This is a genomic window from Ruegeria sp. YTSC106 (genome assembly GCF_059609765.1).
Genome location: NZ_JBXWMI010000012.1, coordinates 1 through 54,878, shown reverse-complemented (window position 1 = coordinate 54,878; position 54,878 = coordinate 1). Strand labels below are relative to the sequence as shown.

General features: G+C 58.8%; 59 protein-coding genes (1 of these 59 running past the window's edge). 29 read left to right on the top strand and 30 right to left on the bottom strand.

Translation table 11 applies throughout. The annotated features are described in order from the left end of the window. Nucleotides 1–133, bottom strand: the 5' end (the start) of a protein-coding gene (locus AC2FEB_RS16325) for an adenosine kinase (RefSeq protein WP_299899522.1). It extends 857 nt beyond the left edge of the window; the window shows 133 of its 990 coding nt (coding positions 1–133); it begins with the start codon at nt 131–133; its stop codon lies beyond the left edge, outside the window. After that, a complete protein-coding gene (gene nth / locus AC2FEB_RS16320) occupies nt 130–774 on the bottom strand; it encodes an endonuclease III (protein WP_117871781.1) in 645 nt (214 codons plus the stop codon). Before nth ends, AC2FEB_RS16325 begins: the two co-directional genes overlap by 4 nt. A 116-nt stretch (nt 775–890) precedes the next feature. Here nth and AC2FEB_RS16315 point away from each other — a divergent pair, with 116 nt between their 5' ends. Both AC2FEB_RS16315 and AC2FEB_RS16310 read left to right on the top strand, forming a co-directional pair. Continuing rightward, complete coding sequence (locus tag AC2FEB_RS16315; RefSeq protein WP_496674629.1) at nt 891–1,742, top strand: bifunctional helix-turn-helix domain-containing protein/methylated-DNA--[protein]-cysteine S-methyltransferase; 852 nt, start codon at nt 891–893, stop codon at nt 1,740–1,742. A 175-nt stretch (nt 1,743–1,917) separates the two neighbouring features. After that, a complete protein-coding gene (locus AC2FEB_RS16310) occupies nt 1,918–2,355 on the top strand; it encodes a glyoxalase superfamily protein (RefSeq protein WP_496674631.1) in 438 nt (145 codons plus the stop codon). Between the two features lie 59 nt (nt 2,356–2,414). On the opposite strand, the gene AC2FEB_RS16305 is transcribed toward AC2FEB_RS16310, so the two are convergent. Next, nucleotides 2,415–3,854: an aldehyde dehydrogenase family protein gene (locus AC2FEB_RS16305; protein ID WP_496674633.1), complete on the bottom strand. Its 1,440-nt coding sequence runs from the start codon at nt 3,852–3,854 to the stop codon at nt 2,415–2,417. Nucleotides 3,855–4,067: 213 nt separating this feature from the next. On the opposite strand from AC2FEB_RS16305, the gene AC2FEB_RS16300 reads away from it, so the two are divergent. After that, the gene (locus AC2FEB_RS16300; RefSeq protein ID WP_117871788.1) at nt 4,068–4,718 is read left to right on the top strand and encodes a peroxiredoxin; all 651 of its coding nucleotides are present in this window, start codon (nt 4,068–4,070) and stop codon (nt 4,716–4,718) included. Between the two features lie 224 nt (nt 4,719–4,942). On the opposite strand, the gene AC2FEB_RS16295 is transcribed toward AC2FEB_RS16300, so the two are convergent. The 3 genes from AC2FEB_RS16295 to AC2FEB_RS16285 form a co-directional block, all read right to left on the bottom strand. Then, nucleotides 4,943–5,632, bottom strand: a complete 690-nt coding sequence (locus AC2FEB_RS16295; RefSeq protein ID WP_496674635.1) for an outer membrane protein — start codon at nt 5,630–5,632, stop codon at nt 4,943–4,945. A 139-nt stretch (nt 5,633–5,771) separates the two neighbouring features. Next, nucleotides 5,772–6,272: a helix-turn-helix transcriptional regulator gene (locus AC2FEB_RS16290; protein WP_496674637.1), complete on the bottom strand. Its 501-nt coding sequence runs from the start codon at nt 6,270–6,272 to the stop codon at nt 5,772–5,774. 23 nt (nt 6,273–6,295) lie between these two features. Further along, nucleotides 6,296–6,568 carry a PepSY domain-containing protein gene (locus AC2FEB_RS16285; protein ID WP_171363429.1) on the bottom strand — a complete coding sequence of 91 codons (273 nt, stop codon included), beginning with the start codon at nt 6,566–6,568 and terminating at the stop codon, nt 6,296–6,298. Between the two features lie 235 nt (nt 6,569–6,803). Here AC2FEB_RS16285 and AC2FEB_RS16280 point away from each other — a divergent pair, with 235 nt between their 5' ends. Then, a complete protein-coding gene (locus tag AC2FEB_RS16280) occupies nt 6,804–7,439 on the top strand; it encodes a DUF1326 domain-containing protein (RefSeq protein WP_496674639.1) in 636 nt (211 codons plus the stop codon). Nucleotides 7,440–7,446: 7 nt separating this feature from the next. On the opposite strand, the gene AC2FEB_RS16275 is transcribed toward AC2FEB_RS16280, so the two are convergent. From AC2FEB_RS16275 to AC2FEB_RS16265, 3 genes are all read right to left on the bottom strand, one after another. After that, complete coding sequence (locus AC2FEB_RS16275) at nt 7,447–8,454, bottom strand: Hint domain-containing protein (protein ID WP_496674641.1); 1,008 nt, start codon at nt 8,452–8,454, stop codon at nt 7,447–7,449. A gap of 177 nt (nt 8,455–8,631) precedes the next feature. Next, nucleotides 8,632–10,782: a polyribonucleotide nucleotidyltransferase gene (pnp, locus tag AC2FEB_RS16270; RefSeq protein WP_117871800.1), complete on the bottom strand. Its 2,151-nt coding sequence runs from the start codon at nt 10,780–10,782 to the stop codon at nt 8,632–8,634. Nucleotides 10,783–10,900: 118 nt separating this feature from the next. Continuing rightward, on the bottom strand, nt 10,901–11,206 hold the full coding sequence (locus tag AC2FEB_RS16265) for a hypothetical protein (RefSeq protein WP_496718916.1): 306 nt from the start codon (nt 11,204–11,206) through the stop codon (nt 10,901–10,903). A gap of 58 nt (nt 11,207–11,264) precedes the next feature. On the opposite strand from AC2FEB_RS16265, the gene AC2FEB_RS16260 reads away from it, so the two are divergent. Both AC2FEB_RS16260 and AC2FEB_RS16255 read left to right on the top strand, forming a co-directional pair. Next, on the top strand, nt 11,265–12,866 hold the full coding sequence (locus tag AC2FEB_RS16260; RefSeq protein ID WP_496674644.1) for a BCCT family transporter: 1,602 nt from the start codon (nt 11,265–11,267) through the stop codon (nt 12,864–12,866). Between the two features lie 344 nt (nt 12,867–13,210). Continuing rightward, complete coding sequence (locus tag AC2FEB_RS16255) at nt 13,211–13,963, top strand: class I SAM-dependent methyltransferase (protein WP_496674646.1); 753 nt, start codon at nt 13,211–13,213, stop codon at nt 13,961–13,963. A gap of 159 nt (nt 13,964–14,122) precedes the next feature. On the opposite strand, the gene rpsO is transcribed toward AC2FEB_RS16255, so the two are convergent. From rpsO to rbfA, 6 genes are all read right to left on the bottom strand, one after another. Then, nucleotides 14,123–14,392, bottom strand: a complete 270-nt coding sequence (rpsO, locus tag AC2FEB_RS16250; RefSeq protein WP_117871806.1) for a 30S ribosomal protein S15 — start codon at nt 14,390–14,392, stop codon at nt 14,123–14,125. Between the two features lie 144 nt (nt 14,393–14,536). Continuing rightward, the gene (locus AC2FEB_RS16245) at nt 14,537–15,550 is read right to left on the bottom strand and encodes a calcium-binding protein (protein WP_496884217.1); all 1,014 of its coding nucleotides are present in this window, start codon (nt 15,548–15,550) and stop codon (nt 14,537–14,539) included. A 91-nt stretch (nt 15,551–15,641) separates the two neighbouring features. Next, nucleotides 15,642–16,148: a DUF1643 domain-containing protein gene (locus AC2FEB_RS16240; RefSeq protein ID WP_117871811.1), complete on the bottom strand. Its 507-nt coding sequence runs from the start codon at nt 16,146–16,148 to the stop codon at nt 15,642–15,644. 21 nt (nt 16,149–16,169) lie between these two features. After that, nucleotides 16,170–17,075: a tRNA pseudouridine(55) synthase TruB gene (truB, locus tag AC2FEB_RS16235; protein ID WP_117871813.1), complete on the bottom strand. Its 906-nt coding sequence runs from the start codon at nt 17,073–17,075 to the stop codon at nt 16,170–16,172. 60 nt (nt 17,076–17,135) lie between these two features. After that, complete coding sequence (locus tag AC2FEB_RS16230) at nt 17,136–17,873, bottom strand: phosphodiester glycosidase family protein (protein WP_299899501.1); 738 nt, start codon at nt 17,871–17,873, stop codon at nt 17,136–17,138. After that, complete coding sequence (gene rbfA / locus AC2FEB_RS16225; protein WP_117871818.1) at nt 17,870–18,265, bottom strand: 30S ribosome-binding factor RbfA; 396 nt, start codon at nt 18,263–18,265, stop codon at nt 17,870–17,872. The genes AC2FEB_RS16230 and rbfA overlap by 4 nt, the downstream gene beginning before the upstream one ends. A gap of 91 nt (nt 18,266–18,356) precedes the next feature. On the opposite strand from rbfA, the gene dapB reads away from it, so the two are divergent. The 3 genes from dapB to AC2FEB_RS16210 all read left to right on the top strand — a co-directional run bounded on the left by dapB (nt 18,357) and on the right by AC2FEB_RS16210 (nt 20,430). Beyond that, nucleotides 18,357–19,166 (top strand): 4-hydroxy-tetrahydrodipicolinate reductase, encoded by an 810-nt coding sequence (dapB, locus tag AC2FEB_RS16220; RefSeq protein WP_496674651.1) that lies wholly within the window; start codon nt 18,357–18,359, stop codon nt 19,164–19,166. Between the two features lie 342 nt (nt 19,167–19,508). Further along, nucleotides 19,509–20,192: a hypothetical protein gene (locus AC2FEB_RS16215; protein ID WP_299899496.1), complete on the top strand. Its 684-nt coding sequence runs from the start codon at nt 19,509–19,511 to the stop codon at nt 20,190–20,192. 106 nt (nt 20,193–20,298) lie between these two features. Continuing rightward, nucleotides 20,299–20,430: a hypothetical protein gene (locus AC2FEB_RS16210; protein WP_496674653.1), complete on the top strand. Its 132-nt coding sequence runs from the start codon at nt 20,299–20,301 to the stop codon at nt 20,428–20,430. Nucleotides 20,431–20,520: 90 nt separating this feature from the next. On the opposite strand, the gene AC2FEB_RS16205 is transcribed toward AC2FEB_RS16210, so the two are convergent. From AC2FEB_RS16205 to tmpA, 3 genes are read right to left on the bottom strand one after another with little or no spacing between them, the layout of a single operon-like run. Continuing rightward, complete coding sequence (locus AC2FEB_RS16205; protein ID WP_496674655.1) at nt 20,521–21,189, bottom strand: ureidoglycolate lyase; 669 nt, start codon at nt 21,187–21,189, stop codon at nt 20,521–20,523. Beyond that, the gene (gene tmpB, locus AC2FEB_RS16200) at nt 21,186–21,776 is read right to left on the bottom strand and encodes a (R)-1-hydroxy-2-trimethylaminoethylphosphonate oxygenase (protein ID WP_496674657.1); all 591 of its coding nucleotides are present in this window, start codon (nt 21,774–21,776) and stop codon (nt 21,186–21,188) included. The genes AC2FEB_RS16205 and tmpB overlap by 4 nt, the downstream gene beginning before the upstream one ends. After that, on the bottom strand, nt 21,773–22,909 hold the full coding sequence (gene tmpA / locus AC2FEB_RS16195) for a 2-trimethylaminoethylphosphonate dioxygenase (RefSeq protein WP_496674659.1): 1,137 nt from the start codon (nt 22,907–22,909) through the stop codon (nt 21,773–21,775). Before tmpA ends, tmpB begins: the two co-directional genes overlap by 4 nt. Before the next feature lie 98 nt (nt 22,910–23,007). On the opposite strand from tmpA, the gene AC2FEB_RS16190 reads away from it, so the two are divergent. Next, nucleotides 23,008–23,862, top strand: a complete 855-nt coding sequence (locus tag AC2FEB_RS16190; RefSeq protein ID WP_496674661.1) for a LysR family transcriptional regulator — start codon at nt 23,008–23,010, stop codon at nt 23,860–23,862. A gap of 4 nt (nt 23,863–23,866) precedes the next feature. Here the strand turns inward: AC2FEB_RS16190 and AC2FEB_RS16185 are convergent, their stop codons facing one another. Continuing rightward, entirely contained in the window at nt 23,867–24,049 is a 183-nt protein-coding gene (locus tag AC2FEB_RS16185; RefSeq protein ID WP_117871831.1) for a DUF1674 domain-containing protein, read from the bottom strand. A gap of 88 nt (nt 24,050–24,137) precedes the next feature. Here AC2FEB_RS16185 and AC2FEB_RS16180 point away from each other — a divergent pair, with 88 nt between their 5' ends. The 7 genes from AC2FEB_RS16180 (at nt 24,138) to AC2FEB_RS16150 (ending at nt 32,610) form a co-directional block, all read left to right on the top strand. After that, nucleotides 24,138–25,397: an RsmB/NOP family class I SAM-dependent RNA methyltransferase gene (locus tag AC2FEB_RS16180; protein ID WP_496884216.1), complete on the top strand. Its 1,260-nt coding sequence runs from the start codon at nt 24,138–24,140 to the stop codon at nt 25,395–25,397. 90 nt (nt 25,398–25,487) lie between these two features. After that, nucleotides 25,488–27,227, top strand: a complete 1,740-nt coding sequence (locus tag AC2FEB_RS16175; protein WP_496674665.1) for a heparinase II/III family protein — start codon at nt 25,488–25,490, stop codon at nt 27,225–27,227. A gap of 22 nt (nt 27,228–27,249) precedes the next feature. After that, complete coding sequence (gene purH / locus AC2FEB_RS16170; protein WP_496674667.1) at nt 27,250–28,839, top strand: bifunctional phosphoribosylaminoimidazolecarboxamide formyltransferase/IMP cyclohydrolase; 1,590 nt, start codon at nt 27,250–27,252, stop codon at nt 28,837–28,839. Then, on the top strand, nt 28,839–29,315 hold the full coding sequence (gene lspA, locus AC2FEB_RS16165; protein WP_117871840.1) for a signal peptidase II: 477 nt from the start codon (nt 28,839–28,841) through the stop codon (nt 29,313–29,315). Before purH ends, lspA begins: the two co-directional genes overlap by 1 nt. Before the next feature lie 50 nt (nt 29,316–29,365). Then, complete coding sequence (locus AC2FEB_RS16160; RefSeq protein ID WP_496674669.1) at nt 29,366–29,881, top strand: DUF3035 domain-containing protein; 516 nt, start codon at nt 29,366–29,368, stop codon at nt 29,879–29,881. Between the two features lie 81 nt (nt 29,882–29,962). After that, nucleotides 29,963–31,303 (top strand): M16 family metallopeptidase, encoded by a 1,341-nt coding sequence (locus tag AC2FEB_RS16155; protein WP_496674671.1) that lies wholly within the window; start codon nt 29,963–29,965, stop codon nt 31,301–31,303. Next, the gene (locus tag AC2FEB_RS16150; RefSeq protein WP_496674673.1) at nt 31,300–32,610 is read left to right on the top strand and encodes a M16 family metallopeptidase; all 1,311 of its coding nucleotides are present in this window, start codon (nt 31,300–31,302) and stop codon (nt 32,608–32,610) included. Before AC2FEB_RS16155 ends, AC2FEB_RS16150 begins: the two co-directional genes overlap by 4 nt. A gap of 22 nt (nt 32,611–32,632) precedes the next feature. On the opposite strand, the gene AC2FEB_RS16145 is transcribed toward AC2FEB_RS16150, so the two are convergent. The 3 genes from AC2FEB_RS16145 to deoC form a co-directional block, all read right to left on the bottom strand. Beyond that, entirely contained in the window at nt 32,633–33,442 is an 810-nt protein-coding gene (locus AC2FEB_RS16145) for an SDR family oxidoreductase (protein ID WP_117871847.1), read from the bottom strand. Nucleotides 33,443–33,466: 24 nt separating this feature from the next. Continuing rightward, nucleotides 33,467–35,800, bottom strand: coding sequence for an aldehyde dehydrogenase family protein (locus tag AC2FEB_RS16140; RefSeq protein WP_496674675.1), 2,334 nt, complete (start codon nt 35,798–35,800; stop codon nt 33,467–33,469). Nucleotides 35,801–35,874: 74 nt separating this feature from the next. After that, the gene (deoC, locus tag AC2FEB_RS16135) at nt 35,875–36,873 is read right to left on the bottom strand and encodes a deoxyribose-phosphate aldolase (RefSeq protein WP_496884215.1); all 999 of its coding nucleotides are present in this window, start codon (nt 36,871–36,873) and stop codon (nt 35,875–35,877) included. Nucleotides 36,874–37,072: 199 nt separating this feature from the next. Between deoC and AC2FEB_RS16130 the strand changes: the two genes are divergently transcribed. From AC2FEB_RS16130 to AC2FEB_RS16105, 6 genes are all read left to right on the top strand, one after another. Further along, the gene (locus AC2FEB_RS16130) at nt 37,073–38,026 is read left to right on the top strand and encodes a metal ABC transporter solute-binding protein, Zn/Mn family (RefSeq protein WP_496884214.1); all 954 of its coding nucleotides are present in this window, start codon (nt 37,073–37,075) and stop codon (nt 38,024–38,026) included. Between the two features lie 3 nt (nt 38,027–38,029). Further along, nucleotides 38,030–38,833: a metal ABC transporter ATP-binding protein gene (locus tag AC2FEB_RS16125; protein WP_496674680.1), complete on the top strand. Its 804-nt coding sequence runs from the start codon at nt 38,030–38,032 to the stop codon at nt 38,831–38,833. Nucleotides 38,834–38,836: 3 nt separating this feature from the next. Next, the gene (locus AC2FEB_RS16120; protein WP_496674682.1) at nt 38,837–40,042 is read left to right on the top strand and encodes a metal ABC transporter permease; all 1,206 of its coding nucleotides are present in this window, start codon (nt 38,837–38,839) and stop codon (nt 40,040–40,042) included. Continuing rightward, nucleotides 40,039–40,968: a metal ABC transporter permease gene (locus AC2FEB_RS16115; RefSeq protein WP_496884213.1), complete on the top strand. Its 930-nt coding sequence runs from the start codon at nt 40,039–40,041 to the stop codon at nt 40,966–40,968. Before AC2FEB_RS16120 ends, AC2FEB_RS16115 begins: the two co-directional genes overlap by 4 nt. Before the next feature lie 261 nt (nt 40,969–41,229). Beyond that, a complete protein-coding gene (mutL, locus tag AC2FEB_RS16110) occupies nt 41,230–43,095 on the top strand; it encodes a DNA mismatch repair endonuclease MutL (protein WP_496674685.1) in 1,866 nt (621 codons plus the stop codon). A 57-nt stretch (nt 43,096–43,152) separates the two neighbouring features. Continuing rightward, nucleotides 43,153–44,382: a DNA recombination protein RmuC gene (locus AC2FEB_RS16105; protein WP_299639981.1), complete on the top strand. Its 1,230-nt coding sequence runs from the start codon at nt 43,153–43,155 to the stop codon at nt 44,380–44,382. Between the two features lie 3 nt (nt 44,383–44,385). Here the strand turns inward: AC2FEB_RS16105 and AC2FEB_RS16100 are convergent, their stop codons facing one another. From AC2FEB_RS16100 to AC2FEB_RS16090, 3 genes are read right to left on the bottom strand one after another with little or no spacing between them, the layout of a single operon-like run. After that, entirely contained in the window at nt 44,386–44,790 is a 405-nt protein-coding gene (locus AC2FEB_RS16100; RefSeq protein ID WP_496674687.1) for a hypothetical protein, read from the bottom strand. 46 nt (nt 44,791–44,836) lie between these two features. After that, nucleotides 44,837–45,487 (bottom strand): ChrR family anti-sigma-E factor, encoded by a 651-nt coding sequence (locus AC2FEB_RS16095; protein ID WP_496674689.1) that lies wholly within the window; start codon nt 45,485–45,487, stop codon nt 44,837–44,839. 10 nt (nt 45,488–45,497) lie between these two features. After that, nucleotides 45,498–46,154 (bottom strand): sigma-70 family RNA polymerase sigma factor, encoded by a 657-nt coding sequence (locus AC2FEB_RS16090; RefSeq protein ID WP_117871868.1) that lies wholly within the window; start codon nt 46,152–46,154, stop codon nt 45,498–45,500. Nucleotides 46,155–46,300: 146 nt separating this feature from the next. On the opposite strand from AC2FEB_RS16090, the gene AC2FEB_RS16085 reads away from it, so the two are divergent. The 5 genes from AC2FEB_RS16085 to AC2FEB_RS16065 all read left to right on the top strand — a co-directional run bounded on the left by AC2FEB_RS16085 (nt 46,301) and on the right by AC2FEB_RS16065 (nt 49,316). Beyond that, nucleotides 46,301–47,074, top strand: coding sequence for a DUF1365 domain-containing protein (locus tag AC2FEB_RS16085; RefSeq protein WP_496674691.1), 774 nt, complete (start codon nt 46,301–46,303; stop codon nt 47,072–47,074). Nucleotides 47,075–47,160: 86 nt separating this feature from the next. Then, a complete protein-coding gene (locus AC2FEB_RS16080; RefSeq protein WP_496884212.1) occupies nt 47,161–47,478 on the top strand; it encodes a DUF3775 domain-containing protein in 318 nt (105 codons plus the stop codon). A gap of 153 nt (nt 47,479–47,631) precedes the next feature. Then, on the top strand, nt 47,632–48,699 hold the full coding sequence (locus tag AC2FEB_RS16075) for a hypothetical protein (protein WP_496674693.1): 1,068 nt from the start codon (nt 47,632–47,634) through the stop codon (nt 48,697–48,699). A 126-nt stretch (nt 48,700–48,825) separates the two neighbouring features. Further along, nucleotides 48,826–49,053, top strand: coding sequence for a YjiS-like domain-containing protein (locus AC2FEB_RS16070; protein WP_299899449.1), 228 nt, complete (start codon nt 48,826–48,828; stop codon nt 49,051–49,053). A 59-nt stretch (nt 49,054–49,112) separates the two neighbouring features. Continuing rightward, complete coding sequence (locus tag AC2FEB_RS16065) at nt 49,113–49,316, top strand: DUF1127 domain-containing protein (RefSeq protein WP_117871880.1); 204 nt, start codon at nt 49,113–49,115, stop codon at nt 49,314–49,316. 92 nt (nt 49,317–49,408) lie between these two features. Here the strand turns inward: AC2FEB_RS16065 and AC2FEB_RS16060 are convergent, their stop codons facing one another. The 5 genes from AC2FEB_RS16060 to AC2FEB_RS16040 are packed head-to-tail and all read right to left on the bottom strand — an operon-like array spanning nt 49,409 to nt 53,179. After that, nucleotides 49,409–50,551, bottom strand: a complete 1,143-nt coding sequence (locus tag AC2FEB_RS16060; RefSeq protein ID WP_496674696.1) for a saccharopine dehydrogenase family protein — start codon at nt 50,549–50,551, stop codon at nt 49,409–49,411. Nucleotides 50,552–50,573: 22 nt separating this feature from the next. Next, the gene (locus AC2FEB_RS16055; protein WP_117871884.1) at nt 50,574–50,822 is read right to left on the bottom strand and encodes a SemiSWEET family sugar transporter; all 249 of its coding nucleotides are present in this window, start codon (nt 50,820–50,822) and stop codon (nt 50,574–50,576) included. Between the two features lie 12 nt (nt 50,823–50,834). Further along, complete coding sequence (locus tag AC2FEB_RS16050; protein WP_496674698.1) at nt 50,835–51,881, bottom strand: saccharopine dehydrogenase; 1,047 nt, start codon at nt 51,879–51,881, stop codon at nt 50,835–50,837. A gap of 14 nt (nt 51,882–51,895) precedes the next feature. Continuing rightward, entirely contained in the window at nt 51,896–52,510 is a 615-nt protein-coding gene (locus AC2FEB_RS16045; protein ID WP_496674700.1) for a glutathione S-transferase family protein, read from the bottom strand. Between the two features lie 18 nt (nt 52,511–52,528). Then, the gene (locus tag AC2FEB_RS16040; protein ID WP_299640004.1) at nt 52,529–53,179 is read right to left on the bottom strand and encodes a histidine phosphatase family protein; all 651 of its coding nucleotides are present in this window, start codon (nt 53,177–53,179) and stop codon (nt 52,529–52,531) included. 136 nt (nt 53,180–53,315) lie between these two features. Between AC2FEB_RS16040 and AC2FEB_RS16035 the strand changes: the two genes are divergently transcribed. Then, entirely contained in the window at nt 53,316–54,503 is a 1,188-nt protein-coding gene (locus AC2FEB_RS16035; RefSeq protein WP_496674702.1) for a Zn-dependent hydrolase, read from the top strand. Nucleotides 54,504–54,878: the final 375 nt, after the last annotated feature.

The following is a 54,878-nucleotide window of genomic DNA, read 5'->3' as shown; positions in this document are numbered from 1 at the left end:
CCTCGCCGCGTTCCTGTTCGATCAACTGCATGATGCCTTTTTCGATGCCCATCAGCTCCAGGAAGCTGTCATCGGCCTGGGAAATCACATCCACAACGGCATTTCCGATGCCGGTCAGTTGATAAGTCTTCATAGGGTTTTGTCCTCAAATTGGCAGAGATCACGGATGATGCAGGTCGGGCATTGCGGCTTGCGCGCCTTGCAATGGTACCGGCCATGCAGGATCAACCAGTGATGCGCATGAAGTTGAAAGTCAGCAGGAATATTGTCTTCGATGGCGCGTTCGACAGTGTCTACATCTTTGCCGGGGCAAATACCGGTGCGGTTGCCGACGCGAAAGATATGGGTGTCCACCGCCTGCGCCGGTTGTCGCCACCACATGTTCAGAACCACGTTGGCCGTCTTGCGGCCCACACCCGGAAGGGATTGCAGGGCAGCCCGGGAATTGGGAACCTCGCCGCCATATTCGTCTACGAGGATACGGCTGAGCTTGATGACGTTCTTGGCCTTCTGGCGGAACAAACCAATGGTCTTGATGTGCTCGATCAGGCCTTCCTCGCCCAGATCCAGCATCTTTTGCGGCGTGTCGGCGATCTTGAACAGCGCGCGCGTCGCTTTGTTGACGCCCGCATCCGTGGCTTGCGCCGAAAGTGCCACGGCGACGACCAGAGTATAGACGTTCACATGCTCCAGTTCGCCCTTGGGTTCCGGGTCGGCCTCTTGAAAGCGCGTGAAAATCTCGCGGATCGTATGATAGTCGAGTTGCTTTGCCATCCGGGCCTTAATGCCGTCCACCGGGCTCTGACACAAGCCCAAAGCCAATGCGCAAGTTCCGGGTCGCGGCAGCGTGGCCTGCGCGCTATGGTTTTGTCAGAAGATGAGGTGGAACCATGAACGTCCAGACCCCGGAAAGCGGATACCATTACAACGTCATGCGCCGCGCAATCGACCTGATTGATCAGGGCGGCGAGGGCCTGAGCCTTGATGAACTGGCACGCCAGATGGATATGAGCCCGGCCCATTTCCAGCGCCTGTTCTCGCGTTGGACCGGAGTGTCGCCAAAACGGTACCAACAATACCTGACACTGGGCCATGCGAAGGCATTGCTGCGCGAACGGTTCACAACACTGGAAACGGCACACAATGTGGGCCTGTCCGGTAGCGGACGTCTGCATGATCTGTTCCTGAAGTGGGAATCCATGAGCCCCGGCGAATATGCCCGCAAGGGCGAAGGTCTGACGATCTATTGGGGGTGGTTCGAATGCCCCTTTGGCCCCGCGCTGGTCATGGGTACCGACAAGGGCATCTGCGGCATGGCCTTCGGGGCCGAGACCGGCGAAGAGGCCGCGATGGAAGACATGATCTCGCGCTGGCCCAAGGCGACGTTTGTCGAAGATCCGATGCGCCTGCGTCCTTGGGCGCTGAGTGCTTTTGGCGCTGCCAACGATCGGTTGGAGCCAACACCGGTTTTCCTGATCGGATCCCCTCTGCAAATCAAGGTGTGGGAAGCGCTGATGCATATCCCGTCCGGGCAGGTCACGACCTATTCCGAGATCGCCCAACGGGTCGGCTCTCCGCAAGCCGTTCGCGCAGTGGGAACGGCAGTTGGCCGCAACCCGGTCAGTTGGCTGATCCCCTGCCATCGGGCATTGCGCAAGTCAGGTGGCCTGGGAGGCTATCACTGGGGATTGCCGGTCAAGCGTGCCATGCTGGCCTACGAGGCGGCGCAGGCAGACGCCTGATTGACAGACGGCCTGACCGCTGCCAAAAGGCACCTCAGGTTCGGGTCCCCTGCCGTTCGCGGCCATTGGCTTTGGTGTAACCCGGTTTTGAAATGCATCTGTTGCCCTTTCTTGGCGCGCGGATGGTAATGCGAGCCCCGTCCTGATTTCGCGCCCGTTCAAGGAAACGAGGCACATGATGACACGATCCCAAACCGTTGCTCCGGTTGAAGAGCTGAAAGCGCAGGCAAAACGCTTGCGGGAAAAACTGAAAACGACGGGTGTTCCTCTGTCGCATAGCGCGGCATTGGAACTTCTGGCCCATCAGCATGGCGTTCGAGACTGGAACACCTTGCATGCGATGTCCGGAAACCGGATGCATCTGCGCGTAGGTGATCGGGTTGAAGGACGCTATTTGGGTCAGGCGTTCACAGCCGAAATTCGCGGCATGACCGTATTGGGCGATGGCGCGCGTCGCCGAGTGACCCTGCATTTCGATACGCCGGTAGATGTGGTCCGCTTTGACAGCTTCTCTGCATTTCGACAGCGCGTCACCGGAGAGATTGGGTGGGACGGTCGGTCCAGACGCCACACGTCCGATGGCGAACCCCAGCTTGTGGTGCGGCCCGTATAGAGCGTAATGGGCGAGGCAACCGCGTTGCCCCGCCCAATCTGTCTGCTTCGCAGGTGAAGTTACTCTGCGGCCCAGCCGCCGACGGCTTTGACTTCAAGGAAATCCTCGAGACCGAAGACTCCGCCTTCCCGCCCGTTGCCGGATTGCTTCATGCCGCCGAACGGTGAGCCCGCGCTGCGCGATTGTCCGTTCATTTCGACCATGCCCGACCGCAGAGCCCGCGCCATGCGATTGGCACGCGCACCATCCTGTGTCTGAACATAATTGGTCAGGCCATAGGGTGTATCATTGGCGGTTTCGACAGCCTCCTCTTCTGTGTCGAAGGGGATCATGGTCAGAACTGGGCCAAAGATTTCTTCGCGGGCGATGGTCATCTGGTTATTTGCATCAGCAAAGACCGTGGGGCGGACATAATAGCCCTTATTCAGCCCCTCAGGTCGTCCGGTGCCGCCTGCAACCAGCCGCGCACCTTCGTCGATGCCCTTCTGGATCAGGTCCTGAATCTTGGTCCACTGAACTTCATTCACAACCGGACCGATGTGGCGACCTTCCTCCATGGCAGGGCCAACCTTGACCATGTTCGCAACTTCGGCCGCCGTTTCCACAGCCTTGTCGTAGATCGGGCGCTGCACCAACATCCGGCTGGGTGCGTTACAGCTCTGGCCGGTGTTTTGCATCATGTGCAGCACCCCGCGCTTGACCGCTTTTTCGTCCGCATCCTCAAAGATGACGTTGGCTCCTTTGCCTCCCAGTTCCAGATGCACTTTCTTGAGGGTGTCAGCCGCGTTCTTCGAAATCGCAGTGCCCGCGCGAGTCGAACCGGTGAAGCTGACCATATCAACATCCGGATGACCCGAAAGTTGCGATCCAACACCCGCTCCGTCGCCGTTGACCAGATTGAACACACCGGGCGGGAAGCCTGCCTTGTCCATCATCTCGGCAAAAATCATCGCGTTCAGCGGGCTTTGTTCTGACGGTTTCAGAACCATCGTGCAGCCCGCAATCGCAGCAGCACCAACCTTGAGCGTGATCTGGTTCATCGGCCAGTTCCACGGCGTGATCAGAGCGGCAACGCCAACCGCCTCATAAATGATGCGATCATTCGGTGCATGATCCCCCAGCGGGCGCTCGAATTCAAACGACCTTGCGGCGCGGATGAAGTTCTTCAGGTGATAGATGCCGGCACCAGCCTGCGCCGAGCGCGCCAGATCGATCGGGGCGCCCATTTCAAGTGACATCGCCTGCGCCAGATCCTCTGCCCGGGTTGCATAGAGTTCGACCAGCTTTTCCACCAGCGCGATGCGGGTTTCCACTGGAGTTGCCATCCAGCCTGGCAAAGCGGCCTTGGCTGCGGCAACGGCTGCATTCGTGTCGGCTTCGGCGCCAAGCGAGATCATTGCGCAGGGCTCTTCGGTCGAGGGGTTGATGACCTCGAAGTCATTGGGCTGCGACGGGGCCATCCACTGACCGTTAATATAGAAATCCCGCTTTTCGATCATCCTGAGCCCTCCTGAAGGTTCGCCTGAAGCCGGCTGTTCGGGGCCACTCTGTCACCCATGCACAGGCTGAGCAATAGTGAATTTGATCAAATTTTTTTCTGGTCAGGCTCACGAAATCCGTATCCCTGGACACGATGGCTGGTTTAACCTGTGTACAAAGTGATTAGGTTCCAGACGACCGACTCAGGTTTTTCACAGAAAAGGAGATGCCCCATGGGTTTGCGCATCAACGACACCGTCCCGAATTTCACGGCAGAAACGGATCAGGGCACCATTCAGTTCCACGACTGGATTGGCGACAGCTGGGCCATTCTGTTCTCGCACCCAAAAGATTTCACCCCTGTTTGCACCACCGAGTTTTCGGCCGTTGCGCAGCTGAATGACGAATGGGCCGCCCGCAACACCAAGGTGATCGGCGTATCGGTTGATGGTGTCGAGGACCACAAGAAGTGGAAGAAGGACATCGAGGAATACGGCAAGGCCAACCCCGGTTTTCCGATCATCGCCGATGAAGGTCTGGCTGTGTCCAAGGCTTTCGACATGCTGCCCGCCGAAGCATATCTGCCCGATGGCAGAACACCGGCTGACAGTGCCACGGTGCGTTCGGTCTTCATCATCGGCCCGGACAAGCAGTTGAAGCTGTCGATGACGTACCCGATGACCGTGGGCCGGAACTTTGCTGAAATTCTACGCGCGCTTGACGGGTTGCAGATGTCAGCCAAGGGCGTTGCGACGCCTGCCAATTGGGTGCCGGGCGAAGACGTGATCATCCCGCCAACCGTGTCGAACGAAGACGCCAAGGCCAAGTTTGGCGAGTTCGAAACGATCTTTCCCTATCTGCGCAAGACCAAGGCGCCGTCGTAAGCCGGTTGCCGGGTCAGGGGGGCTGTCTGCCCCCCATCGTGCCTGCCGGCACGATTCCCCCCGAGGATGTTTTTAGCCAGATGAAGCAGGCGGTTGTTGCAGGCCGGGCGACCACCGGCATATCCAGCGCGCGCTGTTTTTTCAGGGTTTTTCGGGCCCCCGCACCTGAGGCGCGAGGGCAAAAAGGGGCAGGAAACCGGAGCGAAACCTGACACCCGAAGTGATCAGAAATTATAGCGAAGTCCGAAATTGACGCTGAATATATCCAGATCGTCCTCTACGTTGCCGGTCAAAGCTCCGTTGGGGGCCAGACGCTGCGACGAAACATCAAAGGCACGGGCGAAACGGGCATCAACGGTGAACGCTGTCGACGAGTTGATGTCATATGCCACACCGGCGATCACCTGGGCGGCAAAGGTGGTGTCGGTATCGTCCAGCGCCACACCCGGCCCATAAGAAAAATCCAGATCCGAATAGGTGGCACCCAGACCAAACCCGGCAAACGGTGTCAGCACTCCGGCCTGTCTGAAATCGAACAGCACATTGGCAAATAACGAGGTCTGCGTGACGTCGCCCGAGATATTGCCCTCGGGCCCCGGACCATTGCCGGTAAAGTTCACACCATCCACGTCACTGTCGCGATAAGACAGTTCCAGCTCGATCCGCGTTCCGATGATATCGTTGGACCATTGCGGGATTTCCTTGCCAATCGCGAGGCCCAATCCGAAACCTGCGTCGAATTCGGTATCGACCGATTGCGTCGCGCCACCGATCGCCCCGGTGAAATCGCTGTCCTGTAGCTGGCTGTAGCCGATGAAGCCGTGAATATAGGTGCCGTCGCCCAGGCTCTGCGCGGCAAGCGCCGTTGCGCTGATCGCCAGAGCCGAAGAGGCGAGAATGAGGCGCGTGAACATAACCATCTCCAGTGTTCCAAAGTCCGCATGCCATGGATGTGGACGAGGCTGGCCCAAAAAGAAAGGCGCCGGGCCTTCACTTCGTTTCACAGGTTTTTAGGATTGTGTGAGTGAATAGGTACGAGGTTCTGCCACTGTTTCAGAGCACATCCCTGACCAACGGTTCTGACAGGAGTTCGTCGACAAAGAAACTGAGCAACTGCAACCTGCTGGAAACGCCCGCCTTTCGATAGACCGCAGCGCTTTGGGCTTTGATCGTCCCTTCTTTCGTCTGTCGCATTCCGGCGATTTCCGCGATGGAAAGACCCTTGATCGTCAGCATGGCAACGTCACGCTCAGCATCACTGAGCTGCCACTCGCTGAACTGGGTTTCGATGACCTGGGCAAAAGCCCCTTGCGCCACTTCCAGTTGCCGCTGCATGTCGCGCACCCGTCTGGACTGGGAACGGATCAGGGCGATCGTGGCGCTCAGGCCCCCGACAAGCGCCAGCGACAGAAACAGCTCGAACGAATGCAGGTGACGAAACCCCGCGCCGTCGCCGCCAGTCCAATCCAGCAGCGCATCCGTCATGAAAAAGGCGGCGCAGAGGGCCTGCACCACCAGAAGGAGCCAGAGTAAAGACGTTTGAGGTACTTTCATGCGGCCCCTTGGACGTTGCAGGTTCAGTCGTCATCCTCTTCGAGCTCGATGGCTGTCACCACCCCGTCCGTGTCAGACAGAACCAGTTCAGTTTCCACGCCATCCTTGATGAGTTCAACCTCGATCTTCCCACCTTCGAATTCGATCTCTTCGATCTGGTACCCCTGGGCTTCAAGGGCCGCGCGGATATCGGCTTCGCTTGTGCCCAGTTTGTCGCCCAGTCCGACATTGGCCAAAGCAAGAACCGGTGCGGTTGCGATCAATCCCGTCAGTGTCAGCAGTTTCAAGGTTTCCATATCGCATCTCCTTTTTGTGTTGTGGCGATGCGGTCGAACTGGGGATGGCAGAGGAGACCTGCGATTGGCTTTTGGTTGAAACGGGGCGAATGGAACCAAGGTTTATGCAATTTTCGGCCGTTTCCGCCCGTCAGGTTCAGGTTGCAATCAAATTGTGATAGTTTGTTTTGGGAAAACATACAGGCATGTGACCAACGATGTCGGGCTTTCTGACTGTCTTGAACAGGAGAAGACCATGGCTTTTACAGATTGGTACGTCGAGGGGGAAAGCTTCGGAAACTGTAATTGCGGCTATGCCTGCCCCTGCCAGTTCGAGGAATTGCCGACGCATGGCGATTGCCGGGGTTTCGAAGTGCTTGAAATATTCAAAGGATATTTTGGCGAAACGGATCTGAGTGGAACCAAGGCTGCGTTGATCTATGCATGGCCCGGGCCAATATTCGAGGGTGGCGGCGAAATGCAGGTGATCGTCGATCCTGCGGCCTCACCGGCGCAGCGCGATGCGCTGGAAAAAGTCTTTCACGGCGAAGAAACCGAAGAGATGGCAACCCATTGGTACGTGTTCCGGGCCATGTGTGAGACGGTGCACGACACGCTGTACCTGCCGATCGAGCTTGAGATGGACATCGAAGGGCGAACGGCCAGCGTTACCGTTGGTGACGTATTAAAGTCGAACGGGCGCCCGATTCAGGCCCCGCATGGCGGCGGGGAACACCGCGTACGCATCGATATTCCCGGCGGGATCGAATTCACCATTGCCGAGATCGGCAGCGCCTCGACCCGAGCCGATGCGTCGATCAAGCTGGATCTGAAAGACAGTTACGGCCAGTGGCACGTGTTGAAACATGGCCCGGGTGGTGTCACGCACTGACCTGCGGTCAGGCCGCTTTTGCGGTTTCGTTCGGATGCACCTTCCAGCCCGGAACCGCCAGATCCGCTGCAATCACTCGGACTTCAAAAGGTTTGAGGACCGGTAATACGGTTGAACCGTAACCGCATTCACCATTTGCCAGTTCCGGGAACAGTTCGAACAACTCGCTCCGGGTTGCGGGCGCCATTGCATCAAGACTTGTGTCACCGGGGTAAAAGGACTCGGACCAGATTCCTTCGACATTCACCAGCTCATGCTGATCATAGAGGATGTGAATGTACTCCACCCCTTGTGCAGGCGTTTCCTGAACGATGGTCTTTCCATTGATCAGCCCTTTTGCAGGCGCCAACATCGTTGTTTCGCAATGCATCAGTTCCATCATGGCTGAGGTCACGGCAATCCGGTGCTGTGGTGAGATGACGAGATCGCGGGATGGGCCGTTCGGCCCGAAACAGCCCGCTTTGATCCGTACAGGGGATAGGTGAGGGTTTCGCTGCAACTCGGACGCGGACAAGCGGCGCTTGCCGATCCAGCGTACCGGACGGGTATGGCCGTCGGCGGTGACAACCGGGTCGCCGGGCTCCAGCGCCTCAACCCGGCGCAGTCCCGTCGGGGTCTGGATCAGCGATCCAAAGGTAAAACACACGAAAGAAGGCAAAGTGTGATACGCGGATGACGGCGCGGTTCCGGCAAAGCCGGTATCTGAAATCGTGTCATTCAGTTCGGCCTGACCGGAAGTGACGATTATGTAACGCGGGTTGGAAAACTGGATCAGGATAAACGTGACAGGCGCGCCATCGACTGTGCCCGTATAATTCTCGAAAGTACTGAAATTTTGGGTCGAGCCGGAAAAGCCGGGAAGAGACCCAAGATCAAGTTGCGAACTGCCGTCCGGGTCAGGATCTTGCAGCAGGGCGTCATTATCCGTGACTTCGACCGAATACGCAGCAGTAATATCAACACTGCGGTTGCTGAACGGGTCTGCGCTGATTTCGTAAACAGTAATCGATGCCACGGTTGAACAGCTTCCCTGAAACCGGCAAAATACCCCTTAAGGTTGATCTAATACACGCAATAAGTGTTAATAATTGGTTTACCAAAATTGCGACGCAGTTCCCCTTCCTGCTGCCCCGCAAACAAAAAAGGCCCCGGATGAAACCGGGGCCTTCTGCTGTCTGTCAGAGGGGGCAGATTACTCTGCGCTTTCCTCTTTCTTTTCTTTCTTCTCGGGAACGATCTCTTCGCCGGTTTCCTGATCGACCACTTTCATCGACAGGCGAACCTTGCCGCGATCGTCAAAACCCAGAAGCTTGACCTTCACTTCCTGACCTTCTTTCAGAACATCCGACGGATGGTTCAGACGGCGGTTTTCGATCTGCGACACGTGGACCAGACCGTCGCGCTTACCGAAGAAGTTCACGAAGGCCCCGAAATCGACGATTTTTACAACTTTACCAGTGTAGATCTGACCTTCTTCAGGTTCTGCCACGATCGAATAGATCATGTCATAGGCCTTCTGGATCGATTCACCATCCGGCGAGGCGATCTTGATGACGCCATCGTCGTTGATGTCCACCTTGGCTCCCGAAACCTCAACGATCTCACGGATGACCTTGCCACCGGAACCGATCACTTCACGGATCTTGTCGGTCGGAATGTTCATGGTCTCGATGCGCGGGGCGTGGACCGAGAAATCGTTGGTCTCGGACAGGGCTTTGCCCATCTCGCCCAGGATGTGCAACCGGCCGTCCTTGGCCTGCGCCAGGGCTTTCTCCATGATTTCGGGCGTGATGCCCGCAACCTTGATGTCCATCTGCAGCGAGGTGATGCCGTTTTCGGTACCGGCAACCTTGAAGTCCATGTCGCCCAGGTGGTCTTCGTCACCCAGAATGTCGGACAGGATGGCATAGTCGCCGTCATCTTCCAGGATCAGACCCATGGCCACACCGGCAACCGGCGCTTTCAGCGGAACACCCGCATCCATCATCGACAGCGAACCGCCGCAGACAGACGCCATCGAGCTGGAGCCGTTGGATTCTGTGATCTCCGACACGATACGGATCGTGTAGGGGAAGTCGGTCGCCGCAGGCAGAACCGCCTGCAGGGCGCGCCATGCCAGCTTACCGTGGCCAATCTCACGACGGCCCGGGCCACCCACGCGGCCAACTTCACCAACCGAATACGGAGGGAAGTTGTAGTGCAGCAGGAAGTTCGATTTGAAGTTGCCATGCAGCGCGTCGATGAACTGTTCGTCGTCACCGGTGCCCAGCGTGGTCACGGCCAGCGCCTGTGTTTCACCACGGGTGAACAGCGCGGAACCGTGCGTACGCGGCAGCATCGAGGTTTCTGCAACGATCGAACGGATATCGGTGGTCGAGCGACCATCGATCCGCTTGCCGCCTTTGACGACGTCGCCGCGCAGAATACCTGCTTCGAGCTTTTTCATCGCGGAACCGAGGTTGCCGTCTTCCAGCTGTTCCTCGGTCAGCGCTTCCTTGATCGCTTCACGGGCAGCGGCAACAGCAGCGGTGCGCTCCTGCTTGTCAGTGATGGCAAATGCGGCGCGCATCTGCTCTTCACCGGCGGCCTTAACGGCAGCATACAGTTCGGAGTAATCCGGCGCCTGGAAATCGAACGGCTCTTTCGCGGCTTCCTCAGCCAGCGAGATGATTAGGTCGATGACCGGCTGAATCTGCTCATGCGCAAAGTTGACCGCGCCCAGCATTTCCGCCTCGGACAGCTCGTAGGCTTCCGATTCCACCATCATCACGGCGTCTTTGGTGCCAGCAACAACCAGATCCAGACGCTGTTCGGGGTTCAGGCGCAGGTCCTGCATATCGTCCACGGTCGGGTTCAGGACGTATTCACCGTCTTCGAAACCAACACGGGCACCGGCTATCGGGCCCATGAACGGCGCGCCGGAGATGGTCAGAGCAGCCGAAGCGGCGATCATCGCGACGATGTCGGGATCGTTGACCAGATCGTGGCTCAGCACGGTGCACATCACCAGAACTTCGTTTTTGAAGCCGTCAACAAACAGCGGGCGGATCGGGCGGTCGATCAGACGCGCGGTCAGCGTCTCTTTCTCGGTCGGGCGCGCCTCGCGCTTGAAGAAGCCACCCGGTACTTTACCGGCGGCATAGTATTTCTCTTGGTAGTGGACGGTCAGCGGGAAAAAGTCCTGACCGGGTTTTTGCGCCCGCGCAAAGGTCACGTTTGCCATGACGCTGGTTTCGCCCAGCGTCGCAATCACGCTGCCGTCAGCCTGACGGGCAACCTTGCCGGTTTCCAGTGTCAGCGTCTCTTCGCCCCACTGCATTGATTTCTTCGTTACATCAAACATATGCGTATCCTAGAAGGGAGCACTCCCGCCCCTGCGGGTCTCCCGTTTGCATGGCGGCCCCATTGCCGCCGACCCCAATTTATCTTCCATTCGAGTGCCGGGGTCAGGGCACAACGTCTCAGATACCGCGCGCATACATGAGAATGCGTTGAAAGGAAAGAGGAACTGGATGGGATGGCCGAATCACGCTGAGACAGACAACGGCTCTCTCTAAGTGTTCAGTTTTCAGATCGCGAGCAAAAGCTGTGAGCGGCGATGCAATGTGTTTCTTCACAGGCGACGACCCAGAGATCTGTGGGTCGATTACATCGCTAACATCGGTAAAATCGAATGCATTTTGTAAAAATATGAAGGCAGTATAAGCTTTTACCACAAGCCCGCGGACGAAATGACGGAAACGCGCCAAGGGGGTTAATAATCCCATACCCGTCCGCCGACCGAAAACCTTGGCGTTTGCAGCTAGCGAACAGAAGGGCAATCGAATGGCACAAACAAAAAAGATGCTGGATCCGGATCCCCGGATTTACGACTTCGAAACGGAATATGAACTGGGGCAGGATAACGTCCGACCGTTTGGCTTGGACATTCACAACCCGGTCTTTCTGATCTCAAGTATCATGATCTTTGCGTTCGTCCTGATCGCATTGGCCAACCAAGAGGCCTCGGCGTCGTTCTTCGGCTGGCTCCGACCCTGGCTGACCAGCACGTTTGATTGGTTTCTGGTCCTTTCGGTTGATGCAATCACCCTGTTTTGTCTTGTTCTCATCATCCTGCCCGTCGGTAGCGTGCGGATCGGTGGCAAAGACGCCAAGCCTGATTATTCCTATGCGGGATGGATCGCGATGATGTTCGCTGCTGGAATAGGTATCGGTCTGCTGTTCTTTGGCGTGATGGAGCCGGTCTATTACAATTTTGCCGAAGACGGGAACGCAAGCCCGCTGGGCATTGATATCGCGGTGCCGGGAAATGAATATGCCGGTGTCGTCGGAACCATTCATCATTGGGGTCTGGAAGGCTGGGCGGTTTACGCCGCGGTCGGCCTGAGCCTGGCGATCTTCAGTTACAACCTGAACTTGCCGCTGACCTTGCGCTCGGCCTTCTATCCGATCCTTGGCGAACGGGTCTGGGGGTGGTGGGGCCACATCATCGATACGTTGGCGGTCTTTGCCACGTTGTTCGGGTTGACCACATCACTTGGTCTGGGTGCTCAGCAAGTTGCCGCTGGTCTTTACGAGGTCTTCGGCATCGAACCCAGCCCCACTGTCGTTGTCTTGCTGATCATCGGGATCACGTTGATTGCGCTGGGCTCGGTTCTGCTGGGCATGGATGCGGGCGTCAAACGGCTGAGTGAGATCAATATGGTCATGGCCGTCGGACTATTCCTCTTCGTAATCGCCGTAACTGGCATTGGCACGGCCATCGCACGATATTTCAACGTGATGACCGACTACGTGCTGCACTTACCTGCCTTGTCGAACCCGTTCGGACGAGAAGACACCAGCTATTTCCATGGTTGGACGACCTTCTACTGGGCATGGTGGATCGCATGGTCACCCTTTGTGGGCATGTTCATTGCCCGGATCTCGAAGGGTCGTACTGTTCGCGAGTTCATAATCTGCGCGTTGCTGGCGCCGACAGCCGTCTGTGCCCTGTGGATGTCAACCTTCGGCGGCGCCGCCATCGACATGTTGAACGCGGGCGGAGCGGAAGGTGTTCGCGCGACAGTGATTGACAGCTACGCCCCAGAAGGTGCGTTGTTCGGTTTCCTGAAAGAACTGCCGCTTTACGGCATCGTTGCCCCGATTGCCCTTGTCCTGATCGTAATATTCTTTGTCACCTCATCCGATTCAGGGTCGTTGGTGATCGACACGATCACTGCTGGCGGCAAGATGGACGCGCCCGTGGTTCAGCGCGTGTTCTGGTGCACATTGGAAGGTCTGGTCGCCATCGCATTGCTGTTGGGGGGTGGTCTTTCAGCGCTGCAAGGCGCAGCGGTCTCAACCGGCATCCCCTTTACGCTGGTGGTTTTAACAATGTGCTACTGTTTGTGGCTGGCGCTGAAATCAGAAAAAGCGAAAATGTAGAGCCGTACACATTTCCAAGAATGAAACGCCCACCGATTGGTGGGCGTCTTCGGTTTTGTGGAACTGCACAAGGCATAATGACTTAGATGATGTTTTGACTGAGTTCATGCGCGCACCAGTATCAACAAAAACTGCGTTGGGCGGGGTATGCGTTTGGTGCCAGATGCCGAAATCCCGGGCTTCAGGATATTGCTGAAGGGGGGAAACGTCCAACTATGCACTGAACAGGGAACTTGCCCGTTTTTCTGAGTGTTCTCGGGCGCTGCTATTGCGTTGACATTGAATTCTCAGAATAGGACGTTCACGCGAAGAAAACTGCTTTCGACCACCCTCCGGAGGAATAAGTGTCAATTGTTGATGTCCTGGCCGCGCGCCTGATCGAAGATGTCAAATTCAACGACCTGTCAGGAAGCTTCCTGATGCTTGGGCGGCAGGACTGGATAGGTGCGCGTCGGTCGTCATCCGCCGCATTGTTTCGGGAAACCTTGCAGAAGTACCTGCCCGGAGTGAGCGAAGCTGACCTTTGCAACCCGGATGATGGGTACTCGGAAACCTTCTTTCGTAAACTTGGGTTTTCGGAAGTGGACTCTCTGGATTTCTCGGGTTTCGAAGGGGCGAGCATCGTTCAGGATCTCGCGGGGGATTTGCCTGAAAATCTGGTTGGTCGGTTTGACGTTATCTATGACGGTGGAACCTGCGAGCACGTGTTCGACTTGCCGACCGCCTACCGGAACATTGATAAGATGCTGAAGCCCGGGGGGGTGTTTATCGCACACTCGCCATCGAACAATTGGATCAATCACGGCTTCTATCAGATTTGCCCAGAGATAGTGTACGGCTTTTGGGTAAACGCCATGAACTATGAGGCTCTGAAATGCGTGTGGCAGCCGTTAAGGCCATACGCCGCGCGTAATGTGGTGAAAATGACGGATCCCAACAAGACAAAGAAACGTCCGCGCCCGCTGGGAACCTTTGGTCCGGGATTGCCTGTTCTTTTGGATTTTGTGGTTCGAAAACCTGTTGCTGACACCAAGACGAGTGCAAATGTGTCGCAAAGTGACTATGCCACACGTTGGGAAAACACGCGGAAGGCGTAAGGCCCGGTGTCGCAACAGACGTTCTCTGACCGTTGGGGAATGTCCAACTGCTTTGGTAAGTTAAGGGGGATGTGTCGCTTTCGGCGGATCCAACAGAAAACGCCCGCCGGGTGGCGGGCGTCGAACCGGAAAACCCGGTTTAAAGTCGTCTGAAAAAGCTTAGCGGCGGATGCCCAGCTTTTTGATCAGATCCTGGTAACGCGCTTCTTCCTTGCCTTTCAGGTAATCCAGCAGCTTACGGCGCTGGGCAACCATCTTCAGCAGACCGCGACGACCGTGGTTGTCTTTTTTGTGGGTCTTGAAGTGCTCGGTCAGGGTGGTGATGCGCGAGGTCAGGATGGCAACCTGGACTTCAGGCGAGCCGGTGTCGCCGTCCTTGGTTGCGAATTCTTTCATGACGCGTGCTTTTTCTTCAGCAGTAATCGACATCGGGGTCTCCTTTGAAAGGTTAGAGTTGATGGCGCAGGCCGGGATGTCGTCCAGCACAGGCCCATGGAGAAAACCGCACCGATTCCGATGCGGATGGGCGCGTATAGGCGCATTTTCACCAAATGGCAAAGGGAAACTGCGGGCTCAGACCATCTGTCCGTACTGGGCCAGTTGCGCTTCGGTGATCAACTGAATGTCGGCCACCGTCATACCTTCGGCCCCGTATACCTGCGCCACTTCCTGACCGTTGATCATCACCCGGGTCAGATTGGCGTTTTCAGCGTCAGGTTCCACCTCAATTTCCGGGTCGGCCTCATCCTCCCAGGTTACGAGCAGCTTGTCCTCACCGGGTTGGAAGCCCATGACGGTCACGTCTTCGTCACCCGGGCTCAGCACGATGTCATCGGCGCCCTGCCCACCGGTCACCACATCCCCGCCGCCTGCCACAATGGTATCGTCACCAGCGCCGCCATTCAGGAAATCCTTTTCGGCCGCGCCGTCTTCGATACCGAGGACAAAGTCGTCGCCGTCGCCCCCAAAGATCGTATCCTCACCTGCGCCACCGTTCAGGGCATCGTCCCCGAACCCGCCCTGCAATGCGTCGTCATCTGCCCCGCCTGTCAGAGTATCGTCGCCCTGACCGCCATAAAGTTCGTCTTCGCCTTCGCCGCCATCCAGAGTGTCGTCCCCGAAATGGCCGAACAGGGCGTCGTCCCCCTGATTGCCGAACAGAAAGTCGTCATCAGCCTCTCCGTGCAGAACATCATCACCCTGACCGCCCGAAATCGTATCCGTACCGTCGCCCCCGTGCAGAACGTCGTCGCCCTTGCCGCCGTCGATGGTGTCATCGCCGCCAAACCCGTTGACCTGATCGACACCGTCCTGTCCGGTGATCTGGTCCGGGCCATCGCTGCCGGCAATTACGAGGTCTCCTTCGAATTCAGAGATTACGGTGCCAGTGGACGGGGTTTCGATATCGGGATTCACCGGGTCTTCGACGTTTTCGCCAATCTCAAGAAACTCTCCGGTATCGGGTTCAGTTTCTGCGTCATCATTGGGGTCGTCCTCTGATACGTCCTCGTCTTCGATCAGCATGTCGCTCATCGCGTATGCAGTACCGCCGATGGCGGCGAGTCCGATCAATCCGGCCAGAAACATGACACCCCTCCGATCGCAGAATGCTCCGAGGGTGAACATCCCATGCAATCGGCAATCGGATCAAAGTCAAGTTATTGAAATGGTTAATACTTTATTGCCATTGCTCTGGCTGTTGGCTGTAGGCGATATAGAGCGGGTGCTTGGGGTGGCCGTCTTTGGTCAAACCCAGATGGAACAGCGGCTGGCTGGTCCGGCGCAGCAGGGTCTCCACCGCCGGGCCCCGGTTCAGATGCGCACCATGGGTGCCCCAGGCAGCGATGACCTGATCGGCCCACCGAACACCTTCCAGAATGGCGGCGTCATTTTCCGGGCCTACCGGATCGGCAGCAGCGCGCATCTTGCGCGGATCGGTGTCGCGCCAGGCAAAGATGTTGGTTACCTGAAACGCGCCAAACCCCAGCGCTCGGGCACGGCGTTCGCAGCGTTCCACTGTCGGGTCGTTCTGCACTTCGGTCGCGGTAGACGGGTTCAACATGACAAACAGCGCCTTGCGCCCTGCCGGGTCCCAAACACGCGTCAGGCTATAGCGGTATTTCTCGCAGTCGGAATAGATGGCGGTCGAGGGCGCATCGCCCTTGGTGTGCGTTCGGGTGATCATGCCTTTCGCCTAACACGTGGTTCAGGCGGCGAACACCCGGCTGGGATGCAATTCGCCTGATTTATAAACCCCTACGGCAACGGCCTTGCCATCCAGTGAGGCCCATGCCTCGTCTCCGTATTCAACATCTGAGGCCAACACCATGCCCGGGTTACCATTGCGTAGACGGGTCGCGCCTTCGGGGGTGCATTTGAGCTCGGGCAGGTCCGACAGACCGGTTTCCAACGGGTGCAGATATTCGTCCAGCGCGGTGGTCTTTGCCATCTCGTCGATCTGTTCGATGCTCAGCCCGTCTTCGGCCTCGAACGGTCCGGACCAGATCCGGCGAAGTTCCCGGACGTGGCCATGACATCCCAGGGCTTCACCCAGATCGCGGGCGATCGAGCGGACATAACCGCCCTTGCCGCAGGTCATCTCCAGCACCACGTGATCTGCGTCGGGGCGATCGACAAGGATCAGTTCCTCGACCCAAAGGGGCCGGGCGGTCAGTTCCACATCTTCGCCATCGCGGGCCAGTTTATAGGCGCGCTGGCCGTCGATTTTCACGGCGGAAAACTTGGGCGGGACCTGCATGATGTCGCCCAGAAACGGGGTCAACGCCTGCTTGATGTCTTCATCTGACGGGCGGGCATCGCTTTCGGCAATCACTTCGCCCTCGGCATCGTCAGTGTTGGTGGCCTGACCCAGACGGACAGTGAAGGTGTAAGCCTTCAAAGCATCAGTGATGTAGGGAACGGTCTTGGTCGCCTCACCCAGAGCCACGGCCAGAACGCCGGTGGCCTCGGGGTCCAGTGTACCCGCATGGCCTGCCTTCTTGGCGTCCATGGCCCAGCGCACTTTGTTGACCACGGCGGTCGAAGTCATGCCCGCGGGCTTGTCCACCACCAGCCAGCCGGAAATGTCCCGACCCTTGCGTTTGCGTCCCATTTAGCACCTTCAATCTTGCTGAGGCGCGCGACCTAGCGGATCGCCATCGCCCTGTCAATTTCAAGGTGCGTCTTCGACCACACCCACTATAGGCCCCAGCGAAAACCCGACATCGGACCGATTGTTCGCGCGGTCATACATGCGAGAGATATTGCCATCGAAGAACAGCGCATTCGGAGTTTCCAGCACGTCCCGGAACAGACGGCCGAATTCGTGGAACGTGACGTAATCTTCGGAAATCGCAAACACCACACGGGTGCCATCGGCGCTGGTGCCCACTCCGTTGCGCACATAGAGCGAGGTCGAATCGGGCAGGAACCGGGGATGCAACTCGCCATTGATCACCAGCATCGGGCCGGATTGGCTGGCGTACCGGCAGTCGGGGGCATGATCGAGGAAATCCAGCGTCTCGTACACATCAGCACGGCCCTCGCGGATGCAGAAAACGCCGTTGGGCAGCAAGCCAAAATTGCCGGGGCCGGGGTTGGAGATCACCCGCATGACCTCTTTGCCGTTCTCGACATAATGGCCGACGGGCGACCGGTCATCGTGATACATGCCCGCGTTCATGGCAAAGGCCAGACGCTCACCACCGGGGGCCAGCGCCTCGTTCACCGACGAGAAATGCCCCAGAAGATCCCCATTCTCATCGTTGAGAAACAGGCGCAGGTCTTCGGTTTCCGCGTCGACTTCGCAGACGGTATAGCGTTTGTCATCATGGGTCAGCTTTTCGCAAGTAACCGCAGAGGCTTGCACGGCCCAGACAACCGCGCCCAATGTGACAAGTACCCGGATCACTCGTCCAGATCGCGGCGCACCGCGTCCTGTTCGAACATGCGGCGGGTGTCGTCCAGACGGTCGAACGTGTCATCAAGCCGGAACCGCAGATCGGGCGAGAATTTCAGGCCGACCTTCTTGCCAACCATGCGCCGAAGTTCACTTTTGTTGCGGGCGAGCAGTTCGATCACATCCTCCTGCCCCTTGCCGCCCAATGGCAGCACATAGGCGGTGGCGATCTTCAGATCGGGCGAGGTGCGCACCTCGCCTACGGTGATCGACATGCGGTTCAGTTCGGTGTCGTGGACATCTCCGCGCGCCAGAACTTCGGACAGGGTGCGGCGGATCAGTTCGCCGACACGCAGCTGTCGTTGGGACGGGCCGGGGCCATCATGGAATTTGTTCTTTGCCATAAACCCCGATCTAAGCGCAAACCGGGGCTTTGCCAAGCGGGCGCGAACGGGGTAGGAGGCTTTGAGCAGTTTGCAGCAAGGGAATACCGCCATGACCCATATTCCGGGGATCGTCATCACAGGAGCTTCGGGCCGTATGGGGCAGATGCTGATCAACACCGTAACCGACAGTGATCAGGCGCGTCTGGTCGGCGTGATCGAGCGCAAAGGGCATGACTGGGTCGGTCAGGATGTGGGCGAAGCCATGGGTGGCCAGGCGCTGGGCGTCAAAGTTACCGATGACCCGCTGGAAGCCTTCGCGCAGGCACAGGCGGTGATCGACTTCACCGCACCCGAGGCGACGCTGGAGTTTGCTGCTCTGGCGGCGCAGGCCCGGTGTGTACATGTGATCGGCACAACAGGTATGACCGACGAACAGATCGCGGCGCTGGAACCTGCCTCGCGCCACGCCGCGATCATACGGGCAGGGAACATGAGCCTTGGCGTCAACCTGCTGGTGCAACTGACCAAGAAAGTCGCGGCTGCACTGGATGAGGATTTTGATATCGAAATCATCGAAGGGCACCATCATCACAAGGTGGATGCACCATCCGGCACCGCTCTGATGTTGGGCGAGGCCGCTGCCGAGGGACGTGGCGTCAAACTGTCGGAGGTGTCCGACCGGGGTCGCGACGGCATTACTGGCGCTCGCAAACGTGGCGACATCGGCTTTCACGCCATTCGCGGCGGCGACATCGTGGGCGAGCATGACGTGTTGTTCGCCGCCCCCGGTGAACGCATCGTTCTGCGCCATCTGGCCACCGACCGCGCTATCTTTGCCCGCGGCGCGCTGAAAGCGGCTCTGTGGGGACAGGGCAAGGCACCCGGCCAATATGACATGGTCGATGTATTGGGGCTTTAGGCGCTAAGTTCAATTTTACGCAGTCGCAACAACAAAGAATGCTGCAATTCAAATGGCTGCCGCCAGTCGGTTAAAGACTCATGACCAGCGGATGACGAGGGCCGCGAAAGCGACTGCATGCAGAAAAGTCTTGGGACAGGACCGTATCAGTGACATTGCCAGCAGTACCTAAAAACACTCTCGGGCATAATGAAAAAGCAATAGTAGCGAAACGGGACCTCCCATGAACAAAGAAATTAGGGTTGCGGCTTGAAGGTTGTCATACATCAAGGGTTTCACAAAACAGGAACCAGAACCCTGCAAACTATGTTGTTCAGGAACCGCTCCCGGCTTAAGAGCCGAGTGAACTTTCTTGTCCCCCGTGACCTGAAAGAAGCGGGGTTTGCCGCCCGGCGCTATTCCATTTTGCAAGAAGACAGGGTCCTTGCGAGATTCCGCAAAAGATTTCGTCAAGCTCTTGCTCCTTTCGAAGGTCAAACAGACACGCCTCTTCTTGTCAGCAGCGAGGAGTTTGCCGGCCTGATACCGGGGCGAAACAACGTGTGGTCATATTCGCAGACGCACGTTTTGGCTGATGCTGTGCTAGACGAAATTGACAGGTTCGCGAACGGCAATGCGCGTACCACATTCTTGTTCACGACGAGAAACCGCGCTGACTGGATCAGAAGCGTTTATTGGCAAAACATCCGCTCGAACAGAATCCGAGAGGACCTTTCGGAGTATGCTGATCTTTTGCAGCAGGGTACAGACCTTGAAGGTGTGGTAAGCCGCGTCAAAAACGCCGTGTCTTCGAGGGCTGACGTCCTGTCCTTAAACGTTTCGGAGCTCAACGATCGATTATTTCCTGTGGCAAAGGCGCTATCGATGCTGAACGTAAGGTCTGATGATCTGACGCCTGTCAGTAATCTGAATGTTCAGCCGGTTGGAGTCGCAGAGTACTTTCTGGAGTTGAACCGCTCACCCATGACCGATGAAGAAGTGATGGCGGCAAAACGAGCCCATTTGGACAGTTTGCGGACCTCTTAACAGTGCGCTTCTGCTCATCTCGTGCAAACTGTCTTGATGCTTCGGGGTCGGATTATGCCGCTACGTCGCGCGCCCTAATTCTAACATCGGCATTGTAATCGACATCATGTCGCAGCCTGCCATTACAGGCAATGACATCGATGGCAACGGGCAGGGGTTGATCCTGAGTGAAACCACGCACGGCGGAACCGCTCTCACGGTGAATTGCGCCGGTTTTCGCCGGTTCGATCCCATCTGAGTCTCTCTTGCGCACGTACAAAGTGACGCAGAGGTTTGCGGCAAAGATCGTGGGAACTTGAAATGCGTTTCCCTAAGGCGGTGCGCTTGGTCAAAGATCGCGGATCTTGTCGGCGCGCAGGGGGCAGGCGAGGTAGACGCCGAACTCCTGCCCGATATCGGCGCTGACACGCGCGTGAACTGCGCCCTGACGGTCGAGAAACCGCTGGTTGTTTTCAACCGGGAAAATCCCCTCATGCCAGATGCCGGGATGAATATAGAGGCCACGCGAGCCATCACACCAGAACGCCACCACCTTGTCCGGGGTCAGATTGTCGCCGGGCAGGGCCGCGGGCACGATGAAGGGCTTGTTGCCCAGCGGCCAGAACATCTGCCCGCCGTCGGGGTGATAGTTCATATGCCACAGCAACACTTGATCCCGCGGGGCCGTTTGCCGGTCGGTTTGCGCCTGCTGAGGGTCGGCTGACCAACCTAGCACGTAATGGCCTTTGACCGCCTCGTTCTCACCGTAAAGCACGTCACCCTGCCAGTCGCATTTGAACGTGCCTTCAACCCAGCCGCCTTCGTCACCCGTGCCTTCGTCAATCGGTCGCCAGCCCTGCTGCGGCCAGCGTACGATCTCGATTTCAAAGGTTTCGGGGTCTTCGACCAAACAGCCGTAACCCTTGACCGATGTGTCCGTCGCACGGATCAGGGGAACCTCGTGCCACGGCAGCGAGGGTTTCGAACTGGCCTCGAAGATGTACTCGGGTGCAGTCATGATGCACCCAGATGCCTGTCGACCATGCGCTGAACCATCGGTGCGAAATGGGCGAAGTCCGGTGTCTCCATATCCGCGCGTTTGCCGGCCTCATCCAGATACCGGACCTGAATGATCTCTTTCTGGTTTGGATTGGATTCGAACGCGGCGACTTCCTCAGCGCTCATCGGGCCGCCTTGCAGCTCCAAGGTATGGACCGAGGCGGCGGAGAGGCGGTTGAAATACTCGGGCTTGGTGGCGCAGAGATACCGTTTCGCGGCCACGTGATATCGACAGCAATCGGTGATGACCGAGGGGAAGAACTGTTCCAGAACTTCCGCACCTGCATCCTCATGGTGGCGGTCTTCGGTATCATCGGGGTGGTAGGTCCCGAACTCGGATGTGAAATGGCCGATATCATGCAACAGAGCGCCGACGATGATTTCCTCAGGCTGACCGTTCTGTTCGGCGATGGTGGCGCCTTGCAGCATGTGCTGGGCCATGGTGACGGGTTCACCAAGATATTCCTCACCGCCGCGGCGGTGGAAAATATCCCCGATGAAGGCGACGATATTGTTTCGGCTCAGGGTCGAGAAATCGGGTTTCATTCCGCTGCCTCCGGCTGCGTCATCTCTATCGCCGCCAAAGTCGACAGCAACCCGTCCTTGTCGGCATAGCACCCTTGCAACCAACGCGAACCTGCACCGGAATAGCCCAGTCGTGCGTGCAGAACACGGGTGTTGTCGACGATGAAGCTTTCGCCCGGCTCCAGTTTGAACGACACGCCCATGGCCGGATCGTCGATGATCTCGCCCAGTTGACGATAAGCGGCGTAATAGGCCTCCATCCTGTCGAACGGGACGTCCACGAAGGGCGCGGATGAGCGGTTGTTGAACCGGATGCCGACCAGTTCTCCATCCGGCGACAATTCGATCATCGGACGGCGAGATCGCAGGCAGACACCGTCTGACCCCTTGTATTCGAAGCGGGCGGGGTAGCCTGCCAGCAGGGCAAAGCCCTCGGGGTTCTGCGCACGCAGCTTTTCGGCAGCGCGGAAGCCGTCGACAACGATCGAGTCGCCCCCTTCTGCGCTGTTTTCCAGACAGTAAAGGATTTGTAGCGTCGGTACAGGGTCGCGATAGGGGTTGTCGGTGTGGGCCTGCAAGCCAAGCCCGGTATAGGCGAGGTTGGTCGGGTTCACTTCCGTCCGAACCTCGAAATAAGGGCCATAGTTTGTTTCGCGGACGTAGCCGAACAGGTCGGCCACTTTTAGAAGCGACTCTGGTTCGGTTGGCCCGCCCGCCAGCTTGGCAAAGCCGTAACTCGCCACAGACGCCAGCCAGTTGCGTTTGGCCGCAGGGCGGGCATGAACCTCGTTCCAATCGCCAGAGGGTGCGGTGATCCCGCCTTCCCAGGTGATGATGCCGGGGCCAGTGCGGCCCAGCGTATCATCACGTTCGCAATCATAGTTGTGTTCTGCCAGCCATTCGGCCGGGAAGGTAACGGTTTTGTCCTCGGGCTGGAACGTGACCTGAAGGTTGCCCGCGACAACTTCGGCGGAACTGACCGAGATGTCAGCAGGGATATCGCCGACGGTGATCAGTCGCTGGCCGTTGCCCAGGGCGCGGGTTTCCGGATCCAGCGCGTTGTCGCGCAACCAGATGGCGTGAAAGCGGGCTTGCGTTCCCGTGTCGAACGCGACGGTGACGACCGAGGTGTCATGAGTGGCGGTGCGCAGCATTGGGGCCTCCTGTTCGGCGCGAACTTTGGTTGAGCAGATACGCCGTTCGTGGCATTACGACAATTAATCCTTATTTCGGCTGAGGCTTGGAAAATATAATGGCTAAGAAAAAGATCGGACTGCCGCCACTGGACTGGTTGCGCGTGTTCGAGGCCGCCGGGCGTCTTGGTGGGTTCTCGGCAGCGGCCAAGGAATTCGGGCTGACGCAGGCCGCTGTCAGCCAGCGGATCGGTAATCTAGAAGCCTGGCTGAGCCGATCCTTGTTTGTGCGCGAGGCGCGGGGCGTGTCACTGACGGTCGAAGGTGAAAGTTATCTGCCCTTGGTGCAGGACAGCCTTCGTGCGCTGGAGCGCAATACCGAGGACCTGTTTGGCAAATCCCCGCGCGAGCTGCGCGTGGCCGGGTTGTCGTCGAGCATCCACGCATTGGTTCTTCCGGCGCTGACCAAGTTTCAGGAGGTGCAGCCCAAGGTTCGGGTAATGACCGACTCGGTCGCACGCCGGTCGTCTTTGGACGAAGAACGAACCTGGCTGCAAATCCGATATGGTCGGGGCTTGTGGGCCGGGCGCGATTCAGCCTTGATCGCGCATGAGGTCCTTGCTCCCCTTGCGGCACCGGGTGTTGACTGGGGCGCCCCACTGATTGATCTGCGCGGAGAACGCCCCGGTTGGAGAGAGTGGAGCCAGAAGAACGGCCAGCAGGACCTGCCGCCTTCAAAAATCAGCTTCGATTCGATGGAACATGCGATTTCGGCAGCGCGGCGCGGCATGGGAGTGGTTCTGGGATCGGTTCCGTTAGCCTCTGCCGATCTGCAGGAGGGACGGTTGCGCCGACTGGATCTACCCGAATTGCACACCAAAGACGGGTACTGGCTGACGTGGCCTGAAGGCCGGGCGAAGTCCAAGAAACAACTTGCCCTGATCGAAGATTTCCTGAAGGCGCTGCGTGGTTGACCGTTCAGAAGTCGATGGCGATGCCCTTCTTTTCCCAATCACCGTAACGGGCCGGGTCCGGTCCGTCTCGACCACCCAGCTCTTTCGGCAATTCCTGGGCTTGGGCTGTGGCTTTGCGGCGGCGTTCTTCCGCTTCGGCCAGGGCGCGCTGGGCGGCGGGTGGCAAGTCTTTGCGGTCGTCACTCATGACATCGGGTTCCTTTCCGTGCACAGCCTTGATATACGCCCGCGTCCGCCATTGGCAATGCGGGCGCAGGTCACATGAAGGCGGTACCATGTTTAACAGCGCAACAGCAGCACGGCGCAGCGCAATCTATCTTCTGGATCAGGTTCTGGGCGAAGGTCGCCTGCTGGCCGAGTGTCTGGCGGCGGGCGCAGTGGATCGGTTGGAGCCCGAGGACCGCGCGCGCGCTCAGCGCCTGGCTTTGGAAACGCTGCGTGGGCTGGAACGTGCCGACCGCCTGTTGGACAATCACCTGAACCGCACGCCTGCCCTGACGGTCCACAACGCACTGAGACTGGGGGCTGTCGAGCTTTGCAATGGCGAAGCCGCGCATGGCGTTGTCAATTCCATGGTCGAGATCGTCAGCCGTTCGCGCAAGCATAGTCGCCTCAAGGGGTTGGTGAATGCCGTTCTGCGCAAGGTTGCGGCAGAAGGCCCCGAGGCGTGGCCAAAGATGCGCGTTCCGCGTTTGCCGGATTGGTTGCGTGAGCCTCTGATCGCAGCGTGGGGCGCGGATGCTGTTACCGGAATGGAGCAGGCACATTTCGCGGGCGCACCACTGGACCTTACCTTGAAACCAGGGGCGGAAGGCCCTTCAGGCGAGATCCTTCCGACCGGGTCGCTGCGTATACACGACGCGGGTCAGGTCTCGACCCTGCCGGGGTACGAAGCAGGTGACTGGTGGGTGCAGGACGCCGCTGCGGCTTTGCCGGTTCGCATTCTGGACCCGAAGGCGGGCGAAAAAGTGCTGGATCTCTGCGCGGCCCCAGGTGGGAAAACGATGCAACTTGCGGCCGCAGGGGCTGATGTCACGGCACTGGATGTGTCGGAATCGCGGATGGAACGGGTGCGGGAAAACCTTGCAAGGACCGGCCTGAAGGCGAAGGTCGTTGTTGGCGATGCGCTGGAACACGAGGGCCAGTACGACGCGATCTTGCTGGACGCGCCGTGCTCGGCCACAGGTACGATCCGCAGGCATCCTGACTTGCCGTTTGCCAAGGACGGTTCGGACTTCGGCGGTCTGATCGAGCTCCAGTCGCGCATGTTGGCCCAGGCGTGGAGTTTGCTGAAACCCGGTGGGCGTCTGGTCTATTGCACCTGCTCCCTACTGCCGGATGAAGGTGAAGTTCAGGTGGAAGAGGCGTTGGGCATGTATCCTGACATGAGCGCGGATCGCGACGCGCTGAACGTACCCTGTGTTGAAACAGATTGGCTCACTGAAGAAGGCGGCTTGCGATTGCGCCCCGATTATTGGCTGGACCGGGGCGGTATGGATGGGTTCTATATCGCGTGCCTGACCAAATCCGCCTGAGCGCACGCTTTTCGATGACTTGACGATCAGCGCGGTCTATCGTTGGGTCTCAAGCGCCAGCAGAGCGTAAGGGGCAGAGTAACACGCGTCATGTCGAAATCGGACACCATGACCAGCCGGTGGATGCGGTTTCAGAACCGCTTCTATGCGCGCCTGAGCCAGCGGCATAAGGCGGTCACAGGGTTTGTTGCACAACCGGATCCGCGCTCGGTGGGTTCGTTTGCACGTGGGCGGCAACTGGTTGCCGGAAACCTGTTGTTCGCCGGGTATCTGGTCGAGGCCGAAGATACCGGGCTTTGGGACGTCACCGCCCCCAGCGCCGGCTTTGACGAAGAACGTCATGGTTTTGCCTGGCTGGATGATCTGGCTGCGGTCGGAGACATGCGTGCGCGGGAAAAGGCGCAGCGCTGGGTCTGGGGATGGATCGAGGCGCATGGGCGCGGGCAAGGCCCTGGCTGGGTGCCTGATCTGACCGGACGACGGGTCACGCGCTGGATCAACCACGCGTTTTTTCTGCTTCGAGGGGCGGATGAAAGGCAAAGCAAGCTGTTTTTCCGCTCGCTGGCCCAACAGACATGGTTTCTGTCCAAACGCTGGCAGGCCGCGACCCCGGGTCTGCCTCGGTTCGAGGCGCTGGCTGGACTGGTACAGGCCGGGCTGGCGTTGGAGGGGCTGGAGCACATGGCCGACCCGGCCCTGCGCGCCCTGGCCGGAGAATGTGACCGTCAGGTCGACGCGCAGGGCGGCATTCCAACACGCAATCCGGAAGAACTGCTCGAGGTCTTCACATTGCTCAGCTGGACTTCGGCGGCGCTGAACGATCTTGGGCGCGGGACGCCTGCCGCTCAGGCCAATGCGATCAAACGAATCGCGCCGACCCTGCGCAGCCTGCGCCATGCGGATGGGGCGTTGGCGCGGTTCCATGGTGGCGGGCGCGGTGTCGAGGGGCGTCTGGAACAGGCGCTTGCGCAAAGCGGCGTCAAACACAAGGCAGCCACTGCGTTGCCGATGGGCTATGCCCGGCTGGCAGCCGCACGCACCACGGTGATCGTGGATGCCAGCGTGCCGCCGTCGGGGGCGGCCTCCTACAATGCGCATGCTTCTACATTGGCGTTCGAGCTGACCTCGGGGCGGCGTCCGTTGATCGTGAACTGCGGGTCGGGGGCCAGTTTCGGGTTGGAATGGCGCCGCGCCGGACGGGCGACACCGTCGCATTCGACGCTTTGCCTGGATGGGTTCTCAAGCGCCCGGCTGGCCAACCCGGTGCCGGGGCGTGAAGCTCAGGCGCTGGTCGACGCGCCACAGGAGGTGCCCGTTGATTTCGAGGACGCGTTCGAGGGCATCCGCTTTATGGCCGGGCATGATGGATATGCCAAGGTGTTTGGCCTGACCCACGCGCGCACATTCGAATTGCGATTTGACGGTCGGGAACTGACTGTTGAGGATATTCTGCTGACCGCGACCGACAAGGCGAAGCGACAGTTTGACAAGGCGATGGATGCTTCGGGCCTCAATGGCATCGGTTACGACATCCGGTTTCATCTGCATCCTGATGTTGATGCGGCGCTGGATTTGGGCGGGGCGGCGGTGTCGATGGCGCTCAAAAGCGGTGAGATCTGGGTTTTCCGCCATGATGGCGTTGGAAAATTGTCCGTAGAGCCAAGCGTTTATCTTGAAAAAGGGCGTTTAAAGCCACGCGCGACAAAACAGATCGTTCTATCTGGCCGCGCAATGGAGTATGCGACGCGCATCCGGTGGACTCTGAGCAAGGCACAAGACACAGCCTATGCCGTGCGCGATACGCACCGGGACGAGCCAGAATTCGACTGACGCCAAAAGGACCTTTGGACCCATGACCGATCTTCACCCCGTGCGCCGCGCGTTGCTTTCCGTATCCGACAAAACCGGGCTAATCGAGCTGGGCAAGGCGCTGGCCGAGCGCGGGGTCGAGCTGCTGTCGACCGGTGGCACGGCCAAGGCGCTGCGTGATGCAGGGCTCGCGGTGAAGGATGTCAGCGAGATCACTGGCTTCCCCGAGATGATGGATGGTCGGGTCAAGACCCTGCACCCGATGGTGCATGGCGGACTGCTGGCCCTGCGTGACAATGACACCCATGTTGCAGCCATGAACGAACACGGCATCGGTGCAATCGATCTGTTGGTTGTGAACCTTTATCCGTTTGAAGCAACTGTGGCCAAAGGCGCAGGTTACGATGAGTGCGTCGAGAATATCGACATCGGTGGCCCGGCGATGATTCGCGCAGCGGCCAAGAACCATGCGTTTGTGAACGTGGTCGTGGACGTTGAGGATTACGACAAACTGCTGGACGATATGGATCAGCACGACGGCGCGACATGTCCGAAATTCCGCCGCAAGCTGGCGCAGAAGGCCTATTCCCGAACCGCCGCCTATGACACCGCAGTGTCCAACTGGCTGGCCGACGCGCTGGAGCTTGAGGCCCCCAGGCGTCGCGCGTTTGCCGGTGAATTGAAACAGACCTTGCGCTATGGCGAGAACAGCCATCAGCAAGCCGCGTTCTACACCGACGGCACCAATCGGCCCGGTGTGGCCACCGCTGTTCAGCATCAGGGCAAGGAACTCAGCTACAACAATATCAACGACACCGACGCGGCCTTTGAACTGGTTGCCGAGTTTGACCCCGAGCAGGGTGCCGCCTGCGCCATCATCAAGCACGCCAACCCATGTGGCGTGGCCAAGGGTGCAACCCTGCTTGAGGCCTACAAGGCCGCCTTCGACTGCGATCGCACCTCTGCCTTCGGCGGGATCGTGGCGTTGAATCAACCGTTGGACGCCGAGACCGCGCAGGAGATCACCGGGATTTTCACCGAGGTCGTGATCGCTCCGGGCGCATCGGATGAGGCCAAGGCCATCTTTGCCGCCAAGAAAAACCTGCGCCTCTTGACGACCGAAGCTCTGCCGGATGTGACCGCCGGTGGGAAAACCGTGCGTCAGGTGGCCGGTGGGTTGCTGGTGCAGGACAAGGACAACGGCTTTGTCGGCATGGATGATCTGAAAGTTGTAACCAAGAAGGCCCCGACCGACGAACAGATGCGTGACCTTTTGTTTGCCTGGAAAGTGGCAAAACACGTCAAGTCCAACGCTATCGTCTATGTCAAAGACGGCGCCACCGTGGGCGTCGGCGCGGGCCAGATGAGCCGTGTGGACTCGGCCCTGATCGCCGCTAAGAAAGCCGAACGTATGGCCGACGTGCTGGGCTTGGCCCAACCGCTGACCATCGGCTCGGCCGTTGCGTCGGACGCGTTTTTTCCCTTCCCTGACGGCCTGATGGAGGCGGCCGAGGCAGGCGCAACCTGTGTGATCCAGCCCGGTGGGTCCATGCGTGACGATGAAGTCATCGCCGCCGCGGATGAGGCTGGCCTTGCCATGGTCTTTACCGGCATGCGCCATTTCCGTCACTGATGCGGTCACGCCTGCTTCTCTGGGCGGCCCTGGCCGCCTTTGCGATCGACCAGATCAGCAAATACCTGGTCGTTCATGCCATGCGCGTGGCCGAACAGCCCGGTGGTATTGATGTTTTGCCACCGCTGCTGGTGTTCAAATACGGCGAGAACCGGGGCATCAATTTCGGCCTGTTCCAAGGGAACTCGGAGGCCGCGCGCTGGATTCTGATCGGAGTTTCCGTGGCGATCTGTGTTGGCGTGCTTGTCTGGCTCAGCCGTGCAGCCCCCTCAAGACTGATGCTGTTTTGTGGTGGTTTGTTGGTCGGCGGTGCGCTTGCGAATGTGGTGGACCGGGTCCTTTACGGATATGTACTGGATTTCCTGAACATGTCTTGTTGCGGCATCAACAACCCGTTTGTGTTCAACCTAGCAGATGTGTTCATATTTGCGGGTGCCATCGGGCTGGTGCTGTTTGACGGCAAAAAGGCCTCGTGACGCGCGGAATGATATGCGATAAAAGCCCCTGAAACAGGCTGGAGACACCAATGCGGATGCCGCGCGCCCTATTTGTTTTGACTGTTGTTGCTGCGGTTGCGGCGTGTTCGAATCCTGGTCTTCGGGATCTGGCGCCTCCGGGTCCGGGTCCGGATGAGTTTTCGGTGTTGCCTGTAAAACCACTGACTCAGCCTCAGGATTATGCCTTCTTGCCTGCGCCTACTCCGGGTGGCGCAAACCTGACTGATCCGAACCCCAATGCCGATGCTGTGGCTGCACTGGGCGGCAATGCCGCTGCACTAAACCCGAATACGGCTGTGCCGTCCTCGGATGCAGCGCTTGTCACGGCGTCCAGCCGCTATGGTGTTTCCCCCGATGCGCGGCAGGTGGTCGAGGCTGATGACGCCGCGTTCCGCAAACGCCGGGGGCGCTGGACCGGTCTGCGCCTGTTCCCGGTCGACCGCTATAGTCAGGTTTACGAAAAGCAATCGATCGATCCGTTCGCGGAAACAGAAGCTGCCCGTCGGGCCGGGATCGAAACCCCATCTTCGCCGCCGGGTGAATAATTCTTAACTTTCCGTCATCGGGCTTGAACCCGGGCCGCGTCACCGTAGTTTGAATACCAGAAACGAAACGGAGGATGCCCTATGGTTCGGGCCCTGGCCTTGTCGGCTGCCCTGATCGCTGCCACCCCGGTTTTTGCCGAGGACGGGAAAGAAGCGGTCACCACATTCACATTGGACAACGGAATGGATGTCGTTGTGGTCGAAGACCGCCGCGCACCAGTCGTACAACACATGGTCTGGTACCGTGCCGGATCCGCAGATGAGCCGATCGGATCGTCAGGTGTGGCGCATTTTCTGGAACACCTTCTGTTCAAAGGCACCGACACGCTGGCCCCGGGTGAGTTTTCGGCCACCGTGGCGGCCAATGGCGGCAACGACAACGCCTTTACCTCGTATGACTACACCGCATATTTTCAGCGTGTCGCTGCCGACAGGCTTGAGCTGATGATGCGGATGGAATCCGATCGGATGCGAAACCTTCGGCTGAATGAAGAGGATATTCTGACCGAGCGGGACGTGATTCTTGAGGAACGCAACCAGCGCACCGAAAACAATCCGCGCGCCCTGTTCGGCGAGCAGATGAGTGCGGCTCAGTATCTTAACCACCGCTACGGCGTGCCGATCATCGGCTGGATGCATGAGATGGAGGATCTGGATATGGAGGACGCGCTATCGTTCTACCAGACCCATTATGCACCCAATAACGCCATTCTGGTGGTCACGGGCGATGTTGATCCCGACGAAGTCCGCGCGCTTGCCGATCAGTATTACGGTGTGATTCCCGCCAACCCGGACCTGCCCGAGCGGGTGCGGTCACAGGAACCGCCGCAAACGGCCGAGCGCCGTCTGACCTTCAAGGACCCGCGCGTGGCCCAGCCTTACGTTCAGCGCAGCTATCTGGCACCGGAACGCGATCCGGGCGAACAGGAGAAAGCAGCGGCTCTGTTCTTGCTGGCCGAATTGCTGGGTGGAAGCACCACCTCTTATCTGAACGAAAAGTTGCAGTTTGATCAACAGAAGGTCGTCTACGCCGGGGCGTTCTATCGTGGTGTTTCGCTGGATGACACGACATTTGATCTTATTGTCGTTCCGGCCGAAGGTGTTTCCCTGCAAGAAGCCGAAGACGAAATGGATCAGGCCGTGGCAGATTTCATTGCCGAAGGTGTGAACGAAGACGATCTTGGCCGCATCAAGATGCAGTTGCGCGCGGCCCAGACCTATGCGCGCGACAATGTGGACGGCATCGGCAACCGCTATGGCCGGGCCCTGACCAGCGGTCTGACGGTCGAAGATGTGCAGGCCTGGCCCGAGATCCTTCAGGCCGTGACCGGAGATGAGATCATCGCCGCAGCCCGCGAAGTTCTGCAACCAGAGGCGTCGGTCACCGGCTGGCTGATGCGCGATGACGAGGTGACGCAATGAAACGGTTTATTGCAACGCTGATTGCCTGTTTGGTCGCCCTGCCGGCTTTGGCCGAGATCGAGATAGAAGAAGTGACCTCGCCCGGTGGCATCAAAGCCTGGCTGGTCGAGGATCATTCCATCCCATTTGCCGCGCTGGAACTGCGATTCCGTGGTGGCACATCGTTGGACGACCCTGACAAACGCGGCGCGGTCTACCTTATGAGCGGGCTGATCGAAGAAGGTGCGAGCGACATGGATGCGCGGACCTATGCCCGTGAGCTGGAGGCTCTGGCCGCCTCATTCCGATACAATGCCGGCGACGATTCAGTTTCGATTTCCGCGCGTTTTCTGTCCGAAAACAGGGATGAAGTGGTTGATTTGCTGCGCACAACGATCCACGAGCCGCGTTTTGATCAGGATGCGGTTGACCGGGTGCGCGCACAGATTTTGTCGGGCCTGCGCTCGGACCAGACTGACCCGAACGAAATCGCGGGGCGCAATTTTGCGCAGATGGCCTATGGAGATCACCCCTACGGATCCGAAGGGAAAGGCACCATTGAAAGCGTCTCGGCCCTGACGCGTGACGACGTGGTCGCGGCTTATGAAGGAGTCTTTGCCAAGGATCGCCTGTACGTGGCGGCCGTCGGCGATATCACGGCAGAGGAACTGGGTTTCCTGCTTGATACCCTGCTCGGCGACTTGTCGGACACCGGAAAGCCCATCCCCGGCAAGGCTGATGTCAACATTTCCGGCGGCGTCAGTGTTGTCGAATTCGACACGCCTCAGTCCGTGGCCTTGTTTGGTCAAGCAGGGATTGATCGGGACGATCCGGATTTCTTTTCAGCCTTCGTTCTGAACCACATTCTTGGCGGTGGCGGGTTTGAAAGCCGACTGATGCAGGAGGTGCGCGAAAAGCGCGGCCTTACCTATGGGGTCGGGACTTATCTGGTGCCCAAGGATCTGGCCTCGGTCTACCTTGGATCCGTGTCCTCTGCCAATGACCGTATCGCCGAAGCCATCGACGTAGTTCGCGATGAATGGGCGCGCGCGGCCACTGAGGGTGTGACGCAAGAGGAACTTGATGACGCCAAGACCTATCTGACCGGCGCCTATCCGCTGCGGTTTGACGGCAACGGACAGATTGCCGGGATCATGGTTGGGATGCAGATGGAAGGTCTGCCGATCGACTATATCGCCACCCGGAATGACAAGGTGAACGCGGTGACACTGGAAGATGTAAACCGGGTCGCCGACGAACTGCTCGACCCGGATGGTTTGCACTTTGTTGTCGTTGGCAAACCGGTTGGCATGGAAACAACGAACTGAACCTGTGGGGGTAAGCTGCGGCTTACCCCTTTTTCATGCTCCGCAGCATCTGCCCCATCATCTGGCCGAACTTGCCTGAGCCACGCTGATACAGCGCCCCGTCAACAGCCAGAACCGTACCACTGATGTAACTCGCCATTTCCGAGCTGAGGAACAGGCAAGCGTTGGCCACGTCCTGCGGCTGGCCCCAACGGCCCAGCGGCACGTCGCGGCGCAAGGCCTCACCAGCATCGGGAGTCGGGGCAAGGCGCTTGGCGCCTTCCGTACCTTCGATGAAGCCCGGCACGACCGAGTTCACGCGAATGCCCTCTACACCCCATTCCATCGAGAGTGTGCGTGTAATCTGGTCGACACCTGCCTTGGCGGCGCAGACATGTGCCTGACCCTCATAGGGTAGATAGGATTGCGGGGCCGAGATGTTGATGATGCTTGCACCCGGGCGCTTAAGGTATGGATATGCCCCTTTCATCACGTGGATCGTGCCCATCAGGTCGATATCGATCACTGTCTTGAACGCGTTGACTGACATTTCAGCAGCCAATGCCGGAAAATTGCCCGCCGCACCCGAGATCAGCACATCGAAATCACCAAATGCGTCGTGGAACTGCTTGAGACCCGCCGCCACCGCATCAGGGTCACGCACATCGAACGCCGCCCCGATCGCATCCTGTGCACCAGCGGCTTTCAGCGCGGCAACGGTGTCATCGACCTTTTCCTGCGACCGGCTGGCAACGGCCAGTTTGGCACCTGCGGCCGCGAAAGCCTCGGCAATGCCGCGGTTGATACCGCTGGTTCCGCCGATGACGATGACGGTTTTTCCCGAAAAATCCATATAGGCCTCCCTAGGCGGGGAGCCCTACTCGCCGTAGGGCACCCAGATGTTTTTCATTTCGGTCGAAGCCTGAAGGAAGCGGCGGGAATGGTCTATGCCCCAATCAAATGCCGTCGCGTTATTGACCCATGTCCGTTTCAGGTTCCCGGCAGAGACGACCTCGATCTCCTTCGACAGGTCGGTGGACGAGAACGACCAGACCGCATCCACATTCAGGTGCGAGGCCAGCGGTTTCGCCAGCTCTGCATGGCTGCCGGTCAGGATGTTGACCACACCCGCAGGCACGTCAGAGGTCTCGAGGATCTGGTAGAAGTCCGTCGCGGCCAGAGGGTATGGCTCGGACGTCACCAGAACTGTCCGGTTGCCCATCGCAATCGCAGGCGCCATGGCCGAGACCAGACCCAGCAGCGGCGCCTCGTCCGCACAGAGCGCGCCGATCACGCCCACCGGTTCCTTCATCGCAATCGCCACGCCCCGGATCGGAACGCCATGCACCTGACCGTCATACTTGTCGGCCCAGGCGGCGGCGGTGAACAGGCGCTGGATCGCGGCGTCGACCTCTTTCGCGCCGTCCTTGCGGCCGGTCATCGCGTCGATGCGCCCGACGAATTCATCCGCGCGGGCCGAGAGGTTCTCGCCGATATAGTACAGGATCTGCGCCCGAAGATGGCCGGTGGTCTTGGACCAGGCCTTGGCCCCCGCCGCGGCCTCTACCGCGTTTCGGACGTCCTTTCGGTTGGCAAGGCCCACGTGGCCCAGCAGCCCCGCCTTACCCCAGACCGGCTTCGAATAGCCGCTGTCAGGCCGCGCCTGCTTGCCTCCGACATACATCTTGGCCGTGCGGTCGATCGGATCTACCGGCGCACCTTCGCCGGTGACTGCTTCGACCTTCGCCAGCGGTTTTGCCTTGCCTTTGGGCTTGGTGTACGCGGCCAGTCCTTCCCAGCCTCCTTCTCGACCAAAGCCGCTTTCGCGTACACCGCCAAACCCGGCGGCTGCGTCGAACAGGTTGGTGGCGTTTACCCAAACCACGCCCGCGACCAGCTTGGGAGCGATGTCCAGCGCAAGGTTCACGTTCTCGGTCCAGACCGTCGCGGCCAGCCCGTAACGGGTGTTGTTGGCCAGTTCGACTGCCTCTTCCGGGGTGCGGAAGGTGGACGAGACCAGAACCGGGCCAAAGATCTCCTCCTGCATCAGAGGGTCCGAGGTCTCCAGGCCCGAGATCAAAGTCGGCGGATAGTAACACCCGTTCGCAGGTAAATCACACGCGGCCTGGTGAACGTGACCAGCAGTGTTGCTTTCGACCATGCCTTTGATGGTCTGCAACTGAACCGGGTCGACCACGGCGCCCACGTCGATGCATTTGTCCAGAGGATTGCCGACACGCAGCTTGTCCATCCGGGCACGCAGCTTGTCATGGAAACGGTCGGCGATGCCTTCCTGCACCAGCAGGCGCGAGCCCGCACAGCAGACCTGACCCTGATTGAACCAGATCGCATCGACCAGACCTTCGATGGCTGAATCAATATCGGCGTCGTCAAAGACGATATAGGGCGACTTGCCGCCCAGCTCGAGCGTCAGGGACTTGCCAGAACCGGCGGTGGCCTCGCGGATGCGGCGGCCCACTTCGGTCGAACCGGTAAAGGCGATCTTGTCCACGTCCGCGTTCACGATCATCTCGCCCACTGCGCCGTCGCCTGTCACGATGTTGACCACGCCCTTGGGCAGACCGGCCTGCTGGCAGATATCGGCAAACAGCAGCGCGGTCAGCGAAGTGTATTCCGCCGGTTTCAGAACAACAGTATTGCCCATCGCCAGTGCAGGCGCGATCTTCCACGCCAGCATCAGCAATGGAAAGTTCCACGGGATGATCTGGCCGCACACACCCAGTGCCTCAGCGTCGGGCAGCTCGCTTTCCATCAGCTGGGCCATGCCCGCATGAAAATAGAAATGCCGCTGCGCCAGAGGGATGTCGATGTCACGCGATTCACGGATCGGCTTGCCGTTGTCCAGGCTTTCCAGCACGGCAAACAGGCGCGAATGCTTCTGCAACAGGCGCGCGATGGCGTAGAGGTATCGCGCACGGCCCGCGCCACCCAGTTTTTCCCACTTGGTTTGCGCTTTGCGCGCGGCGGTCACGGCAGCGTCCACGTCTGCCTGTTTCGCTTGCGTCAGCTTGGCCAGAACCTCTCCGGTCGCCGGGTTGCGGCTTTCGAACCCCTTGCCGGGTTTGGTGAAGATACCATCGATATAGTGTCCAAACTTGTCACCCTGATCGACCAGCCAGGCCAACGCCTCGGCAGCGCTTTCGGGGGCGGGTCCGTATTCCATGGTTTCGAAAATCTCTTTGACTGTCATAGTTCTTGTCCTTTTCCGGGGCTTCGCCCGTTCAGCGCTGAAATCGTTCCACCGGAACGAGTTCCGGGCGCGCCTCACCCCATGGAGTGACGGTAACCGGCGGAGTAAGCGCCTGTCACATAGTGTTCCAACTGCCGCTCGATATCGCCCAACAGCGACGAGGCGCCAAAGCGGAACAGGTCGGGTTGCAGCCAACGGTCGCCAAGCTCGTCCTTGATCAGCGACAGGTAGACCAGCGCGTCCTTGGCCTTGGAAATCCCGCCCGCAGGCTTGTAGCCTACGCGATAGCCGGTGCGGTCGTAATAGTCACGGACCGCCCGGATCATCACCAGCGACACCGGCAGGGTGGCGTTGACGCTTTCCTTGCCGGTCGAAGTCTTGATGAAATCCGCCCCCGCCATCATGCAGACCAGCGAGGCGCGCGCGACATTACGCAGGCTGCCCAGTTCGCCGGTGGCAAGGATGGCTTTGACATGCGCATCACCGCAGGCCACACGGAAGGCCTTCATCTCATCGTACAACGCCTGCCAGTCGCCCGACAGCACATGCCGGCGCGAGATCACGATATCGATTTCCTCGGCCCCGGCTTTCACGCTCTCTTCAATCTCGGCCACGCGCAGGTGGAAGGGGGACAGGCCCGCCGGAAAGCCGGTCGAAACGGCTGCGACAGGAATTCCGGTGCCTGTCAGGGCATCCACGGCGGGTTCGATCATGTCGTGATAGACACAGACCGCCCCGGTGGTGATCGGTTGCATATCCAGCGCTTGCAGCACTGAAGGGGCAACAGGTTGCCGTGCCTTGGCACACAGGCGGCGCACGCGACCCACGGTATCATCGCCTGACAAGGTGGTCAGGTCGATCATCGTGATCGCCTTCAGCAGCCAGGCTGCCTGATATTCCTTTTTGACCGACCGGCGGCCCGGCAGGGTCGCGGCGCGGCGCTCGATAGCCGAGGTATTGGCCTGAACGGCGCGCACCCAGTCCAGATCCAGATCCATGCCAGGGTTCCGGGATTCGGTCACTTGCGGCAGATGCGCGGTGCGCACGGGGCTTTCTGAGCTCTGCGTATCCATTGTCACGTCCTTTGGGAGGTTTGCGACAAAATCGCACGGGAGACCGGGGAATGGAAGATGTAGACGGGCAATGATTGGAAAAATTTTGACCAAATGGACAAAAATAACGACTTTCTTGCGAATAATTCGCATTAGCGTTGACTTACTTGCGAATGGTTCTCATATTCAGTTCAACAGGAAGCAAAAGCTGAGGTCGAAGATGATTCGCCGGAATTTTCTTGCAGTATTGGCGCTGGCCGTATCCCTGCCAGTCACAGCCTGGGCCGATGCACCCTTCAAGGTGGTGGCCACGACGGGCATGATTGCCGACGCGGCACGTCAGGTCGGCGGTGATCAGGTTGACGTCAGGGGATTGATGGGTCCCGGCGTCGACCCGCATGCCTATCGCCAGACCCGCAGCGATATCGTGGCGATGACGCGTGCGGATCTGATCCTGTGGCATGGCCTGTACCTCGAAGCACAGATGGAAGATTTCTTCCATGACCTTGATCGCAAGCGAACCGTGGTTGCAGTTGCCGAAGGAATCGATAAGTCGAAGCTGCGCGCGCATGACGATTATGCGGACAAATATGATCCGCATGTTTGGATGACGCCCGAGTTGTGGCGGGACGTAGTGCTTGAAGTGCAAGCAGCCCTCACCGAGGTACGTCCTGAAGCGGCCGAGGTTTTTGCGGCGAACGCGCAGGCACACCTGGCAGATATCGATCGTCTGACAGCCTATGCGGACAAAGCTCTGGCGTCTGTTCCGGACAACAACAAGGTTCTTGTCACCGCCCATGATGCCTTTGGGTATTTCGGTGAAAGCTTCGGGTTCGAGGTTCTGGGAATTCAGGGCATCTCAACCCAGTCCGAGGCTGGCCTGAACCGGATTGGTGAACTGGTCGATCTGCTGGTTGACCGGAAGATTACGGCTGTTTTCGTCGAAAGCTCGGTCTCGGATCGTTCAATCCGCGCGCTGATCGAGGGCGCGGCTGCCAAGGGACATGAGGTGCACGTGGGGGGCGAACTGTTCTCGGACGCCATGGGTGAAGAAGGAACCTATGAAGGCACTTATGTTGGAATGCTGGATCACAACATTACGGTCATTGCCAATGCTTTGGGTGGTGATGTGCCGGATCGTGGAATGGACGGAAAACTGTCGGCGGGGTTTTGATCGATGCTGGATCTGATTAGCGACGAAGGTATGACCGTTGACGATAACGGGTTGGTCGACAGCCCCCTTGCCCTGCGCGGCCTGACGGTCTCATACGGTCAGAAACCTGCGGTGTTTTCAGTCGACATGACCGTACGGCCCGGGGCGATGACCGCGATCATCGGACCGAACGGAGCCGGGAAGTCCACATTGCTCAAGGCGGCGCTTGGCATCGTTTCCCCCCTGTCAGGTCAGGTGACCGTGTTTGGCCAGCCATTGGACACGCAGCGCGCACGTATTGCCTATGTACCTCAGCGCGCCAGCGTGGATTGGGATTTTCCAACGCGCGTCATCGACGTGGTTCTGATGGGCCTGTCGCGCGAACTTGGCTTGCTGGGCCGTGTGCGTGCCCGCCACAAGGCGTGCGCGATGGATTGTTTGCACCGTGTTGGAATGCGGGATTTCGCGGATCGCCAGATCGGGCAGTTGTCCGGCGGGCAGCAACAACGCGTGTTTCTGGCGCGCGCGCTGGCGCAGGGCGCTGATCTGTACCTTCTGGACGAACCTTTCGCAGGCGTGGATGCGGCCACCGAGAAAGCTATTATCTCGGTGCTGAAATCCCTGAAAGAGTCGGGCAAGACGGTTGTCGTGGTGCATCACGACCTGGCGACCGTGACCGACTATTTCGACCACGTCTTCCTGATCAATACACGTAAGGTGGCCGAGGGACCGGTGGCCGAGGCCTTCACGGCGGAAACATTGCAATCAGCATATGGCGGTCGACTGGCAACCGCGCAGATCGATCAGATATCGCGCGCGCTGGGGTAACGCATGCTTTGGGATGCTCTGACTCTTCAACTTGGTTACAACGCCACGCTGGTTGCCATCGGTGCAACCTTGCTGGGTGTTTCAGCCGGAGTGACGGGGACGTTTCTGTTCCTGCGCAAGCGCGCTTTGGTCAGTGATGCAATCAGCCACGCGACTCTGCCAGGCGTCTGTCTGGCTTTCATGGTGTTGGTCGCGCTGGGAGGGGACGGGCGCAACCTGCTGGGCCTGTTGGCAGGATCGGCCATCTCGGCCTGGATCGGCCTTCTCTGCATGAACTGGCTGACGCGTCACACGCGTTTGGCCGAGGACGCCGCCATCGGAGCGGTCCTGTCGGTTTTCTTCGGCTTTGGCATCGTGTTGCTGACTGTCATACAGACGATGGGCGTAGGCCGTCAGGCCGGATTGGAAGGCTTCCTGCTAGGGTCCACTGCCGGGATGCTCTGGGCTGATGCAATGATCATTGCAATCGGGGGGGCGGCGACGCTGCTGATGGTCATGATCATTCGTCGCCCAATGATTCTTGTCGCCTTCGATCCCGAGTTTGCTGCGGCCCGCGGGTTGCCGGTGCACAGAATTGATCTGGCCATGATGGGTTTGGTCATGGCTGTTACAGTGGTTGGCCTTAAAATCGTGGGTCTGATTCTGATCGTGGCTTTGCTGATCATTCCCGCCGTGACCGCGCGGTTCTGGTCCGAACGCTCGGACCATGTTGTTCTTCTTGCCGGAGTTGCTGGCGGGCTGGCCGGTTACATTGGCGCGGCCATTTCGGCCTCGGCGCCAAACCTGCCGACAGGGCCGATCATCGTTCTGGTCAGCTTTGCCTTCTTTGTCGTGTCTTTGTTTTTTGCACCGATACGTGGCGTTTTGGCTGCGGTGTTACGTCATCTGCGCTTCCAGCGTCGGGTGCATATTCGTCAGGGTCTTTTGGCCTTGGCGCAAGGGCAAAAGATTTACGAGCCCCTGACCCTGCGCTTGCTGCGCCGCGCTGGGCTGGTGCGCGCGGACGGCGTTGCGACCGACATCGGCAAAGCTCGCGCGGCCAAGGCGTTGCGGGACGAAAAGCGCTGGGAAATCGTGCGCGCAGATCAGGCGCACGAGGCGACAGCCGCGCTTTATGATGGGTTACGGGACATCGAAACCGTCCTGACCCGCGATCAGATCGCCGAGATAGACCACCGCATCGGCGGGCCAACGGGGGTGCCGGTATGAGTGGTGAAGAATTCGTCCCCCTGTCTCTGACGCCGTTGTTGATTGGTACATTCGCGGCCATTGCCTGCGCATTACCTGGCAATTTTCTGGTGTTGCGCAAACAGGCATTGATCGGAGACGCGATCAGCCATGTGGTGCTGCCGGGAATTGTTGTGGCGTTTCTGATCACAGGGACGATATCGACCTGGCCGATGATGCTGGGCGCGGCAGGCGCTGCCGTTGTGGCCGTGGTGCTGATCGAAGCCATTCGCCGATTGGGTCAGATCGAACCCGGGGCCGCCATGGGCGTGGTCTTTACCACCATGTTCGCCGCGGGCGTCCTGTTGCTTGAGCAGACGGATACGTCGACGGTGCATCTGGATGTGGAACATGCGCTTTACGGCAATCTCGAAAGCCTGATCTGGCTGGACGCCACCGGATGGTCGTCCTTGCTGGACAAAGAGGCGCTGTCCGGGTTGCCCCCGGAATTACCCCGCATTGCGCTGACACTGGTCGGTGTATCTTTGTTCACATGGCTTTTCTGGCGGCCGCTGAAGATCTCTACCTTCGATGAAGGCTTTGCTCGGACCATTGGCATTCGCACCGGCGTTCTGGGCATGGCACTGGTCATCACCGCGGCAATTGCGGCGGTGGCGGCTTTTGACGCGGTGGGCTCGATCATCGTGATCGCCATGTTCATCTGCCCGCCCGCCGCGGCACGGATGTTGACCAACCGGCTGGAAGCGCAGATTGCCTGGAGCGTTGTGTTCGCCATTGCCGCGGCGGTGTCGGGCTATGTACTTGCAGGCTATGGCCCGCTGTGGCTGGGTGGTGCGGATGCCGTCAGCGCGTCGGGTATGATCGCCACGATGTCAGGCCTGATTCTCGCTTTGGCAGCGATGTTCGGCCCCTGCCGGGCTCGGATCGGCGCTCACATGTCTGTCTAATCGAGCATTTTCCCGCCACACTTGCCCATACGCCATCGGCCAAACTCTGCCCAGAAACTGAGCGGGAGAATCTTAAGCAGATTTTCCAACACGTGCATGATACATCCTGCCCCATTAATTAGCTGAAACACACCACTCACTTGGCACGTCCGGGTGATCCGGAATGAAGCCTCGTTCGCGGACACCCGGACGCCCCCTCCCTTCAAATGTACTGTTCAAACCGGTGGCAGAATCGTGCGCGACTATGCTAGGTCTAGGGGTATGGCCCAGGCAAACCCCAATATCGGCGAAAAACGCCCCGTGATTAAGCAGCTCGATGATGCCGCAATCAACCGCATCGCGGCTGGTGAGGTGGTGGAACGACCGGCCTCGGCGGTCAAGGAACTGGTCGAGAACGCAATCGATGCAGGGGCCACCCGGATTGCCATCGATGTTGCCGATGGTGGCAAGACCCTGATCCGTGTCACGGATGATGGGTGCGGTATCTCGGCGGAAGATCTTCCGCTGGCCTTGTCCCGCCATGCCACGTCAAAGATTGACGGGTCGGACCTGCTGAACATCCACACTTTCGGCTTTCGGGGCGAGGCTCTGCCGTCCTTAGGGGCCGTCGGGCGTCTGACCATAACCAGCCGCGTTCCCGGCGCGGATGCGGCGCAGGTGCACGTCGCGGGTGGCAAGATGGATGCGGTCAAACCCGCCGCCCTGCGCACGGGGACTGTGGTCGAACTGCGCGATCTGTTCTACGCCACACCGGCCCGCCTGAAATTCATGCGCACCGACCGGGCCGAGGGGCAGGCAATCACCGACATAGTGAAACGGCTGGCCATGGCCGAACCTTCCGTGACATTTACCTTGCGAGATGTGTCCGGTGGCGGAGAGGGTCGCGTGACTTTTCGCGCGGATCGCGAGAACGGAGATCTGTTTGATGCGCTCCACGCCCGACTGGCCCGCGTGATCGGGCGCGAATTTGCAGAAAACTCCTTGCAGATTGATGCCACACGTGAAGGCATCCGTCTTTACGGCTACGCCGCTCTGCCAACCTATTCGCGGGGCGCAGCCGTGGCACAGTACCTTTTCGTCAACGGACGCCCCGTGCGCGACAAGATGCTGACCGGCGCGCTGCGGGCGGCTTATTTCGATTTCCTGAGCCGCGACCGCCACCCGGCTGCGGCTTTGTTCATCGACTGCGACCCCACGCTGGTTGACGTGAACGTCCACCCTGCCAAATCCGAGGTCCGGTTCCGAGATCCCGGTATTGCGCGGGGGCTGATCGTTTCCAGCCTGCGCCATGCTTTGGCGGAAGCCGGGCACAGGGCATCCTCGACCGTTGCGAATGCGACGCTGGGCGCAATGCGGCCGGAACCGGCACAGCCGGCACCTGCGCGGGTTTATCAGATGGATCGCCCGTCGCCTGCCGCGCGCACGGCGGCGTTTCGTCCGCAGGCTCCGGGATTTGCCGAACTGGCCAACGACTACAGTGGCAGCATTGTCGAGCCGAATCCGATTGCACAGGTCGCCGAGATTCAGGAGCAGCCTCAGGCGAAGGATCTGCCGCTTGGTGCAGCCCGCGGACAGGTGCATGAGAATTACATCATTGCTCAGACCGCCGATGGCATGGTGATCGTAGATCAACATGCTGCACATGAACGGCTGGTTTATGAAAAGCTGAAAACGCAGATGGCCGAGAATGGCGTCGCGGCGCAGGCCCTGCTGATTCCGGAAATCGTGGAATTGTCCGAAGGGGATTGCGCCCGCCTGATGGCCGTCGCAGATGATTTGACGCGCTTTGGCTTAACCATCGAACCCTTCGGTGGAAGCGCCATTGCCGTACGCGAAACCCCTGCCATTCTGGGCGAAGTCGATGCGAGGGCGATGATCCTCGATATCCTGGATGAACTCGCGGATCAGGGTGAAAGTCAGATGGTGCAGTCAAGGATCGAGGCGATCCTCAGCCGTGTGGCCTGCCATGGGTCGATCCGATCCGGTCGTCGGATGCGCGCCGAAGAAATGAATGCCCTGCTGCGCGAGATGGAGGCGACGCCGCATTCCGGCCAGTGCAACCATGGGCGACCAACCTATGTGGAACTTAAACTCAGCGATATCGAACGCCTGTTCGGGCGCAGTTGATCTGGTTTCAAACATGGCTTAACAAGATAGAAACAAAACGAGAACAACCTGAGCCCCATGATCCAGATTGCAGGCACTGAGATGGCGTTGAATGATCCCGTGATACTGACCGTGGGTGGCGTGGTAGCGTTGATTCTGCTGCTGCTGTTCCTGTCGTTGCGGGCGGCCAACCGCTCGGCCCGGATGGCGGAACCTCTGGCGCGGCAGATGGCGCATCTGGGTCAGCACGTCCAGCAACTGGGCCAGGGACAGGAACAGTTGCGCGGCGGCCTTCAGCATGTCTCGGACACTCAGGCCAACGCGCAGATGCAGGTGATTCAGACGGTCGAGGCGCGTTTGGCTTCGGTCCAGCAACAGATGAATGACCGGCTGGCGGATAATGCAATGAAATCGGCGCGTGCGCTGGCCGAGATGCAGGAACGGATGAAAGAGACGTTGCATGGCTCGTCGAAACAGACGGCGACCTCGCTGACCCAATTGCAGGAACGTCTGGCCGCCATCGACAAGGCGCAGGACAATATAACCAAACTGTCGGGCGATGTGCTGTCTTTGCAGGATATCCTGTCGAACAAACAGAGGCGCGGGATGTTCGGGGAAATCCAGCTGAACGATATCGTGTCCAAGGCGCTGCCCGCTGACAGTTATTCGCTGCAGGCCACATTGTCGAACGGCAGGCGGGCGGATTGCCTGATTCACCTGCCGAACCCGCCGGGACCGATCGTGATCGACGCAAAATTCCCTTTGGAGGATTTCGAGGCGCTGGCCGCTGCGCAGACGAAGGCGGATGTGGATAGATGCCTTCGGGCCTTCGGCGCAGCGGTGAAAGTGCATATCAATGCGATTTCCGAGAAGTACATCCTGGATGGGGAAACCGCGGACGGTGCTTTGATGTTCGTGCCGTCCGAAGCGATTTATGCCGAGCTGCACGCCCGTCTTCCCGACGTTGTACGCGAGGGGTTCGCCGCGCGGGTCTGGATCGTGTCCCCGACCACGTGCATGGCCACGCTGAATACCATGCGGGCGATCCTGAAAGATGCGCGTATGCGCGAACAGGCCGGTGCAATACGCAAAGAGTTGGGGCTGCTGCATAAGGATGTGGACCGCCTGGGTGATCGCGTCTCGAACCTGGATCGTCATTTCGGGCAGGCGGCCAAGGATATCTCAGAGATCAAGATCAGCGCCGAAAAGGCAGGCCGCCGTGCGCAGCGTCTGGACAATTTCGATTTTGAAGAAATCGAGACGAAGGCCGAAACTGACGTTGTGCCCCTTGCGAGACACGAAGGTTGAAATCTATTGGATGGACAGGTCCAGATTGTACCCTACGGTTTTACCGGTGTCCCTGTCATTACCCATCAGATAGACGCGGATCGTATAGTCTCCATCTTCGGGCAGATTGATCCGGGCGGTGTTGCCGTCGATCGATCCGTTATAGATCGCGACACCGTCGCTGCCTGGCGGCAGGATGTTGAAATAGATCACGCCGTTACCATTGGTATCGCTGACCTGAAGATCGGCAAACATCTCCTGCCCGGTTTTGGCGCCAAGCGTATAGTCGAAGTACTTATCTCCTGAGATGGTCCCACTGACCATGGTTCCATAATTGCCGGGCTGAAACTGAACCTCGGCCGACATTTGGGCCGAGACGACGGGCGCGACTGCAACGAGAAGGACGGATACAAGAAGTCTTCCGAACATGATCATTCCTTTCAAAACACGCCTTGCGCGGGGATCGCAGGCAACTTTAGATACGCAGGAAGGGCTGGAACAGGCGCGGCATCAGCTTGTTGAACTTCAACGGTGCATCCGTAACCGCCAGACAAATGCAATCTTCCGAAATGTCCGCCAAAGGTGTGTGTTCCACATCCTCGTCTGCGATCTCGACGTCGCCACGGGCGAAGTGATCCACTTCGTCCGAGAAAGCGCCCTGAAGCACCATCGTCAGTTCCATTCCATGATGCCCGTGATCAGGAACGGCAGCACCGGCTGGAATGAGCAGCAAGCGGGCCGTCGCATCCTTTGTCGTCGGCAGGATGGCTTGCTTTACGCCCATGCCGACGGGTCTCCAGCGGATATCAGAGACAGTCCCGCCGACATAGTCCTGCAAGGGCGCCGGCAACACTGGGCAATTCGGACGCACAGGTTTCGCCGCTGGTGCGCCTTTAGCGATTAACGCCATTGTCGCGGCCAGAGATGTATCACTCATGGCGATGGATTCTGTCTGTTCCTCCAGAACATGCCCACCTACGGCGTCGTAACTTCCGGCCCGCGCACGGCAATGGTCGCACAGTGACAGATGCGTCGCGACCATCAGGTCGAAGGCTTCGGGCAGACTTCCTGCGGCATATGCCATCAACAGGTCATCTGTCAGGTGATGTTTGATCGACTTACTCATGTTACCCATCTCAGTTCATCGCATGGCGCAAGCGGTCCAGCGCCAGCCTAATTCGTGATTTGATCGTTCCCAGCGGCAAGCCGGTCTGTGACGCGATTTCCCGATGGCTCAGATCACCGAAATACGCCTTTTCGATCAGTTCTCTCTGCGCGTCCGGCAACGCTGTCAAAGCGGTGCGCAGCTGCGCGGTTTCCTGTTGCAGCGCGATGACATCGTCCTGCTCAGGCTCGGCCTCGGGACCCCACCACAGATCTTCGGGTTCGGGACGGCGTTGCTTGCGCAGAACGTCAATGCGCTTGTTCCGAGCGATGGTGAACACCCAGGTGGCCACCGTTGCCCGCGTTGGGTCGAACAGATGGGACTTGCGCCATAAGGTCGCCATCACCTCTTGGGCGCACTCTTCCGCCATCGCGGCGTCTGACCCTGACTTCATCAGGAACGCCTTGATGCGCGGCGCGAAATGCTGGAACAGCTCGGCAAATGCCGCCTGATCCTGCTCGTCGCGGATGCGCCTGACGTGATCCACCCATTCGGTTCTGGTCTCGCGCCTGCCGTTGGTTCCGTTCACCCGTCCACCCTTGATGCGTTTCTTTTCGCGCCGAGGCTGAAGGGCGGCCGGTTGAGCCGCAGGTTCGTCCAAGGTCACGGTATCGATCTCGGTAAACATAACCTCAATACGGCGCGTTACCCAAGCCGGATCACTTTATAGGGACATTATGATCCAATTTGTGCAAATTTCCGTATCAAGGTTATCGGCATCTGAAGAAATTCAGTGCAGTTAAGGGTGTTTACGAGAAGGCCGGAAAGCAACGGATGACGCAGGAAATAGACCTTATCGCGGGCCACACCTACCACGGGCGCAAGGGCGCGATCGAAAACGCGTTTCGTTACTCGGTCGACTACATTCTGCTGGATCCCGAAGCAGCACAGAACACGCCCTTGCTGTTTTCGGTTGATCGCGCGAATGTCACGAACTGGCGCACCAGAGATCATGGAGGAGAGCCAGGTCGGGGCGAAGGCGCGCTTTGGCTGCGTGCGCGGTTTGATGAGATGTCGGTACAACAACCGGCGCGCTTCGAGTTGCTGACCCAACCCCGCGTTTTTGGGCACGTCTTCAATCCCGTCAGTTTTTGGTTCTGTTTTGACGACAGTGACCATCTTTATGCCGTGGTCGCCGAAGTCACCAATACTTATGGCACCCGCCATAGCTACCTGTGTCACAAACCCGATTTCTCGGCCATCGAACCGACTGACAGGGTGGTGGCGGACAAGCTGATGCATGTCTCACCGTTTCAGAAGATCGAAGGCAGTTATACGTTCCGCTTTGACTATCGCCCGGATCGGGTCGGCGTCTGGATCGACTATGGCCGCGCTGGTGGTGGGCTGATCGCGACGCTGACCGGACCGCGGCAGCCCCTGACCAACCGGGTGATCCTGTGGTCCTTGCTGCGGCGACCATTTGGCGCCCGGAGAACCTTTGCACTGATCGTCTGGCAGGCTTTCAGGCTGTGGTTGAAAAAAGCAACCTTTCGCCCGTTTCGCAGGCAACCGGTACCGGACCAGCCGGTTTCACGGGCGCGGCACTAGGGCCGTTGTTTGCGTAAGATCAAAGACTCGGGTGGTGTTCGGTGATTGTGATGGCATGACAACCGCGAACACGAGGAACATGATCCATGTTGGAAATATCGGCAAGAAAGGTCGCTCAGATAGCCATGATGGGGCGCGAGCTAAACCGGGCAGAAGGTGAAATGCGCGCCTTTATCGAACGTATGAGCGAAGACGAGCAAGCCGAACTGGTTGCCATCATGTGGATCGGCCGCGAGAGTTTTTTCGCCGAAGATCTGGCCGAAGCGATTGCCACTGCCAAGGCTGAGGCCTCAACCCCCTGCGCCGAATACCTGATCGGTACTCCGCACATGTCCGATCATCTTGAGAATGGTTTGGATGCGCTGGGGATATCGGCCGAGGACGTCGAAAATGATCTGATGTAGACGGCACCCAAGGTCATGAAGCAATCTAAACCGATAGTTCGCCCCTAGACCAAGCCACCGGCGTTCAAGAAATGGCATATGCTCTCAAATTGAGTTAGTTTACAACCTACGAACAGGGTGGGTTTTGGATTTAGGGGCAGGAACTTGCGACGTATGACACGGCTTTTCGGGTTCTTTGTCTCGATTTTTTTGGGGATTGCGAGCGTCCGACCTGTGGAGGCATGCAGCATCTGTCTAACTTTGCCGGAGTTTACGCTTGCTGACCGCATACTATCGGCGAACGTAGTTATTCTGGCACGGCCAGCGTTTGATAACGCTTTTAAGTATCAGCCTGTTACCATTATCAAAGGAACTCAGGGAAAGCTTTCGTCGCTACCAGATATTCCCTTTCTCATTGATAGCGCAACACGCGCGGCATTTCGATCAGATACTGAGGCCCGCGTTTTGCTGATATACGGCACCGACGACATCGATGCCGCCGGTCGCGGGTTTTCGCGGAGCTGGAAAAAGGTTTTTCGGATTACTCCGGAACGGGCTCGGTTTTTGGACGCACTTCAGACCAACGGGCAAAACTGGATTCTGGGTGAAACGAAAGACATCGAACGAGTGACTTTCTTTGGCAGCTTTCTCACACATTCCGACCGGATATTGCGTGATACGGCGATGGTCGAGATCAGTCGTGCACCATACGAGTTAGTTCGTGCCGCTGGACTGGCTGTACCACCGGAGCAGCTGTTACAGGAAGTTCAGACATTACAGCGGTTCAACTATGCGCCGGTATCGATCAGGCTACTCGGGTTACAATCGGACGCAACTGCGGTTTCTATTGTTCGGTCGCGATACAAGGCGCGGCTACAGAACGGTGGGGTGCATCTGGAGGAGTGGGCACTCGCGGGAATTGAAGCGGACAGTTCAGAAGCCCTTGCCAGGATCGAGGCAGCTCTTACTCAAGCGACTTTGTCATTTGACGAAAAAAGCAGCCTGATCCGAGCCCTGTCTGATGCGGGCACGTCGATGCCCGAACATCGTGCTAAAATATTGGAGATCTATGGCCGCGTATTAGATCGTGATACTTCACTGGCTGCGCAAACCGCCATTGCGGTTCGGTATTGGGACTTTTCTCCTTTGCAACACAAGTTCGATGCTCTCCTTTCCGCTGGGAACATCGATCCGGCGACGCGTTTTGCCATTCAGACAGTCTTGCCCACCGAAAGCAGGTAAAGTCGGGTCCGGCAATAGCGCAGGATCTTTAAACGCACGTTAATGTTTTGGAATGGCGTCCTTAACGAATGCCTCCTTTATTTGATGTCAGGAAGACAATGACATCAAGTTCAGGAGGAGAAAGACATGTCACATACACAAACGTTCGCAGGCCGGGGTGGCCTGCTTGACGGTCTGTTTTCAAACTATGCGGATGCAAAGGTTGAGCATTTCCGCCGCCGGATTTTCTCGAAAACCGTGCGGGATCTGGAAAAGCTTGATGACCTGCAACTGGCCGATATCGGCGTCCAGCGGGATCAGATCAAACGATGCGCATATGAGAGTGTTTATAACAACAAGCCTTACCGGCAGTGATAAAGCACTCAGCGTGACCTGAAACCAACTCCCGTGATCCTGTTAGCGAGGTTACCAGTATGTTCGACGTCATACCGCCCACCAATCAATCGGCTCCGGCTGCCAGCGCGCTTTTGCTGTTCGATCGTGCAATGCGAATCCGTTCGATCAGCCCTGATATTGTCCGCGCAGCGCAGCATCTGAATGCAATGACCGATCATCAATTGTCAGAGCTCGGAATCAACCGCAGTGATATCGAAGATACTATCCAGCGGTATATCTAAAGGTCGGGTGAGAGAAACCCGAATGAGTACAACATGCATAAGGAAGAACAATGAAAGCCATTCCAGACTGTCTGGAATGGCTTTTTTTGCATTCAGGCCGTGTGATCGACGATTTGCAGATGCTGGGCCAGCCTGTTGATTTCGCTCATCCACCCCTGCACCAGCTTGGGATCACTGGGGGCCGCGTGAACTCCGGCCGGGATGGCGCGGTTCAATACGGCCTCGACGGCAAGTGAGACCGGAATGGACACCAGACGCGCCATCGCCGTCCCACGCTCATCCCCCCAGGCGTCCATGACATAGGTCTTGTGCCAGACGGGGATACCGTTTTTCTCGGCCTTCAATCCCACGCACAGTACAACGCGATCAGGCTCGCCTTCGTCATAGGCGTTTTCCTCCCAGAACTGGTCCGACATCTCTTTCAGACGGGCATCTCCTTCGGGACCAGACAGGGTTTCGATCTCGGTGAACACATCCGACCACGCGTCGGCCCAGCCGTTCAAGCGCAGGGTGCCGCGGACGAATTCCTTGACTGGCCAGTGATCCTCGAAATGGTATTGCGCCATGAAGGGGATCGAGTCGCGATTCGGATAGACTTCGAAGCTTTCCGGCGCTGGCAGCGGGGCAATGTAGCTGCTGATTGCATCCCACGGGCGGGTTACGTCCAGCGGCGCGTAATCGCGGATCGACTTCGACGGCGACCGCAGTGCTTTCAGCACGCCCAGCGGCGACCAGCTGAACTTGTATCGGAACGGGTTCGGATGTTTGGGAATGCCACCGCAATATGAGATGAAGCTCAGGTGGTTTTTCGGATCGAATGCATCAGAACCGCGGTAGTCGTCGATCAGCGCATGCGCCATCAGGTGATCGATGCCCGGGTCCAGACCGACCTCGTTGACCAGTGCGACACCGGCCTCGCGCGCCTTGTCATCCAGCGCGCGCATCTCGGGCGCGATATACGAGGACGAGACGAAATTGGCTCCTTTCGAAATCGCCAGTTCTGCCAGCGGCACGTGCCAGTCGCCCGGCAGCATCGAGACGATCACATCGCCCTTCTCCAATACAGCGCCGAGCGCGTCGGTGTCGAAGGCGCGGATGTCGTCGGTCAGGTCTCCGACCTCGGCCTTGGCCTTTTCGATGGTCCGGTTCCAGACGGCGACCTTATGGCCGCCTTCGATCAGGCGGCGCAGGCCGGGAATGGCCGAGAGGCCGGTGCCACACCAATGAATGGTCATTAGAAAACTCCTCTGAGGCTGTTCAGCCGAACTTCAATTTCGCGGTCACAATCGCACCGACAAGAAGGATCGATATTACATTGCCGAGGATCAGCGGCCACGCCGAGATCATCAACCCATAGATCAGCCACAAAGTCAGGGTGGTCAGAATCAACAGGTTTGCGGGCAGAGACAAATCCTTGGTCTCGCGGCTGCGCCAGGTTTTCAGGGTCTGCGGCAACCAGCAAATGGTACCCAGAACCGCCGCCGCCCCTCCGATCAGGTGTTCCATGCGTGTGCTCGCCTAAACATGTTTGTTGAACTCGTCCCGCGCGCGACACCAGACACCCTTTTCCAGATCGGTCAGGGTCAGCAGGGACGGCAGAAGCTGCGCCGCGTAGTCTTCCGAGCTTTCAACCGGCAGCATAGACGGAAGGTTGTCGATTGCCATCACGTCCATCACCGGGTCGGTGGCCACGCGCAGGGCGGGTGCTTCCCATGTGGTGGCGCGGTCATAGACGGGCACCGGGTTGTAGTCGCTGTCCGGGTCGCAGGCCACGTCGCCGATGGCTGTCAGGTTGCGGCGGGCTGTCAGAGCCTGGCGCGGGACAAAGACCGGAGTGCCGGGCCGCGCGAAAATGCAGTTCAGGAACAGATCATGGTCAAGGATTTCTGGGAAAGGTCCACCGCTGGCCGTCTCGGCCATGTCCCATTTGGTGACCGCGACGCCCATCGCCTCACACAGGTCTGCGGCACCGGTGCCCACACGGCCCAAAGCTCCGATGACGATGGCGCGCGGGCGCGCTGCACCGGTGGCGTCAAGCTCTTCCAGAAGTTCCGCGTTCAGCGCATCCTTGCCTGCGTACACACCGACGGGCGGGCATATCCCGCCTCGTTGCTGCGCCGCCCAGGTCTTGAGCGTAACGGCAGCACCCGCATAACCGGCCCAATACCCGAATGCAGCAACCCGGCGACCATCCTCATCCACGAGGTATTCCAGATCATAAAGCGTGCCGCCACCGGCCTTGAACCGCTCCAGCAGCTTGCGGCCCGAATGCTGGCCCTTGTAGGCGTGGCCAAACATGATGTGGCGGTGGGGCAGGGGTGTACCGTCTTCGGGCAGTTCCTTGAGGCCGAAGATAATCGCGTCCAGCGGGGCATCGGACCAGGAATTCTCGGGCGCGATCTCGCAGCCAGCGTCCTTGTAGCCGTCCAGTGGGATGGCGCGGGCATGGCTTTCCTCGACCGTCACGCGGATGCCAGCCGCGATCAGCGCGGCGGCACCTTCCGGTGTCAGCCCAACCCGTTCTTCGTTCGGGCGCTGTTCTGCCCGGACCCAGAGATGTGTCATCTTACTTCCTTTTGTCAGAGCATTCCGGCGGCACGCACCGCCTGAACCGAGGGACGTGCCTCCATCGCCTCACGGAAGGCGACGATTTTGGAAAAGGCCGAAACGTCGACTCCGTCGCCTTCCAGCCAGCTGCACACCACGAACAGGTAAGCATCGGCCAGCGAGAACGCCTCGCCCAGCACAAATGGTCCACGCAGCCCGTTCAACGAGATGTAAGTGCAGGATTCGGTCATCGTTTGCGCGACCTTGTCTTTCATGTCCTTCCAGCTGGATTTCTTGTCGGCCCAGCGGTGCCCGCGCAACTTGTGCGCATGATTCACATGCATGGTCGAGGCAAGGTAGAACATCACTTCGCGCATCCGCGCGGCCATCACCGGATCGGGAGGCACCAGCCCTGCTTCGGGGGCCTTGGCGGCAACAAACTCCAGCAAAGCCCCGGTCTCGGTCAGGATGCCTCCATCAACGACCAGCGCCGGAACGCGGCCCTTGGGATTGATCTGTGTGTAGGCCGGTTTCGTCTGCTCGCCCCCGGCGAAGTCGAGCTTGATTGCTTCGTATTCCAGTCCGGCCTCTTCCAGGGCAATCGCAACAGCGACCGAGATGGTACGGGGTGCATAGTAGAGCTGCATCAGGCGTCTCCGGTCTGGTTACAGGTGGGTCTGCGCGAACTGTCGGTCAGGGGCTTCCAAATGCGGTACGGCATTGAAAAGAACCGGGCTCAGTTGAGCGCCAATCGGGTGCAGACGATGCATTGACGTGTTCATGATGGCAAGGGCCACCCGTGCCATTGACGGGATATCCAACCCCATCGCCTGACGCACCACCATCGAAATTAACCCGCCTGAGGTCACGACAATGGCCGATCCGCCCTCGGTTCCGATCTCGTGCAGCGCGTCGCGCACGCGCGTCTCGAATTCTACGAAAGTTTCCGGCGGGTTCTCAATTTCGCCATTGGCCCAGGCCGCAAACGTTTTGGGCAGATGTTCGACAAAACCTTCGCGGTCCGTGGGGATCGCGACACCGTGTTGGTCCTCGAACAATTGCGCCAGCGTGAAATACTCGATCTCGTTCAGTCGTGCGTCGCGGATTGGATTGGGCAAGTCCATACTGGCCGCTGTCTCGGCGTGGCGGGTCAGGGTGCCGCAATAGACCCGGGTATAATGGCTGCGGGTATCACGCAGATGCGCCCCCAGCCAGCGGGCCTGCTGATGCCCCAAGTCGCTGAGCCTGTCGTAACTTACCTCGTCCCGTGCTGTTGTGTTTGCCTGCCCGTGACGCACCAATGTGATATGTGACATGTCGGTCCCTCTTGCGCCGAAGTCTTAGGGCAGGTTCCCCTCCGGTGCCAGAGGGGTTTCATGTCCGTTGAAAAAAACCTCGCCCCTTTTCTGTTTCTGGCTATGGTTCGCCCCGTACAAGTCTTCGGAGGGGTTTATGACCGTCGATCACACGCGTTTTCTGACTGACCTGCATAAGTTGCGTGAATTCGGTGCCTCGGGTGTGGGCAAGGGGGTTGTCCGCCCCGCCTATTCGGACGCGGATATCGCCGCGCGCCAGTGGCTTGCCGGACGTATGCGCGAAGCAGACCTGACCCCGCAGTTTGACCCGGTTGGCAACCTGTTCGGATTGGCGACCGGCCCCTCGCTGCTTTTGGGATCACATTCTGACAGTCAACCTGAAGGCGGCTGGCTTGACGGTGCGCTGGGCGTCATTGCCGCGCTGGATATCGCACGTTCCAGCGACCGGCCCGTTTCGGTTGTCAGCTTTCAGGACGAAGAGGGGCGGTTTGGTGTGACCACTGGCTCGGCCGTCTGGTCGGGCGGGTTACCTCTGGAAAAAGCCGATGTGTTGACGGATGGGGCCGGTGTCAGCTTTGGCCAGGCCCGATCATCCATGGCAGACCTGGCGCAAGGTTTCGTGGACCCGTCCCGTTTCACTGGCTTCATAGAGATGCATATCGAACAGGGCCCCTCGCTGGACGCGTCTGGAGGCCAGATTGGCGTGGTCACCGATATCGTTGGCATCCGCGATATGTCGATCACCTTTCAAGGTCAGCAGAATCACGCCGGCACCACCCCCATGCACCTGCGTCGTGACGCATTTCAGGCCCTGTCCCTGTTCAACACCCGGCTCAATGAGCGGTTTCGCAATGTTGTCACCCCGCAGACTGTCTGGACTATCGGGCGAGTCGACCTGCATCCAAACGCATCGTCCATCGTGCCGGGACGGGTTCGATTCTCGATGCAATGGCGCGATGGTGATGCAGACCGTTTGGCCCGGATGGAGGAGATCATTCGAGCGACAGTTCATGAGACGGCCGAGGAACTGGGACTGAATTTGGACTACGACCCGATGCTGGGGCTGGAACCCGTCGCCATGGATCAAACCTTGCGCCGCGCACTCGAAAACGGTGCGGAGCGGGTCGCTCCGAATAGGTGGCGCAGAATGCCGTCAGGGGCCTTGCACGATGCCACCAACGTTTCTCGATTGATGCCGGTCGCGATGGTGTTCGTGCCCTCGATCGGCGGAATCAGCCATGACTTTGCCGAAGATACGGCAGAGGCCGATTTGATTGCGGGGCTCGAAGTTCTGGATCATGCCGTGCGGACACTCTCCACTTGAGCGTCACTTTGCAAAATACTGCCGAAGAAGATGTTGCATCAGCGGAGAAGTCCCTCTTCTTGGCTTTTGGCAAGATGAATGGATTTTTACCCGGTGAAAACGAGGGCTGTTGCCTAACGGAAAAAAGTTTCCTATAGGAACATTCATGGTGCATGCGTCTGTATACCGCCTCTTCTTCGGATCGGTGTTTCACTAAAAACCGGGTGGAATCATTGCATTCTATGCGGCTTGGGGCAGACTGACTGTCATGCATTTTGACCTTTAAATAATCGGAAGTTGGCCGGATCATGACGTCACCGAAACGCACGCCCTTGTATGACCTTCACGTTGCTTTGGGTGGTAAGATGGTTGATTTTGCTGGGTGGGAGATGCCTG

Coding starts and splice junctions, on each gene's coding strand:
- nth (WP_117871781.1), bottom strand. CDS start 774: ATGGCAAAGCAACTCGACTATCATACGATCCGCGAGATTTTCACGCGC.
- AC2FEB_RS16315 (WP_496674629.1), top strand. CDS start 891: ATGAACGTCCAGACCCCGGAAAGCGGATACCATTACAACGTCATGCGC.
- AC2FEB_RS16310 (WP_496674631.1), top strand. CDS start 1,918: ATGATGACACGATCCCAAACCGTTGCTCCGGTTGAAGAGCTGAAAGCG.
- AC2FEB_RS16305 (WP_496674633.1), bottom strand. CDS start 3,854: ATGATCGAAAAGCGGGATTTCTATATTAACGGTCAGTGGATGGCCCCG.
- AC2FEB_RS16300 (WP_117871788.1), top strand. CDS start 4,068: ATGGGTTTGCGCATCAACGACACCGTCCCGAATTTCACGGCAGAAACG.
- AC2FEB_RS16295 (WP_496674635.1), bottom strand. CDS start 5,632: ATGTTCACGCGCCTCATTCTCGCCTCTTCGGCTCTGGCGATCAGCGCA.
- AC2FEB_RS16290 (WP_496674637.1), bottom strand. CDS start 6,272: ATGAAAGTACCTCAAACGTCTTTACTCTGGCTCCTTCTGGTGGTGCAG.
- AC2FEB_RS16285 (WP_171363429.1), bottom strand. CDS start 6,568: ATGGAAACCTTGAAACTGCTGACACTGACGGGATTGATCGCAACCGCA.
- AC2FEB_RS16280 (WP_496674639.1), top strand. CDS start 6,804: ATGGCTTTTACAGATTGGTACGTCGAGGGGGAAAGCTTCGGAAACTGT.
- pnp (WP_117871800.1), bottom strand. CDS start 10,782: ATGTTTGATGTAACGAAGAAATCAATGCAGTGGGGCGAAGAGACGCTG.
- AC2FEB_RS16265 (WP_496718916.1), bottom strand. CDS start 11,206: ATGGGATTATTAACCCCCTTGGCGCGTTTCCGTCATTTCGTCCGCGGG.
- AC2FEB_RS16260 (WP_496674644.1), top strand. CDS start 11,265: ATGGCACAAACAAAAAAGATGCTGGATCCGGATCCCCGGATTTACGAC.
- rpsO (WP_117871806.1), bottom strand. CDS start 14,392: ATGTCGATTACTGCTGAAGAAAAAGCACGCGTCATGAAAGAATTCGCA.
- AC2FEB_RS16245 (WP_496884217.1), bottom strand. CDS start 15,550: ATGTTTCTGGCCGGATTGATCGGACTCGCCGCCATCGGCGGTACTGCA.
- AC2FEB_RS16240 (WP_117871811.1), bottom strand. CDS start 16,148: ATGATCACCCGAACGCACACCAAGGGCGATGCGCCCTCGACCGCCATC.
- truB (WP_117871813.1), bottom strand. CDS start 17,075: ATGGGACGCAAACGCAAGGGTCGGGACATTTCCGGCTGGCTGGTGGTG.
- rbfA (WP_117871818.1), bottom strand. CDS start 18,265: ATGGCAAAGAACAAATTCCATGATGGCCCCGGCCCGTCCCAACGACAG.
- dapB (WP_496674651.1), top strand. CDS start 18,357: ATGACCCATATTCCGGGGATCGTCATCACAGGAGCTTCGGGCCGTATG.
- AC2FEB_RS16210 (WP_496674653.1), top strand. CDS start 20,299: ATGTCGCAGCCTGCCATTACAGGCAATGACATCGATGGCAACGGGCAG.
- AC2FEB_RS16205 (WP_496674655.1), bottom strand. CDS start 21,189: ATGACTGCACCCGAGTACATCTTCGAGGCCAGTTCGAAACCCTCGCTG.
- tmpB (WP_496674657.1), bottom strand. CDS start 21,776: ATGAAACCCGATTTCTCGACCCTGAGCCGAAACAATATCGTCGCCTTC.
- tmpA (WP_496674659.1), bottom strand. CDS start 22,909: ATGCTGCGCACCGCCACTCATGACACCTCGGTCGTCACCGTCGCGTTC.
- AC2FEB_RS16190 (WP_496674661.1), top strand. CDS start 23,008: ATGGCTAAGAAAAAGATCGGACTGCCGCCACTGGACTGGTTGCGCGTG.
- AC2FEB_RS16185 (WP_117871831.1), bottom strand. CDS start 24,049: ATGAGTGACGACCGCAAAGACTTGCCACCCGCCGCCCAGCGCGCCCTG.
- AC2FEB_RS16180 (WP_496884216.1), top strand. CDS start 24,138: ATGTTTAACAGCGCAACAGCAGCACGGCGCAGCGCAATCTATCTTCTG.
- AC2FEB_RS16175 (WP_496674665.1), top strand. CDS start 25,488: ATGTCGAAATCGGACACCATGACCAGCCGGTGGATGCGGTTTCAGAAC.
- purH (WP_496674667.1), top strand. CDS start 27,250: ATGACCGATCTTCACCCCGTGCGCCGCGCGTTGCTTTCCGTATCCGAC.
- lspA (WP_117871840.1), top strand. CDS start 28,839: ATGCGGTCACGCCTGCTTCTCTGGGCGGCCCTGGCCGCCTTTGCGATC.
- AC2FEB_RS16160 (WP_496674669.1), top strand. CDS start 29,366: ATGCGGATGCCGCGCGCCCTATTTGTTTTGACTGTTGTTGCTGCGGTT.
- AC2FEB_RS16155 (WP_496674671.1), top strand. CDS start 29,963: ATGGTTCGGGCCCTGGCCTTGTCGGCTGCCCTGATCGCTGCCACCCCG.
- AC2FEB_RS16150 (WP_496674673.1), top strand. CDS start 31,300: ATGAAACGGTTTATTGCAACGCTGATTGCCTGTTTGGTCGCCCTGCCG.
- AC2FEB_RS16145 (WP_117871847.1), bottom strand. CDS start 33,442: ATGGATTTTTCGGGAAAAACCGTCATCGTCATCGGCGGAACCAGCGGT.
- AC2FEB_RS16140 (WP_496674675.1), bottom strand. CDS start 35,800: ATGACAGTCAAAGAGATTTTCGAAACCATGGAATACGGACCCGCCCCC.
- deoC (WP_496884215.1), bottom strand. CDS start 36,873: ATGGATACGCAGAGCTCAGAAAGCCCCGTGCGCACCGCGCATCTGCCG.
- AC2FEB_RS16130 (WP_496884214.1), top strand. CDS start 37,073: ATGATTCGCCGGAATTTTCTTGCAGTATTGGCGCTGGCCGTATCCCTG.
- AC2FEB_RS16125 (WP_496674680.1), top strand. CDS start 38,030: ATGCTGGATCTGATTAGCGACGAAGGTATGACCGTTGACGATAACGGG.
- AC2FEB_RS16120 (WP_496674682.1), top strand. CDS start 38,837: ATGCTTTGGGATGCTCTGACTCTTCAACTTGGTTACAACGCCACGCTG.
- AC2FEB_RS16115 (WP_496884213.1), top strand. CDS start 40,039: ATGAGTGGTGAAGAATTCGTCCCCCTGTCTCTGACGCCGTTGTTGATT.
- mutL (WP_496674685.1), top strand. CDS start 41,230: ATGGCCCAGGCAAACCCCAATATCGGCGAAAAACGCCCCGTGATTAAG.
- AC2FEB_RS16105 (WP_299639981.1), top strand. CDS start 43,153: ATGATCCAGATTGCAGGCACTGAGATGGCGTTGAATGATCCCGTGATA.
- AC2FEB_RS16100 (WP_496674687.1), bottom strand. CDS start 44,790: ATGTTCGGAAGACTTCTTGTATCCGTCCTTCTCGTTGCAGTCGCGCCC.
- AC2FEB_RS16095 (WP_496674689.1), bottom strand. CDS start 45,487: ATGAGTAAGTCGATCAAACATCACCTGACAGATGACCTGTTGATGGCA.
- AC2FEB_RS16090 (WP_117871868.1), bottom strand. CDS start 46,154: ATGTTTACCGAGATCGATACCGTGACCTTGGACGAACCTGCGGCTCAA.
- AC2FEB_RS16085 (WP_496674691.1), top strand. CDS start 46,301: ATGACGCAGGAAATAGACCTTATCGCGGGCCACACCTACCACGGGCGC.
- AC2FEB_RS16080 (WP_496884212.1), top strand. CDS start 47,161: ATGTTGGAAATATCGGCAAGAAAGGTCGCTCAGATAGCCATGATGGGG.
- AC2FEB_RS16075 (WP_496674693.1), top strand. CDS start 47,632: ATGACACGGCTTTTCGGGTTCTTTGTCTCGATTTTTTTGGGGATTGCG.
- AC2FEB_RS16070 (WP_299899449.1), top strand. CDS start 48,826: ATGTCACATACACAAACGTTCGCAGGCCGGGGTGGCCTGCTTGACGGT.
- AC2FEB_RS16065 (WP_117871880.1), top strand. CDS start 49,113: ATGTTCGACGTCATACCGCCCACCAATCAATCGGCTCCGGCTGCCAGC.
- AC2FEB_RS16060 (WP_496674696.1), bottom strand. CDS start 50,551: ATGACCATTCATTGGTGTGGCACCGGCCTCTCGGCCATTCCCGGCCTG.
- AC2FEB_RS16055 (WP_117871884.1), bottom strand. CDS start 50,822: ATGGAACACCTGATCGGAGGGGCGGCGGCGGTTCTGGGTACCATTTGC.
- AC2FEB_RS16050 (WP_496674698.1), bottom strand. CDS start 51,881: ATGACACATCTCTGGGTCCGGGCAGAACAGCGCCCGAACGAAGAACGG.
- AC2FEB_RS16045 (WP_496674700.1), bottom strand. CDS start 52,510: ATGCAGCTCTACTATGCACCCCGTACCATCTCGGTCGCTGTTGCGATT.
- AC2FEB_RS16040 (WP_299640004.1), bottom strand. CDS start 53,179: ATGTCACATATCACATTGGTGCGTCACGGGCAGGCAAACACAACAGCA.
- AC2FEB_RS16035 (WP_496674702.1), top strand. CDS start 53,316: ATGACCGTCGATCACACGCGTTTTCTGACTGACCTGCATAAGTTGCGT.